The sequence below is a fragment of the Pseudomonas uvaldensis genome (genome assembly GCF_021271205.1).
Lineage (GTDB): Bacteria > Pseudomonadota > Gammaproteobacteria > Pseudomonadales > Pseudomonadaceae > Aquipseudomonas > Aquipseudomonas uvaldensis.
In genome coordinates this window covers 739,112-783,071 of sequence record NZ_JAIWKS010000001.1, presented here as the reverse complement: position 1 = coordinate 783,071, position 43,960 = coordinate 739,112, and the positions used below count along the sequence as shown (strand labels likewise).

Below are 43,960 nucleotides of genomic sequence, written 5' to 3'. Positions count from 1 at the left end.
TGGCGGTTCGGGTAACGACACCCTATACGGTGGCGCGGGAGCGGATCAGTTCTTCGGCGGTGCTGGCACCGACGTAGCGGGCTATCTCGACAGCAAAGAAGCAATGGCCATTAACCTCAAGACGGGCGTGCATTCCGGGATCGCAGCAGGTGATACCTACACCGATATTGAGGTGATCAGAGGATCGAATTTTAACGATATCTTCTATGGCGGTAGTTCCTCCATGCGGGTGGACGGCGTGGGTGGCCTGGATTTAGTCACTTATGAACAGGCTGGCAGCGCGGTGACGATCGACCTGACCAGCGGGGCTAACACAGGGGAGGCTGCTGGTCACACCTACGCCAACATAGAGTTTTTTCAGGGCAGCAATTTTAACGACACGCTATCAGGCTCTGGTCTGAAGGACATCTTTATCGGTGGAGCAGGCGCAGACGTAATCGATGGTCGCGTAGGTCTGGACAGTGCTTTTTACATTACAAGCACAACAGGGGTCTCGATCAACTTGCAGACTCAAATCAATCAAGGTGGCGATGCCGAAGGAGATGTATTGCTCAACATCGAACACGTGTTGGGCAGTCACTTCAACGATGTCCTGGTTGGAGATGCGGGTGTCAATTACCTGGAGGGGGGATTGGGCAACGACGTCATCGACGGCGGGGATGGCAATGATTACCTCTATGGCGGGCTGACGTCGTCGATCGGACCTTTCAAAGTCGATAGCTCGGCCAACGGGCCGCAGGCAGACATTTTGTATGGCGGCAACGGTAACGACACCATCGTCACGGCTGCCAGCGATGAGGGTACTCAAGCTTACGGTGAGGCCGGAGGTGACGTTATCACTGTGACACATGGCATGGCTGACGGTGGGGAAGGCAACGACCTGTTGACCGGTACAGGCATGGGCTTTTCGCTGTCAGGAGGCCAGGGTGATGACAGACTGATATTGCAGGCCGGCGGTTTTGCTAACGGTGGTGAGGGTGCCGATATTTACACCATCGACACGCCAGGGTTAGTGACGATTCAGGACGACGGCATCAGCAGTGGCGATAAATTGGTTTTGTCATATATCAGCAGCTCTGAACTGTTGGCCGACCGCATCGGTGACGACCTCTATCTGCACCGATCAAGCTTCGCTCCAGGGCAGACACCACAGGAGGGTGTGCGTCTTGAGGGGTGGTATGCAGGTCACAACACTATCGAACAGATCCAGACAGCTGATATGCAGCTGATCAATCTGTCGGGCGTAGGGGGAGGCAACGTGGATTTGTTCACCTGAACCGCTGAGCCGGTGTCTCTTGCCGCTTGATATGAGTCACCGGAGGAAACGTTCCAAGGCGATCACGCTTTTATGATTGCTTCCTGAATGTGTCGCTTTTGCCCGGTATTGCTTGAGCCGGGCATAAGCGCTTTGGAGTGGGGCAGCGCCTTGCTTCGCTGTCTGGACAACTACCGCGGAACGCGCTGTGTATCCAGCACTCGATTCACCGCGAGCTCGCTCAACATGATCACCTGTTGCAGCACCAGCACTGCTCTGCGTTGTGAATCATCCACGGACGCTGCGATATCCCGCACCATGTCGCTGGCCGACGATAGCGAATCACAGGCCTCGACGAGCAGCGTTTCATTATCCACCCTGGGATCGACGACAAAAATGCTGCCAGGTTTGCGCGACGGTGTAGCCGTCCTGGATGCCGCAGGATTGAGGTAGAGGTCGATCGCGCGGTCTTGCGCTGTTTTATTCAGCACGTCAAGCGTTGCGTCATAGGGGATCGGATTGGTATCTGGAGGGTTGGGCGTAACTTTGAACATGGATGAACTCCTATTGCAGAACGAAGGGGCCATCACTTTCGCTACCAAACGAGGGTGGCGGCCATACGCGGGTTGGTAGACCGGCTGCAATAGGAACCCGGCGCTCGCAAAGGAGCCCCACGCATGACCACCATATATCGCTGAGCCCCAAAAAAAGAGACAGCATAGAGAGTGCTATACGGCTATTACAGACGGGCTACCAAACCCGATCACTGTTTTCCAGTGACAGGAAAAACGATATAGCCCGTCCCATAGCCGTACAAGCCAGCGGATTCTGGCTCAGCCGTAGGCATTGGCACAAGGTTTCGTAGGTGATTGGAAGTAATAACGAGTGTTTTTAAACATCCAGTTCCAAGATGTTTACTTAATGAATCGTCAATGGGGAAGTTGGTGATTCTTTCGCACATAACTCACTGAACGACCGCGACAATTTAGAGCTCGATAAACTCCTCGTCGAAACCCGAAAATTGTTGGCTGAGGCGCGTAAGCTCACGGCGGAAGAAACGAAGCTGAAGCATGAAGCCTTCTGGTACCCATACGCAGTAGGGGCAGGGGTGGTGACCGCGTTTGTCGCCATTGCGAGTGTTTGGATCAGAGTCTGAGAGCAGGTTCGCCACAATGCGCCGATGTCCACCCCTTCTTGGGGTTTGCTATCACACACTCACATTGCTGGAAAGGGCTCACCGACTCAGCGGGGCCCGCGACCTCGGAGGAGAAAAAGACGTGTCCACACATCGAAGTAACCAAGCAAACATCGAACAGCTACATCGCGAGGTAGAGGCTTTAGCAGAGGAAATGAGCCGCCCGGCCCCGAACAGTTTCCGCGTGACACTGTTGCCGTTCAGCATCGGGGCAGCGTTCGCTCTGGCTCTATTCGCCGTCGTCGTTTTTGTTGCAAAGCATGTTTGATTCCCTGTCGCTCCGATAGCGTTTTCATGCTACCGAAGGTTCCGAAACAACCTTGTCACTGTGCGTTCCCTGGCTGCTATCTCCAGCTGTAGCTCGGCAATTCCCGTCCATAACTGATCGAGCAGTGTTACGGCTTATGGGGCATCTGAAGGGGAGCTGCTTTATGACAGGCGGGCTGTATACGGAATCGTTTGGAGAGTCGGTATGCAGAAGAGCACCCTTCTCGATGGCGTCGCGGAAGATGAATCATCGTTCTGGTCGATATGGAGCGGGTGAAGGGAATCGAACCCTTATTGGATATTTCCGGCTTAAAGTGTGTATCCGTGTAGTGATCTCTCGTCCCCAAGCCCCCTCTTCATGAGGGGATAGCCGTTTTCTACACCGTGCACCACGGTGCACCGTCATACCACAGTATCCCCGGAGCCAATCGCAACGCAACACTCGCCTAGGGTCGTCCGATCCGGAGTTCATGTCGCGTTTTTGGTCGGCGGCTCCAACCTGTGAATTCGACGTAAATTGTCCTTCCAATCAGAGGTGCCAGAGGCACCAAAAGCAGCGCGACGAGGAGATGGCTAATGGCTATAAATGGCGTCTTAATCTGTGGTAGCGTGAGCCCCTCCAGGCGGCTTTGGTATGGCGGCTAGTCCGTGTCTTTGCCTTCAACGTAGTCGAATCGATGTCATGAACTAGGATTTGAGTCAATGGATTTCAACACTCTGGAAGAGCGCCTGGCGGACTATGGATCGGGCGGATATCTTTTCTTAGAAGCATTCATTATCAAACTCCTTCAGGTCGAAGGACAGCAGTTAGGGCAGAAGGTTGAGGGTCAAGACAGCCATGTTTCAGCTTTTGACGCCATTGCTCCAAGTGGTATCGGTGAAATTTCTTCACCGCTGGTTGTGGAAATCGTATTTTCTGTTTCCCGGTCAAAGCTCGATGCTACCGTTGAAAAATTTAGAGGGCATTCTAGTCGCGGTTACAGTTTGCTGATCATTGCTCCAAAAATATCAGATCTGAAGAAAAGTATTTATATCAATGAAGAAAACCCACAAGTGGACAATCTTGTCTACCTATGGGGTGGGAAGGAAGTCAACGAGCTGATGCAGAAGCATAAGGAGGCTGTAGAAACGCTCACCTCTAATTTGTTTTCTCTGCGTTTAAAAATGGCTGCGGAGCGTACTGTCAGGTCGTGGAAGGAAGATCGTGATCAGTTAGTAAAAGCAGTTGCTGAAAAATACCGAGCAGGCAGGTTTTCTTTAATTCTTGGCGCTGGAGTATCCAGTAGCGCTGGATTGCCTGATTGGAATACTCTACTGAATTCCTTATTAGTTTCTATGCTATCGCAGGAAAATTTCGGCGGCCCCCACGGCGATCCGGTTAAGGTATCTGAAATCGTCGCCAGGCTAATGGAAGTAGATGGGCCGTCCACATTGATGTTAGCAAGGTATATCCGAAAAGGGCTTGCTGTGGGATCACCAGTAGAACAGCAAGGGTTTGTTGATGCGATCACCCATCAGCTTTATTCTTTGCGTGACAAAAAATTCCCAGTCGAATCAGAGCTGATTTCTTCTATCGCGAAGCTATGTACCCCGACTCGAACCGGTGCCAACGTAAAATCTATTTTGACCTATAACTTTGATGATTTCATTGAGAGGGCGCTGCTCTCGCGCTCGTTGGTACATAAAAGCGTGTTCGAAGAGTTTGAGACACCAAGCGCTGAAGAACTGCCTGTATACCATGTGCATGGTTTTTTACCGGAGGATAGGCAGCGCTACTCCAATCTGGATCGATGCACCTTAGTTTTCTCTGAGGAAGGCTATCATCAGATTTACCGTGACGCCTATCACTGGTCAAACTTGGTTCAGTTGAACAGCTTCAAGGAAAGCTCGTGCCTTATGATCGGTCTTTCACTGACCGATCCGAATCTGCGCCGGCTATTGGAGATCGCGTCCAAATCGATCGAGGAGCCCAAACACTTCGCTTTCATGCGGCGTTTGACTTCCAAGAAATTCATGGCAGGGGCGAGTGGCAAGCCTCTCAAAATCTCAAATGCTGTTGTTGAGCGCTTCCTTGAAAGACACCATGCCACCAACGAAGAGCTTATGCGTGAGCTAGGGGTGAGCGTCATCTGGTACGAGGAGTATGGCGACATCCCGGAAATTTTGAACAAAATACGTGCTGGATGAATAGACTATGTTTATCCAAGGCGAGGCCACTGCCTCATTGTAGTGGTCAACTGATCCCGGACACTGAATTGAGTTTTTCCTCAGCGACCGCAGGCGGTAGCCCTTCGTTGAACTGATGTGGTCGCCGCCAGTTGTATCGCTCCATCAGGAACCGGCCGATATCCTGTTGCGCTAGCGCAGCGCTCATGTACCCCACTGTCGGTATCCACTCACTTTTTAGGCTGCGAAATAGTCGCTCCATTGGCGCATTATCATGACAGTTGCCGCGACGACTCATGCTCTGTGAAGCGGTATAGCCATAGTCTCTGGCGGAAATTCCGGCTGCCGTATTGGTTGCCCTTGTCGCTGTGAAACAGCACATTCTGAGGCCGACCACGCTGCTCATAGGCCATATCCAATGCCTTGATCACCAGGTCGGCATCAGGCTTGGCTGAGAGCGCCCAACCTACAACACGGCGGGCACAACGGTCGATGACAGCCGCCAGACAGTGCCATTGGCCTTCAGCCCAGACGTACGTAATGTCACCGCACCAGACCTCGTTCGGGGATGTAACGTTGAACTCTCGATCAAGCACGTTCGGGATATCAGGCCGCTCCACGGTCGCCTTTTTGTAGGCATGGGAGCCCGGCTGTTTGCTGATGAAGTTCATCTCGCGCATCAACTTACGTACATTGAATCGCCCGATCTGCATGCCATCCTCTTTCATCATCAGCATGATGCTCCGGCTGCCCGCAGCGCTTCGGCTTTGCGTAAAAAGCTCGTTCACGCGGCTTTGCAAAAACACCCGCTCGGCATCCGGATACCGACGTTTTCGGCAGTACGCGTAGTAGCAAGATCGAGTGACTTCAAAGACCGAGCACAACAGATCAACCGGATCTTCTGAGCGGAGTTGATCAACTAACGCGAGTGCTCGTGTTCCTCGGCTATAAAGAGCTCGGTAGCCTTTTTAAGATGGATTTTTCCCGTTCCAGCCGATTGATCCGAGCTTCCAGTTCTTGGATTTTTAGCTGCTCAGGTGTCAACACCTTGCTGATCGGGGTGAAGCCGCCACGCTCCTGCTGGAGCTGGCTGACCCACCGGCGCAATGCTGATTCAACTAACCCGAGCGACCGCGCTGCCTCAATGTGGCTGTAGCCTTAGTGGAGCACCAGGCTGGCGGCTTCACATTTGAATTCGGGGGTAAAGGTACGGCGTTGCTTGGTCATCGGACACCTCTCTATGGCGAGCATTCTCGCCTAAATGGGCATCCGGTTTCATTAGACCACTACAGATGGCGTTTGAGTGAGGATATGAAGCGGGCGATCTGGCTGGTCGCTGAGCATGTGTATAGGGATAAATTGAGCGACGGACTGATGGCCCTAGTTGCATGCTTTTGCGCACTATCTTTCAACTTCCGGTGCCGTCCCAGGCTTATGTGGCCACCTGAGTAATCAGTATTCATCCAACTCCTCCTGCATCCCTTTCTGCATGTGTATTTGGCGACGCTGCTGCATCGGCCCGAAATCATCCGGGGACATATGGAATTTTTTCATGACGTCAGGATCTCCCGCCATCCCATCAAGCTCGGAACATTCCTCGTACATGTTATCCCAGTGAGATAAAACGCTAGCCTTGATCCGTGATAGGGGACGGATTTTTGCATGATCGTCCAAGACTATATCTGGCAACATCAGCTTGCGAAAAGCCCTGCTAGTAGCGAGTTGGGATTTACGTACCCTTCGATTGTGAGCAGCCGCTTTCAAGGCCCCCGGCAATATGAACTTCCCTGGCTCTTTTTTAAGGGTGTTGTAATAAACTCGGAACTCAAAGTCGCTCATGTTACGGCTGAGTGGGTGCTCCAGTCCCACTGCCTCTAGCATGTCATCTATCAATTCATCTAGCGGGCCGTCGATATATTTGGCTACTTCATCAACTGTCAGTTTAGCGTGCTGAATGTAACCATGCAGCCAAAGTACGAGATAAAACGTGACTATTTGACGTGACATGCCTCTGCAAAGATCATTGCAAAGCGCATCTCCGAAATATTTATTCTTTATCGCGTCATTGATTAAATTCGCCAGCATGGATAGATCTAGGGCATACATATCCAAGGCGAGTTGACAGAGGACGGAGACGAGTCGCAAGCGATGACGAAGCGTATGGGCAGGAAAATGAATAGCAACAAGGATGTGAATAATGTTGTATTCAAGCCTTGAACTGTCTTGGAGTAGTTGAGTGTACTTTGCCTCGATTCTGCCATCTTGATGCGGCGTTACTTCGCCCAACGTGCAGCCAACCCAGTGGTACTCACCCTCAAACTCGTTGGCGACAGCATTCGCCTCTAGAATTGACAGCATGCTAACAGAGGTTTCTGCGATCAAAGCTCCATCGCGATAGAGGTATACGACTATAACAGCTCCGTATTTCTTGGAATAAGTAATCGCGTGCTTAGTTACGACTCGCTCAAGCTTGAGCTTCTGATGCACTTTTTCGAAGTCTTTATGCATTAAGATTTCAGCTGTGTTGAGCATTGTGACTGATAAGGCCTCTTTACCTTGCTCAAGGATCCTTGAAAGCGCTCTGCACCTGCGACTTACAAACTCCATTCCCCAAACTGTGCAGTGAAGGTCGAGATAGTGGGTGTATTCATGTATGCAAAGATTGTAGGCATCAATCTCTCTAGGAAGTAGTTTATTTTTTCTAATGCTTGGCCTAAGTGCAGACCGGAGAAGGCCCCTGTCGTAAGATGAATAGGCGTTTAGAAGAATTACACTTGTGGTGTAATCAAGACTTCCTAGGTCGTCCGGAGAACAAAGGGTGAATTTCGTGCCTGGCTTTATTTTCACTGTCTTCCCTGCGTTTTTTTGCATGCTCGAACATTATATCCGCGCGTCGCAAACTACTAAACAGTTGAAGTGCTTTTTGCACCATGATGCCGCCCAAGCGGTAAGGCGAGGCTCTCCAGAAGGGTAGGTACAGGCGCTCCTAGGCCCGTTGGGAGAGTGAAGCCCAGAATTGCCAGAGGAGTTCAAGGAGCGATGTTCATGATTGCCTAGCTGTTGCAGACGGGAGGGAATCAGCTCGCTGGCCTCGCAAGCTTCCGTCTCGACCTCAAGGCCTATGACGCCCAGATGAATGCCCGGCAGCTCCAGCAGCTCATGGAGCATCGAGTAGTCGAACTTCGCGGCGCCTACTGACGATCGGCCCAGCACGTCGATTGACGTAATGCCTTCACCCAGCAGCGAAGCCAAGCGCCCATCGTTAATATCGGAACCGCCAAAGTCCGCAGCCGACCTGCACAGCAGGCGGATGACATCGATAGGCACGTTGCCATTACCAATCCACGTTAAGCGTCCGCCTAACGGCTTGATACCCGTGCCATCGACCAATGTCGCGTGCAGGTCGTCATTTCGGACGGCGTCGACGGTGCACCAAAATCTGGTGATTCTAGACGGCTTTTTGGTGGGGCTTGGGTAGGGATTTGGATGCTGGAGGGAGAGGCTGTGATGGGGGTTCTGGAATTGGGGGATTCCCTAGAGGGCCCGGAAATGCTGGCTGGAAGGTGGAGCGGGTAGAGGGAATCGAACCCTCATTGGTCAGAAACGCCTGGAAGCGTGTATCTGTGTAGCCCTCAAGTCGTCCGAACGTTGGTAAACGCTGGATATTCTCCGATATCACCATGGTGCACCTTGGTGCATGAGGCATTCGTAACGTTCTACCGTTGTCCGATTGAGTCTACGCACGAACCTTAGGCCGCTGAACCATTGGCCAACGGGGGCGCACTCAACAGTCGATTGAGCAAAATAGAGTACGCTAGCGGCCTGAGGGGGCTGATGTTGCCGCTGCGCCCAGGTCAGATCGAACGCCGCACGCATGACTGTTACCGCTCAGTACACTAGGGCTTCGCTGAGTGATGTGATCGGCATAATGCCCAGCGCAGCAATGTCAAAATGACTGCGCCGCAGGTTTTCTAAAGATAGATTACTCGGAGCATCATATGGACGAGGACGATACACTATGGAAACTGAGCAGTTGATATCGCACGACAGCTACTTTGATCATGAAGAGAACCCGTTGCACTTGTGCTTTGACAGGCACACCTTCCGGCACGACGGCGTGAAGGTAATTCTAGACAAACTACCTTACCTGAAATCTACAGCTACGGGACAAATCTTCTTTACTGCCCCAGCTGTTCACATCATCGAAACTGAAGTGTCTCGCGCTAAAGCACAAGACAAAGAAACCGTTACGATTAATCAATTCGGAAGATTCAATCGCGGTAAATTCTCCATTGCAGATGGTGCGCAATTCAAGTATTCAACTGTGGAGCACTTCTTCATACCAGGCTTGATTCGAGATATTCCGAGTGATGGCTATTTAACGCCTGTGTATTTTAATCGAGACGTCCTGATAAAATTCGAGCATAGTGAAAGTTGTGAGCTGCACAAATCGACACCTTCTTCCGGACTGATAACCACCAAGGATGACATTAAAGTTCCTTATGGCATCAACTCATCTCAAAGCGTTGTAATGTGGCTCGGAGATATTATGAGGCTCTCAGAAAAAGAGCGCCTTTATCTGTACTCGGAAAACATCGACCCTCAATACGACCTGCACTCGGATTTTTACCGCAACCAGATCTTGGGGGAGTGGCTTGGCTTGAACTCAAACTGAAGCTTTGAAAAATGCAGAAGGAATGCGAGAACTCCTAAGAAAGAAGTATCGTCGGCTATTCCACATCAGCATAGGCGCATAAGCCTCCTATTAAATAGGCATTGCGCCGACGCTACTAGGGCAGTCTCTCACATTCTTCACCGACATCAAAGAGCCCGGAGCATCAAGTTCTAGTCCTCCCGTGCCACAATGTGAACATTGATGCCAAGCTTCTCAGATAGCACCTTGGCAACCGCTCCATTGACGACTACAGCACGGTCTAAATCTCTTGAGCCTGTGGTGCCTGGAACTTTAATGTATAAGACTCCATCAAATGGGCTTGAGGCTATCCCAACACTTAATAGATACTGCACGATAGGGGTCGTAGTATCAGCCGTTGCTAGGTGAGCGAACCCGTAGCCGCTGAAGTAATCACCAAATCTGTCAGTATAATCTGCATCTGCAAGTGCTGCCGCTTCCAGGGCGGCGTCGAAGGCGTCTTCGACTATCTTGTCGGCATTCTCCGGGGCTGCAGTGATGGTGACAGATTGCAGTAATTGAGCCTTCTCAAGCCCTTCAATTGTCTGTGCATCAATCTTTTGTCCTGCTTCCACAGAGCTTATTACATCCTCCAAGACAATGATTCGTGATCGCATGATCAATTCTTCGTCGAAAGGGGTGTCGTAATTGTTTCCGCCTGCCAGATATATTCCGGTAATCAACTTTCTGACTTCCTCGGCTTCTTGGTTAGACCACACAATTATGCAGGTGCGAGTAAAGTGTCGTCCCTCCAGCCTTCCTTTGAAAATCGGGAGCGCTGGGGCGGGGCCGAGCATACCGTCATAGTTTCTCATCCAAATTTCATCGAGTTGGGGATTTTGGCAAATCCAACGCCATTCCCGCTCGTGACTCCAATCGATAGGCCTAACTGGCTGCCCTGGATTATGAGCGACATAGCGATACTGCTCTCTTTGAGGCAGAACTTTTTCATCAATAATCCGGCGAGTTGACATTTCGTTATGGCAGGTTACGTTTTCGGTGGATAATCCGTATATCGCGGGCCGTCCTCCGGCTGCGTAAAATTCTGATTTGAGAAATGCAATGCCATAGGCTGATACATTTCCAGCTTTCGCTCTCTCGCGGGCGTAGGTGGCAAACGCATACAGAGGCATTTCTGTTGCGCAGACCGCAGGCTGACCCCCGTAGATTGTGGTACGCCCCTTCCTAAACGAATATCCGGGTTTCAACCCTCCCAATCGAATAATCGTCTTCAAAACCTCAAACGCTTTTGCATTAAGTTCCAGTTCACCTCCCGCGTAGTGGCCAGGGCCACGCGCATCTTCGCTAGGGAAGTCCTGTTTAGGATCTCGGTCGCGTACGAAATGTATCAGCCAGGCAGTTTGGTCGTGACGTCTTAAGCGCATAAAGATGCTCTATCCAACTATTCAGAATTAGGATTATAGGTGAGCGATCCCCTTCGGATGGCCGGGCGCTGACCGCAGTTCTTTCATCAGTTGTGCGACCAAGTCTATAAACCATCGGGTGAAGGGGGCATCATTCAGCTCACTTCGCCGTGCAGCGTCAATGATGATCGTCAGTCCTCTTTTTCCGCGCTCCAGATGAAGCACGGGTTGCTCGAAAAGCGGTGGAACCGATCAGGCTTTTCGTCAATGATTTTGAAGTGTAGTCGTCTGGGCATCTGGTCAAATGTTCCACAGTTTCGCCAGACTCGGAAGCGGTGATAGACCGTTGCCCAAGATTCGGAACGCTCATGCATATCTCGCTAGGCTGCTCCTAAGCAGAGCACCCAAAACACGCCATCAACCACCACGTTATCACCGCTACGAGGCCTGCTTCGTATGGGCTCTAGTAAGACGGTCAGCGACCACTGCCCACACTTCATCCAAGAGTTGATAACGCTTCGCCATCACAGGATTCTTTCCGTAGACGTTGGGCGACTGTACAAAACCCAGGCCGATCCGGGATCAGATTTCAGTTTCCTGGGATTTCAGACAGCGCCTAGCCAAACGACACAACCGGCGCGCACCATTTCCGTACCAAAAAACGCCAGCACACAGAGCCACGACATCCAATTACCTAACGTTCCCTACTGAACAGATCATCGATATCCAGAGCTTCCAGTCTGCTCTGATCCGGTCGGTGAGACACGTAAGTCTCTTCTGCTTCCCTGAAGTAATTTTGCATGCGGAATGGAACGTCATAAGCGTCAATAATTTCATCAATCATTGCCCTGGTAGCAGAGACCTGCCAGCTCGTGAACTTATCATCAATCATAACGATAAGATTTTTGTTGGCCGCGTCCAAGTCTTCACCATCTCCGAATACAACGCTTTCCTCAAACATCTCATCAAGGGAGTCAGTCATAAACTGAAGAGCCAGACTTGTGAATGGCTTCGTTGTTTCATGGTAGTCATTCATTTCAAGAAGACCTATCAAGTCGCCTAAGGCCGGCAGGTCTTTCTCGTCGATGCCGAAATTGATTACATCCAACACAAAGTTTCCAGCAGATGAGGGTGTGATGATTTCCTCATTCACCGCATCTGCCAGCACCACCAGGCAATACTCGCAAGTCGTCGTGATTGGGTTACCCAGTATGACTGCAGTAACATACTTTGCGCGTCGTTTTAATTCGGCTTCGCTAAGGCCTCTTTGGGTGCTTACGTAAAGTTTGGCGAGGTATTCCGGCGGACTACCCTCAAAACCCAGACTCTCCTCATGCACGAAAAGTGACCTGAACAAACCCATCGTCACATCGCTAGGCGTGAGATGGTTTCTTGTCATGTGCTGCAGCATTTTGATGGTGCTGAGACTACGTAAGCACTTAAACAAGGTTTCAAGCAGCGACGAATCTTTCGCGTATCGATGCAGCAGGAAATCCCCAACTGAGGGGTTGAATAGTTTGTAGTAACGTTTGTCACCCACCATCACGCGAGTTAGCAGTGAGTTTGAGAGATGTCGGGTCGCGACAGCGAACTCCCGCTTGCCATTGAAGTTAGCATGCTCCGGCATGCGTAAACCCGCAGCGTAGGCTTTAGCTAAATCCTCTTCAAGAATGTTCTCTCCGTTGAACGCGACCAGAAGAACCAAGAATCGACCAAAATCATCGAGTTGAGCGTCGAAAGGATGTTCCCAGATCTTTGTGGGGTTATCCAGAAGGCCGGTAATATGCTTCCAATATTCTGTAGCGGGTACATCCGCCAGTCGATGCGGGTCGGTGATGAATTGTATAATGCGTGGGTTGAAGTTGTGATGGCGAATGATCTGATGGTAACGTTTGGCTACGTAGAAGGACTCTACATATTCAGCATTCAAGCCTGAATGCCATATATGATTGTACAGGATGTGGGCTTTGTCTAGACTTGAAAGCGATTGAAGCTTTATCTCCATTTCGTTTCGATCGACGTTACCATTCTCAAAAGCATCGTTCAGGATTCGCCCCTGATTTAGAATCGTTGATCGAGACGTGAGTACGAATTTCTTTGTCGCTCGGTCACGAAAGATCCTTTTCATGAAGTGAACGATCTGACTGCCTTCGTTTCCTTTCAGCGCTTCCAGGTAATTTTGGCCTAAGAAATCGTCAAAATAGAAAAGCTGAGCCCTGTCAGGCACGTAAGCTTGCTCAGCCTCATGTAAATTCTGGCTGATAGAAAGAAACTCGAAGCCATCTTTGGCATAGAACAAGATGAGTTGCTCTGCAAGTGTGCTTTTGCCGATGCCTGCTTGGCCAGTGATAATTACTGTTCCTTGATTATCCAGCTTATTTACAGCCTCGTTGAAAGAGCTTGTCTGGACAAAGATTTTTGACTTTTCAACGATTTCGCTCATCATCGCCTCGCTGCGACCCCTAATAGCATTGTTGAGCAAGTGAACGAGCACCGTGGCGCTGCTAATCCAGAGTTTGAAGTGTCTTTGCTCAACCGTTGGATGCTTGGCAAGAAAATCGTTTAAATCCTCTTTTCCGTAAACATTTACAGGGTAGGAAGCTCCAAGCGCTTCAATCAGCTGCTTTTTGTTCATACTCGAAAGCGGATATGAAACCACGAGGACGTAGCGCTCGGGGCTAAGCGCAGCAACCTTGGATGCCTCGGAAGACCGTATGCGGGTGACGAGCTGAGGAAAGGGGGTAGCGGCCCAGTGCTTAGCCTGCAGAATCCACTCGCCACCGTCTGGGCTGAAGTAGCGCCCATCTATGCCGCCATCCCGACCAGGCTTGAAACGTTCAAAACGGACGCCCTCTTCGGCGCCGATGAGATCGCAGCAAAGCACTTCAAATTCTTTGTCGTTCAGACGCGAAAAATCGTAATCGTTCACTCGGGCATCCACTCCATGACAGGAGCTTAAGATAGCATTGATCAGCTCAAGGGCCGGCAGAGCAAGGCTGCTGGCTTCGATAGCTCGTATGCAGGGCGTAAGGCAGACCGAGGTTATATGAAGCTCAACACCACCCTGAACGAGAACAAAGATCAGGTACCTAGACAGAGATCTTGATTTCTAGCGCGAGAAGGTTACTTCCGCCCCCCCGGTTCAAGAGCGAGCATTTTCTGAGTCAGATAGGTGCTCAGTGGGAAGGCTGACACCACCGGATGTTGCACCGTGGGGCGAGCACTCGAAGTCTTGGCAGTGACCCTGCCAATAATGGTGGAAGCTAGATTGTCTGGGATAATGGCGCATTGGTCACCAAGGGCACAGGTATGCAGAGCCAGAGCCTTGGACTATTGCTTAAAACGCTGGGTCGCGCTGACGCGCTACCTGGATGATGGTGCTGTGCCCATCGATAACAATCAGGTGGAAAATCAGATTCGACCATGGGCCCTCGGTCGCTCGAATTGGCTCTTCGCCGGGTCGCTGCGCAGCGGTAAAAGGGCAGCGGCGATCATGAGCCTGATCCAGTCGGCACGGCTGAATGGGCATGATCCCTACGCCTACCTAAAGGACGTACTCACTCGGCTGCCAACCCAAAGGGCAAGCGAACTTCAAGATCTGCTTCCGCATACCTGGTCGTCTAAAGCAAGGTAAGCACCTTCCAATAACAGCAATATATCTGTAAATTCGTATATACGTAAAAACGAATATACAGGTTGGCCATGCCTATTCAGCCCCATACGTTCTTCAAATGCCTCGGTGACGAGACCCGCGCCCGAATCATGCTCATGCTCTCTGCTGAGGGCGAGTTGTGCGTATGCGAACTGATTTGGGCGCTCGACGACAGCCAGCCTAAGGTCTCCCGCCACTTAGCTCAGCTTCGCACTTGCGGGCTGCTGGAGGATCGTCGACAGGGCCAATGGATCTACTACCGCCTTCATCCGGAACTGCCTCAGTGGGCAGTGAATGTGCTTCAAGCGACGCTTGAGGCTAACCGCTCCTGGCTCGGCGATGACCAAGGTCGCCTTGCTTCCATGGAAGGTCGCCCGGTACGCCAGGTTTCCTGTTGCTAAGTGTTATTGGAGACCTGACATGTTGCTGGCAGTTTCTATTTTTCTGGTCACGCTGGTACTGGTGATCTGGCAGCCCCGAGGGCTTGGCGTGGGTTGGAGTGCGTCTGCCGGAGCGGTGCTCGCATTGATGACGGGCGTTGTTGCGTTCAGCGATATCCCAGTGGTTTGGGACATTGTGTGGAACGCAACAGCGACGTTCATTGCGGTGATCATCATCAGCCTTCTGCTGGATGAGGCAGGATTTTTTGAGTGGGCAGCACTTCATGTCGCTCGATGGGGACGAGGCAGCGGCGCACTTCTGTTCGCCCTGATGGTGCTCTTGGGGGCAGCGGTTTCGGCGCTATTTGCCAATGACGGTGCAGCATTGATCCTGACGCCCATCGTGATCGCTATGTTGACTGCATTACGCTTCAGTCCAGCTGCGACTCTGGCTTTCGTGATGGCTGCCGGGTTCATTGCAGACACGGCCAGCCTGCCGCTGGTTGTCTCGAACCTGGTGAACATCGTCTCTGCGGACTTTTTCGATATCGGGTTCGCGCGGTACGCTTCGATCATGTGGCCGGTGAATCTGGTCAGCGTCGTTGCGACCTTGGGCATGCTCTGGGTGTTCTATCGAAAGGAGGTGCCTGTGGCGTATTTGCCCGAGCAACTCCGGCGACCAGAAGAGGCCATCAAGGATCGCCCCACGTTCATCGCTGGTTGGTGGGTGCTGCTGCTTCTACTGGTCGGGTTGTTCGCTCTGGAGCCGCTTGGCATTCCTATCAGTGCCGTCGCCGCCACGTGTGCTCTGGTGCTACTGGTCATTGCAGCAAAAGGGCACGTGATCTCGACACGCAAAGTCATGTTCAACGCACCTTGGCAGGTCGTGCTGTTTTCACTTGGCATGTATCTAGTCATCTACGGGCTCAAGAATGCCGGGCTGACTGAAGGGCTCAGCTCACTCCTGGGCACCTTCGCTGATGAGGGGCTGTGGGCTGCGACACTCGGCGCCGGCTTCACCGCTGCGCTGCTGTCATCTGCCATGAACAACATGCCCAGCGTGTTGATCGGTGCGTTGTCGATCCAGGACAGTAGCGCGACTGGGCTAGTACATGAAGCGATGGTGTACGCCAACATCATCGGCTGCGACCTGGGCCCGAAGATCACCCCCATTGGCAGCCTGGCCACGTTGTTGTGGCTCCACGTCTTGGCTCAGAAAAACATCCGCATCACCTGGGGTTACTACTTCAAGGTTGGCTGCGTACTCACCTTTCCCATCCTGCTTACGACACTGGCAGCACTTGCCGTGCGCTTGAGCATCAGCGCGTAGGAGTTATCTTATGAAGATCCTGTTCATGTGTACGGCCAACAGCTGTCGCAGCGTCCTGTCCGAAGGACTGTTCAACCATGTCGCGCCGGACGGCTTCACGGCAATCAGTTCGGGCAGCTTCCCCAGCGCCAAACTCAACCCACGTGCGGTGAGCACTCTGCAAGGATTGGGTATCGACACGTCCGACCTTTATAGCAAGGGATCAGAAACGTTCGCGGACGCGCCACCCGATATCGTTATCACCGTGTGCGACAAGGCAAGTGGCGAAGCGTGCCCGGTGTATTTTGGCCCGGCTATCAAAACTCACTGGGGGCTTTCTGACCCATCGGAAGTGGATGGCAATGACGACGCCATCCAGGCTGCATTCGACGCAACGGTTGAACACATCAAAAGGCGGTACGCAGCGTTCTTCACGCTGGATCTGAATACGCTTCAGGGCACCGATCTGAAGCAGGCATTGGATCGGATTGGAGCACTATGATGAGCGAGTTCGATATCGACTCTGCCGAGGACTTTCCGGCCTTGGATCTGTCGCTGATGGATCTCCCCAGTGCCGATAAACTCGGCCTAGAAGGTGGGTCGAACGTCAAACCACGCATCCTTCTGCTCTATGGGTCGACCAGAGAGCGCTCGTTCAGCCGTCTCCTGACACAAGAGGGTGCTCGCCTGCTCCAGCATATGGGCGCCGAGACGGTGATCTTCGATCCGTCAGGCCTGCCCTTGCCGGATGATGCGCCAGTCGAACACCCGAAGGTACAAGAGCTGCGTGATCTGGTGCTGTGGTCAGACGGACAGGTGTGGTGCTCCCCAGAGCGTCATGGCGCTATGTCCGGAGTGTTCAAAGCGCAGATCGATTGGATTCCTTTGACCATGGGTGCCGTGCGGCCCACCCAAGGCAAAACACTCGCCGTGATGCAGGTGTCCGGCGGGTCTCAGTCATTCAACGCTGTGAACCAGATGCGTGTTCTAGGTCGGTGGATGCGCATGCTGACCATCCCGAATCAGTCGTCCGTGCCAAAGGCGTATTTGGAGTTCGACGACGCTGACCGAATGAAGCCTTCGCCATACTACGACCGGGTAGTCGATGTGATGGAGGAACTGGTGAAGTTCACACTGCTGATTCGTGGTCGTGAGGACTATCTGGTTGATCGGTATTCAGAGCGAAAAGAAAGCGCGGAAGCTCTATCGGCCAGGATGAATCAACGCTCTATTTAGGAAGCGCTCGGATGGGATGTCAGCCATTACACGGGCTCAATTACAACGTGTGATGGCTGGACGCTTACATTTGACGCACGTCATCTGGCTGAGGTTTGCGGCCTTGCCGGATGTCTTCCTTGAGGATTTGGCGATAAGCTTCTCACCATTCCCGATGTCGCGAGCGCCACCGGAAATGTCTTCGTCCAGAAACGGGTGGAATGTCTACACCCGTTCGTGGCTGTGCTCCATAGCTCAAAACACAGCCATGAGGCGCAATTTTGATCGCCCTACACCCGCCCAACAGCTCCACTTTTTAAGAATTCCTCCAAGGGTTCCTGGCTATAGCTTCTGAGGCCTGGCCGAGCGTAGGCAGCATAGCGAGCGTATTTGGCATATTTTGCGTACTTGGCATACTTTGCAGGAGCAGCGTACAGCGCGTATGGGCATTGGCTGCCGATTGATCCCGCCCGCTGCCCTCGTCGGTTATAAAGCACTCCATTAACGAACCAGCCGATGTGCTGGCCGTTCCAGCCATAAAGATTTTCTTCAACAACATATGCCACAGCATGGCCTGACCAAAGATAAATAGACATCTCGTTGTCGTCGGCAATGTACGCTACTGGTCGGCCCCGCCCGTCATAGAGTGTTTCTTCCATATTACTCCCCTAAATATCATGGGTAGCGCTCATGGGTGCACTAATGGTGTATCCGCTAAAGGTTCGGCAGAGGGAACTCCAGAATGGGAGTTTTGCTAGAGATCGTGAGGGTGTGCCTGGCTCTGGAAATGGCGACGTAGAAAGACTTGGCAGCGGCAGATTTTTGCCTTGTGTAGTGGATCGCGTCGGGAATCAACACGTGGTCGAACTCCAGCCCTTTGAGGAGCAGGGGGGTTGATATTGTCCTAGCCACCGGTGCTCTTCCTGTCCTGCTTAAGCGCTGCCTTACTGCTTCCGACGCAGCGACAAGGCTCTGATGCCTGCCATCCATGATTTCACTTAATGCCCGCCTGGTATCACCGATAAGCTCCCCTCGGAATGTTCTCGATAGGGGGTGGCTCCTTTCCAGCTTCAACACCTCCAGAGCACTTTCAGCTGAACCATTAATCGACAGTACCGCCCAGGCTGCGGATATTTCGATATCGAGAATGGCGTCGGATGGATGCCCTGGCGCTGCCGGAGCGCGAGTGATCGCATCATCAATCAGTGACCTCAACCCATCGGCGCGTGCTTGTGGCGCGGACACTGACATATCCCAGCTCTCTGCAAAATCCATCAAACGCTTCGCCGCTATTTCTTCAATGGATTGAAAAGCACCTCTGGTGCTCTTGGCTAAGTCATTGCAGGTGTTTCTCCAGCAGTTTATCGCTGCCGTCGAGCCGGTTCTGGAGTTGAACTCATCAAAGAACAACGACATATCAAATGCGTTATTGCTCTGGATGTATTTAATGGGCCCCTCTCGCAGATCGATTGGTTCCCCTGCCATCAGCTTTTGCCGAGTTTCCGCAATCCATTTACCCAGCGCGGTATTTGCTGTGGCCCAGCGGTGGGGTATTTGAAGTTCATAAGCGTGGGTGAAGTAACTGGCGACAGAGTCGCTCCAGCCGATTTTTGTTTCGACGAATTCAAAGATTCCCTGCATGGGATCCCCGAAAATAACGGTCGGAACGATGCAGGAGAGCCAGCCAGCAATCCAATGCTGGTACTGCTCGCAGTCTTGATATTCGTCTATCAGCACGCGGTCGTAGGAGGCCTTGATGACCTCCTGGACGACAGGGCTCTGCAGGATTGAAGCCGTACCAAGGTATACGTCATCCCAATTGGGCTTGTTGGGATGAAGTGCAGACCTTCCTGAGCGACCGGGGAACGCTTGGACGTACTGGCGAGCCCACGATGCAATGGTATCTACGACGACCTTGTCGTTGGGCACGTGCATTCGCTGGAGGCGAGCCCGGATTGCGTGAACCCCTGCATGTGTGTGGGTCAGTACCAAGGTTCGGCGCCCTAGTGCGGCCACCTTGGCGATCAGCTCCGTTTTCCCATGGCCTGCTGGAGCCACGACGGCCCGACGGCTGAGCGTGAGAATGGACTCAGGCGTTACCATAAAGCCAGCTCTCTAAGGTGCGGAGGCATATGCCTATGGGCGACACATGTGGGTTGTCGATAATTTGCATCACGAGAGCGGATATAGCGCGACCGCGCTCAGCATTTTTGAACCAGCTTTTTTCGGCGGCTAGATCGCTCAGGCGTAGCCGAGGGTTTGGGCAGACACCGACCAGATCCCAATCACAAAAACAGGCGTCGACATCAAGGCCTTCGAAGGTCTTTTCTAGGTGATCCAGTAATGTGGGCTCGCTGATGAACTCCGCTACCAGGTCGAGCAGGCCGTCAATTTGGGTATCAGTGGCTGATTGGAACACCGCTCGCTCCGTGTTCAGACCGCCCCCATACTCGATGACGCGCACGCCTTGAGCTTGTAGTTTGGTAGCAAAATGAGCGTCCAGTTTTCGATCTGAATCTCTGAACAGACCCACTTCGTATCCAAGTGCCCGGAGCGAGAGCGCCAAGGGTGGGCCTGCTGATCCCCCTCCATCAATAATGGCCGCGCCGAGTTGCTCGATCGGGACTCCATCGTGTCTGTCGGGGTAGCGCTCCCTCAATCCAAGCATCATTCCGAGTTCTGTTGCGCCTTCGCAGAGTAAAATTTTCCGGGCGAATAGGGCCCGTGGGGCCCCCTTCAAAACCCGGGAAATATCTCCGCTTGCCAAGGCATGTTTGATGTCTGCAACCGCCTCGGGCGAGCGGGAAACAATGAACAGAGAAGGTGGAGGCAACTCCGCCAAGACGACATCGGAGTGGGTGGTCATCAGAATTTGGCCTTTAGCCAGATGCGCCTTCTCTGCTTCCTTTTGCCATTTTTTGAGCTGAGCCATTGCGCCAAGGACGCGATGCGGCTCAAGACCTTGCTCCAGTTCATCAACAAGGACAATTGCGCCTTCGCTGATAGCTGAACGTTGAACAGCCAACGTCGCCAAACGCCTGGTTCCAAGGCCTGCCAACCGCAATGGTACGGAACCGTCATGCAACGCGATTGAGCTGGAGTTGAATCCACCTCGCCCGAGCTCAAGGTCGGGGCCGTACGCTTGGTTGATGTACGCGCCGAGTGAGCGGGCAGCTGTTTCGGCAGAGGCCGCAGCTTGGGCTAACTCTGGGATGGAGCCCAGGTTGGCACTTTGACGAGCAGAACGATAAGCATGAGCCAGCATCTGCGCGGTCTCATCGTTGGCCTCAGTCATCTTGGAGAGCACTGAGCCTTGGGCCCAGGTCAGATGGCGTGCCTCGTCACCGGCCAGCCGGACAAGGCAGAACATGGCCCTGTCCCTGTTCGAAAGGATTCTTGGAACTGGATAGCGATCGCAGACCAGAGACCAAACGGGTTCCATGGTCGCATCGACCGAAAGTCTTACTGTCAGGACTGGGGTGTCGGCGTCCTCGGGTTCATCGTTTAGCTCGCCGGTTGGGGAGAGACCACGAAGATACAGGCCGAAGCGACCATCAGAGAGCAGGGCGTGAGACAATTCGCCGATCGTGACTTCCACTTCGATGTCTTCAGCGGTGTTCGCGTGGTGGAAGTCGGCTTCGTTGAAGGTCATCCACCGTGGGGATAAGGCCGCCTCCACGGCGTCCAGCACGGTTGTTTTCGCGCTGTCGCCCACGCCGATCAGGCAACAAATGGACTGTCCCATCAGCTTCCATTCGAGATGCTTGATGCCCCTGAAATTCTTTACAGTCAACTGCTCAACGCGCATCCATCACCCGAGAAGTGGCCTAATGCAATCAAGGGTAGCTGAGCTCAAACATAACTCAATGTTTGGCCTATCGTTTTTCGGAATCGTACGCCGCCAGAGTCGGATGCCGTTCCGTGGCCAAAGCGATTGGGTGGATCGTGTCTTCGGGAGGGCTGCGACGACAGTCTTGGGACAAACTCAATCAAGCATCACTCAACCTGCGGCACAATCCGCTGCAAAGTCCCAGGACTCGCAAGCCTCGGAAAGCCCTCAATCTCATACACGCAGTGCTCAATCAAGCGAACCCCTTGCGCCTGGAGGTTCCTGACGAAGGCAGCCCCCGACCTTTCCCCACCAGCACCGCCTTGAGCGGAGGTGAACACCAGTACCGGAGGGAGCTCGACCCCCAGTGCTTCGTTCGGGCTCAGTGCAAATCCTGCATCCCATGAGTACCCCGCGAACTCGTCCGCTTTGATCATCCGATACGTCTGTGACTGGGACACGAAAAGCTCATTCGACCTGACGTTCACAATGCGAATCAGGGCGCCATCCTTACGTCGAAGACCACGTGGAGAGAGCCGAATCAGATCGCCCTTTTTAGGCACTTTCGTATCTGCTGGAACTGAGCTGTACCGCCGGTTCAGCAGGTGGGCAATCGCAGGGCAATCACAGATCACCGCGATGCGCTGAACGTCCTCTGCATCGATCCGTGCCTCGATCTCGGAGAGTTTCCGAAGGCATTGCTGGATTGGCAAAGCACCTTGCTGGCGAATGCGGACATCCACGGTGGGGAAGTAGCGAGACATCTGGTCAACAGCTGCATTGGCCGGCAGGGTGGCATCGACCAGCGCAACCAAATTCACCACATTCTCCAGCTCTGCCAGCAGCTGAAAAATCTCGAACAAGGGCAACTGATTGAACTGATGTACGACGATTGCTTGGGCATGCGCGCCATCTGTAATTTCGTAGAACGGGACAGGGGCATGACCTAACTCATTTTCATAGGCCGCGCACCTGGCCTTCGCGATCGTCACCGAGGTCGGAACGGTATTCGTCAAAAGCTCCGAGACCGCACAGTACTGCTGGGTGAATTCGACGGCTGCTTTGACATCGTCATATCGAACGAGCAGTACGCGTGAATTCAGTGCCAAGGTCACTTCGTCGAGCATGTCGAAAGCGAACATGTCCGGGGTGAACGCGCTCAAGCGGCTGAAGGCGTGTTCAATCTCACGCTCGCTATAGACCGGGTGAAAGGGCGTGCAGATCCTGGTCAGATGATGGCGTACCGCGCTCTGCAGGATATGGTTCGACTGGAGCTGAACGTGGTCTTCCGTCGCCACAACCCAGCCGTGGCCCTCACACTCGCGAATCGCCTCAAGCACATCGTCCGAGCCAGCGATGACGCTGTCGGCTAAACCGCCACCGCCATCTGCCTCAGCCACATCTGCCACACACCCATAAACAGAAGCGACCTCAACAAGGGTGTTCCCCGCCGTCGACTGGGCTTCCAGATGCCTTAGCAGTGCCCAAGCCTTCCTCAATCCAGGCGTCTGATCGAAGCCTGGATGATCCAGAACTGAGTCGTCATTGGTCTCAAGAAACGGCAGTGCCAGTGGGGGATGAATAAGGAGGAAGCAGGCGTTTACTGGCAGACAAATCACCATCTGCTCCGCACTGGCTTGATCGAATCCCTGAATCATAAGTCCAGACACCGATTCCTGGAAGTCCATGTACTCCTGCCATGCGAACTGCAACTGGGCCGTCTGAGCATCGCCAAGATGCTTCCCAAGAATGAACCGACTCTCATGGTCAAGCAGCTGCCGCACACTGCGCTGCTCCAGCAAAGCAGCTTGTTCCAAAACGCTCGCGAGTCCGGTGGGAGGGGAGTATTGAGGGAGCGCTTTCTGTGTACTAACGAAGCCCGCCAGTGCCCTGCATTCGTCATATTCCACGCAAAGAGCGGGGTACAGGTGGGTAATGACCAGCCCCCTCCCGCGCTTGGTGATGGACGCGCGATAGGTCATGCCTGGGAATATGTGTTTCGACCCTAGCTCCGGATCCAGCCGCGCCTTGAAGGATGTCCCGGTGGTCAGCGATAGGAGATGGAATCGCCGCTCGCCACCCAGCGTGAGAGTGAATTTCCGGACGAAGTAGTACTTTGCCATTAGCCTGATGCACCGTTGGGTAGAAAGACAGGGAAATGAAGCTGGATGGAATCTGCTGTAGAGCCGCGAAGCGAGGCCTGCCAAGGGCCCAGTCAGAACGTGAGGATCTTTCCTGACCGAATGATCTCTTCCCGGAAAGCCGCACGCTGCAAACCACGCTCGGCATCTCGCAGCTGGGTTCTGAGCAGCTGGATCTCGGTTCGTAAGCTGGCCAGCGATTTGTCGTACTGCGAATGGGCCTTGGTGGAGGGTTGAGATCGCACATGCTCCAGCAGCAGCTCAGCAATCTGGGGCAGCTCGTGCCCGCCGCGCCCTTCATAGAAGACTTGCCTGGTAAGTCCCACCGTCCCAGCCAGCCATGCAAGGTTTATCTTGCCGGCCCGCATCGGCACGCTCTTACCTGACTCGATGATCTCCAGGGCTACCTGGCGCAGCCTCTTCGCCGACTCCAGTTCCGGTTTCATGGCGCGTAGCACCTCATGCGGCGAACCGCCTCCAGAAGCACCTGCAGAAGCACTCCGGGCTGACCTAGCCCCAACTCCCAACCCAACTTCAGCCTCAGTCTCAGCCTCAGCGCTGGAGATACGATCATTGAGTTCACGCACGGGCATTCTTCCATTCGACATAGGGGGCAATGAGTGTTGAGTCGGCTATCGATTTCGGGATGCCGCTGACATCTGAGAGGTCGGTCAGGGTGTCGTTTATGATCCGAATGGCCCGCTTGTGATCGAGGATCCTGTCGACCAACTGGCAGGTCACTTCATACTCGCGCTGGTACTCAGGTACTCTGCTGGCCTTGGTAGTAGCGTCCTGAGACCGGGCAGCCTGCACGGGGCGTTTCGACAAATCGTCCACGATGTTGCGAAGCTTGACGTTCTCCTCTTCCAGCTGTGAATTCCGGATCATGACCGGATGCAGTGGATCTATGTCCGTGTTGTATGGGGTGGGTGGGGTACTTCCATCGCCAAGGAGCCCTGGGTAAGCGTCGAGGCACTTCCTGTATGACTTTCCGCGCTTTAAGAGCAGGCTGCGGTCGACGCCGCAGATACGTGCGACTTCATCAGCCAGCTGACTGATGTTTTTGAAGGGCTCAGCCTGTTGATTAAGCACCTGCAAAGCGGCATGGATTCGAGCGATCGTTGCCTTGAGTTGTGCTGCACCTCTTCGCTTTTGAGGCATTGGGGTAGACAGAGCATTGGTGGGTTTTCTTTTCATGTTCAGTTCTGCGCAGTCCCACGAGCTCGTCTGGCCAATTCACCTACCTTGGACACACGAGCTCGCCTGGTCATCTCAACTCGCCCCTGCCATCGAGGCTTGATGATTGAGGAGGAGGGCAGAGGGCTTGCTCAGCGCATACGCGGAGATTTCCTCGAATGAAAGGCCTGTACCGGCCATGATCGACAAGATCTGCCCAATGTAGATTTCCCTTTCCTCGAACGGTTGGTTGGCAACCTGGAGGAATTCCGGATTACGTGCCAACTCATCAAGAATCAGGGGGTAATGTTCTGATGCGAAAGCTGGGAACTGGGAGGCGTCTATTAGCATCGAAATTACGCGCTGTTTGGGATCTGCCATATCAACACTATGACGAACAGCGTTCGCAAGGTCGCGATGACGAGCGATGTACCCGTTCGGAAATTTTTCTTCTTGCCAATTTTTCTCCAAGATCTGGATGACTTGGCGATAACCAGCCAGCTCCAGGGTGCAAAGCGAAAGTTCGTCGTAAATTATCTCTGTGCTGGAAGATTTTGGTTGGTGTTTAAGGGTTTGCTGAAGTTTTGGTCTGAGTTGCTCCACACGACAGGCAAGATCACGGACTTTTGCATTCAGGGCAGGTAAATGATCGATCCCGAATACTGCGTAAGGGCAAATACCACAGGTGCGAGCCTTTCGCGTGAAAGTCATCAGCTTTTTCGGGCAGTCACCATCAAGAGCACAAATGCAACAGTCTAAGAACTTTACGCGCTGAGTTTTAGTGCTGGCAATCAAGTCCAGGCCTGTCTCGTCGGCGTCCAAGATATCAGGGATTACGGAGACGAGATGCTGGTCGCGCACGGTCTCTTTGCGGTTCTGTTCCCAGCCTTTAACCAGCGCCGAATTAGGCGATGATGGGCTGGGAGGACGTCCGGTCAGAGCTGCAAACGCATGCTCGGAGACCGCTCTGTTGGCGGAATCAATCAAGGCCAGAGCTTCTTGATGAGTCGGCACTACATAATGCGCGCTTGTATACTTCTGAGCATGACCTACTTGCCCTCCGATAATGGCGTAATCAAGGCTCGCATAGATACGGCGATGGGTAATCCATGTGGCCCGCAGAGCATGTGGGGTATGTACTGCCGACCAATCTCCAGCGGCAGTGCGTTCCACGAACTCATGACGACGCTCTGGAGGTACGAATTCGTTGTATATCTCCTGAAATCCGCGAAGAACCAATGTCCATTTTAGGGTGTAAGAAGTGTCAGAAAACGGAGCGCCGTTATTGAGCCAAGGGCTACGGAAAAGAGGGTGGATCTTGCTGTATTTTTTAGTGCTCTTAGGGTCATTTTGATAATGCACGCCTGTGTATTTTTTTCCGTACTCCCTGGTTTGGAAATGGCGTTCCTGGAGCAGTACATCCATGACTTTATAAGGGAGTGTGATGGGGCGGCTTTTTCCACTTTTGTCCGTATTGACATAGAGGATGCAGCTGCTCAGGCTTCCCCTCATAGAGTGGTCGTAATATTTATCAAAGCTGCGGATATCCAACCATTGGCAATTTTGCAGGCGCAGCCCTGAGAAGAGAGCCGTTGTGAGCATCCTGACCTGTGACAGCCATGGAACGTAAATTTCGCTGCTAGATGATTTGTATTTTTCACTTTTCCACGAGTAAGCATTGATGATTTTTTTGAGCGGTACCTCCAATTCCTGCGAGGTGTCATTCGGGTTCCACAACTTGATGGAATAAGAGATTCCGTATTTTTCGAGGTCGATCCAGCTGCTGTTTTTTAGATCCAAAGTGTCTTGGAAACTATAGATACCTCTGAGGCATTTGTTTTGAAGCTCGACCCCGATAGCGTCGAGTGCGAGCATATAGGCTTCCACCATCAACATTGAGTCGATGGGGAGGGGGATTTTGTCACTTTTACCTGCCGAGCCACTTCCTGTGGAGTCCAAATCTGGATGGATCGGATTTTTATAGAGGCCACTGATTAGAGGTTCACCATTAGGCATTACTACGTTGCCGTTCGCTATCGCGACTTCGAAATATCGCCATATCGAAAAAATGAACCTGGCTTTGGTTTTGATGCTGCGCTTCAGGTCGTAAAACTGCATCAGTGTGAGCGGTAAATCGATTTTTGAATTGTCCTTCGGATTGCTTAGATTGCAGTTTTTGGACGTACGATGCCAAAAAATGGAGCGGTGAAAATTCTCAATGTTGGTCGGGATCTCGATGCCGCTGTTGGGGTGTTTGCTAAGCCAAGCAGGCAGATACCTACCTAGGTAATCCATCAGGATATGTATGTATCCAACTTCTTGCTTTCTGCTGTTAATGCTTATGAGTTCTTCAATGTGTTCAAGGTGCAGCTCGCCAGCCTTAATCCAACAGGACAAGTTCTTTTCAATGTCTAGGTTGTCTTGGGTGTTGTAGTAGCCATTCACCCAGTCATAGTTATAAATAGTTGGTCGGCGACGACCAGGCAAAAGAGCATACTCCTCGGGGGGGAGTAAGTCTTGTGCCTCCTTTTTGGTTTCCTCGGCTCGCGTATTTTTTTCTTCGGCTCGTTGTTTGTCCTTGTGTTTTCGGCCATCTATTCCCGAGGCGTAGCGGGCTCTTCTGGATTGGAGATTCTCATTTTTTGAGTAATTGTTACCCATCGAGCCCCAGTGTTTGACGAACTGCGCATAAGATTTCCTGTTCTCGGTGCTCGAAATTTCGAACGTGCTGGTACTTAGGTGAGCATGATAGCCTTCAAGAAGCCGGGCTTGATCCGGGCTTACAATTTTTGGATGCTCTCTGGCAAATAGATGAAGCCATGTTAGGTAGGAAAAGTCAGTGCATTTGCTACCCTTCTTAGACTTGCTTTTTATTTCACGTTGCTTGTCGACTACTACAGGCGCTGCTTCCCACAACTCTTCAAATACAATGTCTTCGGGCCGCTGCCAGTTGACTCGGTATTGAAAATTTCGAGTGCAGCGATGCAGATTCGATGTCTTGACTCCCGCGAGCTTGTGGATAAAGCCCTGCGATCTATCAATCAGCTCCGGATACTTAGCCCATACGCCACTGATGTTGAAGTCATGAGGGAGCGTGGCATTCCCCTTAGTCCACAAGAGAACAAACATTGTCCGAATGGGGATGCGAATGCCGCTAACATCTTTAGGATGCGGGGCAGCCTCGCCAGTGAGTGCCGTATACAAAGGTAGGGCAAGATCGAGCTGTTTGTCGGGAACCAGGCAGAGATTGTAGAGTGTCGTGAGCTCCGGATAGGTCAACGCGCGACCCTTGCGAATCCTCAGGAAGATGGATAACGCCAGCCGGTGCCTGGCTTGCCTATCTGTCAGGAGCTCGGGATTGGCTTTCCCAGACACGCTCTCGGCATCCATGGCTTTCTGAGCCAGTTCTTGCAAGATAGCCGCAGCATTTTTTAGGACATCATTGCCGTGCAGGGTAAGGCTGTCGGTGGTGTTGATCACGCTTCTGGGCCCCGCTCAAGCAGTTCTTCGCTCAAACGCCCGTAGGCCAGGCCACGGTAGTGGTCAATGCTTTCGCCCTTGCCTTGGTGGTACACGAGCTCGTTGGCAGCATCGACGTCCACAAGGGTGTTGATGCCCAGATCTGCGGCATAGATCTCGGTACTCCGGAGATCTGCGTGCCCCATCAGCAACTGAATTTCCGGTAGGTCGAGGCCCGGCCTGGGTCGGCCCGGCACCATTACGTAGTTGCGCGCCCAAACCCCGAAGAGGTGTCGGAAGTCGTGGGACGAGTAGTTTCCCTGGGGAGCGACGAACTTCAGTTTTTTCTGAGTGGCTTGAATGCGGCGGTTGATCGTCTTGTTGACGCTGTTTGAATTGAGTTCGCAGAGAGGTACACCGTAGGTGTCTTCATCAAGCGACAGCAGCAGCCAGCGGCTGTCGGAGCAGGGGCGCACAGCCATGTAATCAGCCAGCTTCTGCCAGAAAATGGATTTGAATGGCTCGAACATCGTCACGACCGCAGTCTTGCGACCCTTGAACCCAAAGCGCTCCTTGTTCGTCGTGTCACGCAGGCCATCAGGATCTTTTACGCGAATGATCCTCTTGTGAACGTCAACGTCCTCCAGGCGAACCCCAACCGCTTCCGAGAGCCTCAGGCTGCCAAGTCCCAAGCTCCAGATCAAACCGTCCAATGGCGTTGGGGCGTTCTCAAGCATGGGTAGGATATGTGGGAGGCCAATGTGCTTGGCCTTCCGGTCTTTCTTGACCTTAGGGGCGCGCAGGCCGCCTCGGGCTTTCTTTGCGCCGGCACCAAGGGTGGGTTTGACCTGCAGCGTATTGGCATGGATCCGAGCTAACTCCTGAGGGCTGCGCACCCTGGGATTGAGTTCCGGCAACGCATTGGTTTGAGTCTGGGGAGGCAGACCGGTCAGGACAGAGGTCAGCTCTGCCTGCTCAAACGAGATCGTGCTGCAGGCGCTCAGCATGCGATTGGCACCTGCGATGTACTGCCCGGCAGACTTGGGGGAGATCGTTTTGCGGCCCGTTCGGATGAATGCCTGGCGGACGATCGGGTCTTTGGCCTGCGCTCCGTCGATGAGATATGACGGGAAAAGGTGCATGGTTTTCGATGCAGTCGCAGGGTCGAGTCGGCCAGAGAGGGCGCCGGTTTCATAGAGGAATTCGGTGAACACCCGCCCACCTCTCTCCATCGCGATGGCCGAGTTGCGCGAGTAACTGATGCCGATCTCGCCCCAAAGGTGCTCGGTGAACTCATTGTAGAAATCCAATGGTGCGCCTGTGGCTGTCTCGTAGAGCCTGGGTGGTTCGCACTTGACTCGCGTGAGGCTATTCATCGCCTCAATGCTATTACCGGCGTTGGACTGTTTTTGCGAGGCCGCGGGGGGTGGATTCGAGCCCTGACCAACCAAGGCAATCTTCGATTTACGCATATATTGACAAGCATCCCGTATCGTGGTGTAATCTGATGAGCGGAATGGTATTGACTGTAAAGTACAATTTGAAATGACAAAAAGTTCTTATTGATAGAGTTTTTATGCCTTTCTTTGTCTTTTCATCCCCGTATGGTGCTACTCAGCACGACATTGACTCCCTCTCGTATCCTCGCAAGGTCTCGTAATTCAAGGGGCGCCGTTTTCCTGCGCCCCGATAGCACACCAAGCGTAGGCTGTTTAGCAACCAGTGTGCTCCCACCATTAATTTCATGATTTTTTTGTCTGCTTTCGCGATGCGCCAAGGATGTATCGGCTGCCGCCATCCGACGAACAGCCTTATCGGGGGGTAAAGTCACGATGGTCGGCTTCAGCGTTTTGCGGTAATTTGTGCTGGCATGAAGCCATACTCACAGCAGGACGCACCTTCCCGGCAAGGGCTTTTGATCCTTGGTCGCTACCGTTCCTGCGCACTTATTTCGTGACAGGAACGACCATGTCAGGCGGCGAAACCGAAAAAATTGCGAGGCTCGCGGAGCTCGTTTCCAACGAGATCTTCAGCTTCTTCCGCTGGAAGAAAGAGGGGCCGGCGAACCTCAACTTCGCGTGTGTGAAAAAGGAAACGCACGCGCCCTTGAAGAAGTCTGAGCACACGCATCCGACTGACGTGGTGTTCAAGTACGCTGACCCATATCTCAACAAAGCCGTGTACCTTCATACCGATTTGAAGAGCTATGCGGTGGGCTCTATCACGCTGGACTCGATCAAGAAAGCCTTGAAATCTCTGGGCAAGACCATCGACTGTGCCCGTGCCTCGACGGAGTGGCAGACCCGCTACCACTTGGCTAAGCGTGAGAGGTATGAGGTTCGTGGGATGCTGTTCGTGTACAACCACGACGACGAGTACGACAAGAATTTCTACGATCACTTCAAGGACTACAAGGGCGAGAACCTGCACATCAAGGATTCTCAGCAGATTCATATCGTAGAACCTTCACTGATCAATTACCTGAAGACGCTTCAGGTCGATGTGAATGCCCTCAGGGCGGCAGGGACATTTCCGAAGGACAACTACACCTTCTATTACCCTGACCTCGTTTTGCACAAGGCCAGTGGCGAGTACTGGGAGCGTGCGGCCACCGCTGAGCTCATCGCTTCGCCGTACATGATCATCCACCACAAGGAGGTGATCTCGTACTGCGAAAAGGCCATGAAGCCGACAGAAACGTATAGTGAAGGCTACCTGATCTACTATCGCCGCGATGGCAGCAGTGAGATCGAATTCCGGTACCTCTTTGACGCCCTGTCCAGGTTCCAGATTCTCAACGCCAACAAAGACTTGAAGATCCGGATCAGGGTTGCCAATCGCTACCATCACAGCAGCATCCTCAGCAACTTCAACGCTGCCATCAACAGCTACGTCACTGAGTGGGGCGAAGACGAGAATCGCAAGCGGAAACTGCAGGCGATCGAACTGGACATCGTGAATCACGCGATTCCGAACTATAAGCCCGAAGCGATCGGCTGGGAGCGGGACTGACATGAGAATGGGTAGCCTGTACTTCGCGTCCGACAAAGCGATCTATGACGCGCTCACGCAGCGAAGCCTGACGAGCGCTGAGCTCCGGAAGGTCTTTCTCTCCAGGGGAATCGTGATCTCCAACGAGTCGGACAAAAAATTCCTGGCCAATCGGTTCAGTGCCTTGTTCCATGACTACTACGACTATCGGAACCTGTCGCTCCTGGTAGGTGGCCGTGACAGTCGTGAGAAAACCACGAATGTGGTCGTTACCACGGCGGTTACAAAAGATCAGCTGACCGACGCGCTTACCTCCGTCAAGGAGTGGCTTGTGGATAACCAGCACGAACAAGCTGAAATAGCCATCCATGGCGATCAGCTCAAGCTCACCGTCAAATATCAGAAACTTGATCTGAGCCAGGCTGAATTCCGCCAGGTCGTCGAGAAGACGGCTGAGGTCATCCTTGAGAAGCAGGGCAACGGCTGGAAAATCACTGGCCCCATGAACGATAAGTTCAAGGACATCACCGATCAGTTGTATTCCCAGATCGAGATTGTCACTGACAAAGATGTGGCGACCCGCGCCATCTCCCTAGAAGCAATCTCGGACGCCGGCATCAGGACAAATTTCCTTCGCAGCTTGATCCGCAACCTCAAGGACATGGAGGTGGTCGATGTTGTCGACGTCTCCACATTCAACCCTAAAGATCGAGATGATGATGACCTGGATCTCAGTGATGAGGCATTGGTGATCGAGGATGCAGTTGAGTTTGACTCAAACGATGAGGACGAGGAGGGGGATGGTGGCGATCCGGAAGCCGAGCTGGCGAGGCCGCAGCCAGAAGCTAGGGTTCACAAGATTATCCGCATCGACAAGGCATCACTGAAGGGCAAGGGGGTATTGGAGTCCAAGCAGCTCATGGAGCTGGAGGGCCACGGTTTCTACATGTGGAAGATTCGATGGACAGCCCGCGAAAAGCTCTTAGGTTCAGAGATCGTTCAGTTCGAGGCTCAATTTGGCAATCAGGCCAAGTGCTGCGATTTTTCCTATATCGTCAAAGGTGTCTACAACTACAACAACGGAAAATACGCCAAGAACCCCGTACGTGCCGAGCCGGTGCTTGAGCAGAAGCTCAAGATCCGCTTGGAGGAAGCGGCGCAGAAAACACTGGACGACATCGAAAGGAGCTTGATGGCATGAAGTCAAAGCGGCTGAAACTCTGGGTTCTGACCGCTCGTATTGACTTTCAGACCCTTGTTCATGGCCTTCGGCAGCAGCCGTTCAACGACGAGAATCGGCTCGGTGTCGAGATTCTTGAGATCCTGGATGGCAAGGCCACCCTTCGGTACCACGAGCAGCGGGATATCACTCAGTCGTTCACGAACCCTCTTGGTGAGACGGTCGAGTCGAGTTATTCGACGTTCATCAGCTTTGACATGGTGTTCGAATCGCTGGGGCGGGATCGTTATTCGATCTGCATGAGCTCGCCGCCCAAGGATCTGAAACCGTTCGTAGAGCTCATCCGGGCTGCAGCCGGGACAACATTCGCCCTGGAGATCGTGAAGCCAGATATCTCGTCGGTCTACCAGCAGTTGAAGGCCGACAAGCGCTTAACGAGGGTCATGGCCAAGCGCATCGTGACCGGCGCGGTCACCTTTGATATCGAAAGTAGCTACCGGGTGGATATCGCCTCGACCGGTAATGCGATGATGAAATTGCTGGAGATCACTGGTGGGCGCCCGGCGCCGATCGACAAGATCAAAATCGTCTACACGTACAACTCAACGCCTGTGCAGATCGAGTTATCGCGATCGGGGTCGGTTGCGATTTCTCTGGATGATGATGAACACCTGCACCTGCTTACGAGCCTGTTGATTCGCTAGCCAGGCGGGGAGCGATTGAAGGTGAGTAGGGTGGGGCTGGCTCGACCTGGATGCCTTCCTTGATTGCTCATAAACAACACCTGCCTGAGATGGTGGCGGCTTCGCGACTATGCAGCGCTTTGTCCTTGCGCGGAGCCATGTTCGAGATCCAGTTGATTCCGAGTGCGTCCGCTCAACGCCGTAGGTGGTGTAAACCATTTTTTTGACCTGTAAGCCTTGTCAGTTAACGCATCAGAAAAATGGTTAACAAGGTTTGAGGTGTCGGCTCTCTGATCGTTTGCTACATGCATACAGCGCGAGGTGCATGACCTCCGATCAACCTTTTTGGTCTGATGGCCGGAGGCCACTAGTAGGATTGCCATCACTCATCAAAAACACGGAGTCAGAGCGGTGGCCGAGAGCGAAGGTAAGTGGCGGATCTGGGGGGCATGGTTGACGATTAGGCTGTGATCAAGCAGCGGATGCGCTGAAGGTAGTGCAGAGCGGTGATCATGGTGATGTGGTACTCAAAAAATCTATGATGATTTTTTTATCTTGAGGGAATTGATTAATTGATTGGCTGGTAGGGTCTTAACTTTACCGTGGTTGTTGAGGATGCATCGTTTTTTGGTGGCAGGCGCTTTAGGCAAAGCTCGAAATCTGATTCACCACCGACGAACATTTCGCTCCTGCATCATGCCGGTCGGTTTTGGACGTAAAGCGTTTCTCAACCGAGCCTGTTATAGGTGCGGTGATATCTTGGCGGGTTACGCGGCAAACGCTTAGCACTGTTCACTCGGGCTGCATGTCATCCGCCGCGCAGCCAGACGTACTCGGCAGGGGAGAAGGCGCTTCGATGAACCGCTCCATATGTCTGCAGGAGTTTTGTCTGCAACACGATAGTATGAGCAGCCCCAACCATTGACCTTTTCCCGATAGACCATGGTACCCCCGCTGCTCGGGCACACTGCCGCCCATCCACTGCATGCGGGTGCGGTACAGAGACGGTACCGCCCGGAGCGAACCATCGGGGCATCACACTGCCTGCATCCACTTTCTGTGTGGGTGCAGCGAGGCCAGTTCGAACAAGCGATGAAAGAGGAGCCAGTCGTCTTGTTTCGTCGGTTGACCAGATTGCCTTGGGTACACACGGGACAGTTGGTCGCGATCGCATTCTTCTGCTCGGGGCTGGCTGCGAACTCCTGAAGCTCCAGGGGGGACTGGCCGTCGATCAACTCACGCACGAACGGGGAGCATCGGAGCATGTCGCAGATCAGATAAACCCTGTGTTTGGCGCGGGTCAGCGCAACGTAGAACAACCGGTGTTCCTCTGCATGAGGATACGCCTCCGCCTTCGGCTGCAAGGCCTCAATGAGAGGGTGAGTCACGATTTCGGAAGGAAGGCCGTACTTGCCTTTGCTAAGACCCAGCAGAATGACGTAGTCGGCTTCCTTGCCCTTGGAGCTATGGATCGAATCGTTCTTGAAGGAAAGGTTAGGGTAACGAGCCGCATAGCCATCCAGATCAGGCAGTTCGTGCTTGAACCGAGCGAGGAAGTAAACCGAGGAGCCTGCGCTTGCAATCTGGTTAATGCGGGCAACGGTACGCTCGATGACTTCTGTCTTGGATTGATCATCGCTCAGAGCTGCTCTGACCAGAGAAACTGTGAGCTCGTTCACCACAGTGTGTGATTGGATGGGTACAACTCATTCTCGCAGCCACCCCTACGAAGGGCTGGCCCGCGTGGGTGAGCTAAGACCTCAAGGCAGCACTCAACATTAGTTGTCAGTGGTGGATGAGCGATTCCATAGAAAGCCAACTGTCGAGCGACTCAACCCGAGCTGTCTGGCGGTTTCAGCTTTAGTCAGCCCGGCATTTTTGCGTTCAATCACCTGCTGCAGCTTTAAAGGATCGGATGGGCGCGCGGCAGGCCGCTTCTGGATAGTCATCCCCGCAAGGTGTGCCCTGATGTCATCAGTGCTGATCTTAGCCTCAAGGGATTTCAAGTCTTCGGCAGCCTTAGCTAGGACATCGGCGGCGGAGGTGTTGTCGCGAGTCGAGAGAACCAGCGCCATGAGTGACACAGGGTTCAATCCGAGCGCCTCGGCCAGCTCTGCGAATTTCTCGATGGTCGGATTGGTCTCTGCGTTCTCGATCCTGCTCAGGTATGTCCGCGATGCCGCGTGAGCCAAGCTCTCCTGCGTTAAGCCCAGATTCCCTCGGATCGTCCGAACGACTGCCGCAAGCGCTTGCTTCAACAAGGCGATGTCCCCAAAAAGCGAGGATATAGCCACGTTAGCGTGTACAGTTACACATCATATAATGTATAAAACTGTACTTTGCGGGTTGGCGGTATCGCTTGCGGTTCCTGGAGCGCTAGCCAATGACGTCTTAAGGCATGACGGACTCAAGCCGCGCAGCCCTGGCTTTGAAGATCGTTATACGGGGGGCTTCGGGTGGGGCTGCACGAGAAGCCCCTCAATTATTCGCTAAATCGCATTGCGTCCCGTCGGCCTGTCGATCGAAGAGGGCGGTGTGTCTAGGTTTCACCCGGTGTGGTTTTAAATTGTCGAGAGGGAAGCAGATGTCTAACCGTAAGTGGCCGGTAAGCCTCAAGAGGGGTGAGAACCTGCAGACCGCCTGGCAGGGTCTGCCCTGCGAGGTCGTTCGGGCCCAGGGCGTCGACTGGTCAGTATACGTCGACGCTTACCTTTTCAGCGCGGCAAGAGTAGGTGAGCGATACGTCGCGCTCGTTTACAACGATCAATCGAGGAAGTTGGAAGACGGCATGACAGTTGCCACGCCTCCCGTCTGGTGCGTTGAGGAGAGGGAAGGCTTCAAACTGGTGCGTACCGCCGGTGGAGATAATTACGTGATCTCCAGCGAGCAGAACTCGTGACAGTCTTTTGCCCGAGTCTCTCGTAACACGGGAGGTGGTTCCAGTGGCCAGTTGCCGCAGTCCAATTTCATTCAGTGCCCTGTGAGCACACCGCAAGGCAGTTCATGATGGTTTGTATAAAAAGCAGCCCCTGCCAAAAACTAATGCTTTAAGGACGAACAATGGCTGACCTCGAAAAATTAACAGTGACGATCAAGAATTATCACGTCCATGCGCAAGGCGATCTTGATGCTCTTTACAGTCGAGTGCGACTTGAAGATGCAAATGGAGAAACATTCTATTTCAAACAGGTGGTCGTTCCGAAATACCTGAAAATTCATGGTGCAATGGCGACCGAGACTCCACGAACCTGGTATTTCAAGAGAATCTCGAAAAAGACCATTGTGGTGCTGGCTTTTGAAAACAAAGCTGGGAAAGTTGAATACGATCTGGATGACATCCGATTGATCGCTAGATCGACAATATTTAAAGGTGTTGTGTTCTCGCTCGGCTCAATTCCTGCGGCCATTATTGCTGCCACGGCCACATTTGGACTCGGGTTGGTCATCATGCCAATGGGGCTCTGGTATGGATACAGGAACATTTTCAAGCTTCCAGCGATGCTTAGTCGCAAAACACTGCTTAGCGATTTTGCGAAGCACGGAATCATAGTTCGTTAATCATCGCGGACGTTAGTTCGATATGCGTTGCGGTTGCGTAGTCGAGAGGCCGCTAACTTATGAAACTGACCTCCCTACCTCCCGTCTGACCTTCGTTTGGGAGGCGTAGCCTGGATTTGCATCTATGGATAAGGCTAACGGACAACTGCGCAGCACCTACTCAACTAACTATGAGTACTTACGTGCTCCCAGGGCGTCGTGATGAGTGATATCTGGCTACGAGAACGAGAACGAAGGAAGGCGCTATGGCAGCTCGCTGAACTGGTACCAGGCGATCAAAGCGCACGAGCGATCCTGGAACGATTGGATGAGCTTGAACGACTTGATCATGATGTTCCATTGAGCGCCTGCCATCTCGACCACGCTGAACTGGTTCGGCTGCCTAGGGAGGCTCATCCTGTAGGGTGCTGGATTATTCGCGATGCAGATATCCCAGAACCTTGGAGATCCCGCTTTGCGGTAGCTCTGGGGCCCGCAGCTCGCGTGGAGGCAGGATTTTACTGGCATGATTGGACTGATTTTCTAGAGGCTTGGGAGCGCGAAGTGGCGCACGTGGAACAACATCGATTGGCACTCGATGACGAATAACAGCAATTTCCCGAATGCCCACGATGCTATTCCAGTGGGTCAGAGTGGTCTCTTGAGCGTTAAACCAGGGAATTAGTCAGCGGGAGAGGAATGATGGAGCAGCACGTAAGAACGCTGGGCCGTGACAACCTATCAGAACTCGAATCTGTCGAACGACTAGTGACGTCAATTGGCCCAGAAGCATTTGAGGCGGACGTCCGACGTCTGTCGCATCTGCACAAGGTCGATACCGAGTCAGCTATCCAATCGATCAGCCGCCTCACCCATCCCTCCCTAATAGGGATGAGCGAGACACCCTTCCAAATTTTCCAACGGCTGTGTGACGACCTAGTGTTACGAGCGCCGTCGTTGCTTCAGCGCCCAAGTTATCGATACAGAAATAGTGATAACACAGCAGTCCCTTTTGAACTCTGGTTGAGCATCGTTCGGCATGCCCGAGAGCATTTTGACCCAGCAGGGTTGGATGCGGATTTTTTGGTCGCGAGGATGCGGGAGGGACGTTCGAACAAGGAGGCCTTCGATGCCCTTATTACTTCGAAGCGCCCCAAATGATGGCAGACATCGACTCCAGGCGATAAGCACTCGATATTCGTCACGCCTTCATGCCATGACTACGCCTTTGAGGTTGATCAGGAAAGGTTACCTCCCGCGTTGCAATGGCGTGATGACGATGCTCCACAGCGCTTCCGCAGCACCTTCTTGAGATAGCTTTTGATCATGCCCAGCGTAGTGGGACATGCCCAGCGTTTTCAAATACAGGGCTTGATCATCAGCGTTTACCGACAGCGACTCGTTGTAGCTGTTACCCGCGAATGAATCGCCTTGGCTGTAATAAATCCCGGCACCCAGCTGACCTCCCGTAAACACCGTCCCCCTAGTAACGTCCCGTCCGTCCTTGTAGATGACCGCAGAAAAGCGATTGGCGTCGATTCGACGATACACACCTTCATAACCAGGATTACGAGCTTGAAGCTCTTGCAGGGAGTTCTCGAAGTAGCGAGCGATGTATTCGAAGGTGTCCAACAAGAACTGATCTTTGTCCCGTTGGGTGAAGCTCTTGGCAACTCTAAGGTTACTCGACCGGGGGCCGGTGGCCGGTAGCGAGGAGGGCGGCTGTGGAATAGCTGGCGCCGAGCGCGCGATTTGCGATGCAGGAATGGTCACATCCTTGCGGCATCGCTCTGCAGCTTTGCGTACTGCCTGCGCTACTTGAAGGAAAGCTACATCGCGGTCAGGCCAAAGGGTGACGGGTTTACCATCCTCAGGCGTGGCCAGCAGCTTACCGAACGGAGCATGATGCCAATCACACGCGCGCAAAATCACAGGGATGACGATCGCTTCCTTCGAGGCGTGGCGCTCCATGGCGCGAGTCATCTCGATGTTGTAGCAATAATCAGAGGCGATGAAGTCAGGACTGACCAAGAGAAGGATGATTTCGTCGCTGTTGATATGGTTGTCGATGGCTGCATCGATTTCTTGACCAGCGCCGATCCTGCGGTCATGCCAAGTGTCGATAACGCCCTGGCGCTTGAGCATCGATAGCTGCTTTTCCAGCTGATCACGAAGCGCCTCATCGGCATGGCAGTATGAAAAAAATACGCTTGGCAAGATCAGCGCTCCATGGATTGGTGACGGCTTAGATCTTAGGGGCTGTCCGATGCCGAAGTACAGGCCTTAGCTTCACGGGCGCGCAGGATACGGAGGATGCAATGAGGCAGTCGCTTTCCTTCCCACCTTGGCCCGCGTTGACAGTGCCGTCACCCAAGCGTACGCAGTCTGGAACCTATAATGAGCGGGCATGATAGTTGAAATCACTAAATCCCGGTCATCGAAATCTAGGCGAAAGAGAGTAATTCGCACAGGATTTTCTGCTGCAACTCCTTAGCTACTCTGTATCTGGGAGCCTAATAATCCCGATTCCTGCGATGGCAGATGCAGTGTAAATCTCCGCGCCGAACACAGAGATCGCCGTCGGGATCGTGACCTCTTGCACCGCCCCATTTATCTGGAATTCGAATGGAAAAGGCCTTCCGCTCGTTCGCGAGATGTAGTTGATTGCCTGGTGCTTGCCAAGGTCGGCAACACTAAGCGGCGTGCCATATATATTGACATAGGCGGGGCCGCGCAAATCACCTGCGGCAAATCAACCAAGTGCCTCCCTATCAGTCGCGTCGCCAGCGAACCAAACGCGTGGCGATCATTATGTCAGTCCTTGATTTTGCGATATGAATTTTTTTCTGGTAGCGCTCCTTTTTCTGCGTGTCGCTCGTAATCTCTCGCCAAAAAACAAGAAGCTGATTATTCGATTGCATTGATATTAAAAATCATTATGGAGTCGTTGAAACCCTACCAACTGGATGGTAGCGTTGTTGTGGAGTTTAAATTCCTGCAACCAACGACAACCCTGTGAGAATCCCATGCAAGACTGGAAGCAAACCCGAAAAGACATCAACACCCGTTTGATAGAGCTGAACGGCTTGTCACCTGAAACCATGAAGGGTATGGCTGCTCTCGGTGCCGCCGGAAGCAAAACCAATCATCTGGACGCCAAGACTCGCGAGCTCATCTCCCTCGCAGTGGCCGTGACGACTCGCTGCGATGGCTGCATTGCATTTCACGCCGCTGAAGCAAAGAAGCTCGGTGTAACCAGTGAAGAGGTCGCCGAAGCACTGGGTGTGGCTATCAACATGAATGCCGGTGCCGCGCTGGTCTACAGCACCCACGTACTCGACGCGTTCGACAAGTCCTAACTCAAACGCCGAATTCAACCCTTAACGACGTCGAGATTAATCATGAATAAGCTGTTCACTCCTTACGATCTAGCCGGTACTCCTTTGAAAAACCGCGTTGTCATGGCCCCTATGACTCGCACCCGAACCTTGAACAACATTCCGAATGAATCCAACGCGCTTTACTACGCACAGCGAGCTTCTGCCGGCTTGCTGATCACCGAAGGCCTGCCTATTTCCGATGAGGCTCGCGGCTATCTGTACACCCCTGGCATTTACGAAGATGTGCACTTACCAGGCTGGCGCAAAGTGACTGACGCGGTGCACGCCAAGGGCGGGAAGATTTTTGCGCAGCTCTGGCACGTAGGCCGTATGTCCCACACCTCGGTACACGGCATGATGCCAGTCTCCTCGGGCACGGTGCCTGCGGTAGATACCACGGTGTATGCCTGGATCGAACCTGGTAAATCTGGCCCGGTACAGCCAAGCACACCACGTGCGCTAGAAACTGAAGAAGTGAAACGCGTCATCGCCGACTTCGTGAAGTCCGCAAGGATAGCCATTGACGCCGGCTTTGACGGTATCGAAATCATGGCAGCCAACGGCTTCCTGTTCGACCAATTCCTGAGCAGCGCCCTGAACACTCGTACTGATCAGTACGGCGGCTCTATCGCGAACCGTCAGCGTTTCCTGCTGGAAACGATTGATGCGATTGCTGCTGAAATCGGCGGATCGAAGATCGGTGTGCGCTTCTCTCCGTTTGGTCGACTGTATGACTTTGGTGTGTACGAAGGCGAAGAAGAAACCTGGATGAGTATGGCGGCTGCCCTCAACGAAAGAGAGCTGGCATTTGTTCACCTGAACTACCAACCGACCATCCTCGCCGCGCAAACGCCACCAGGTTTCGGCGCTGCATTCCGTGAAGCGTACAAGGGCACCTTGATGGCTGCGGGCGGCTTCACCAAAGAGATCGCAGAGTCTGAGCTCGCCAAAGGCGAGCTAGATCTCATTGCCTTCGGCACCGCCTACATTGCCAACCCTGATCTGGTAGAGCGTATGCAGAACGATTGGCCATTGGCCGAGGGTGATCGCGCGACCTACTACGGCGTAAGTGGTTCGATTGATAAGGGCTACACCGACTATCCGGAATACGCAGCGACCAAAGCCTGATATTCCTTCACAAACTTTTAGGAGAACACCATGCCACTCGTAACTATCAAAGGGATTGAAGGCGTTTTTTCCGACGAGCAAAAGGCTGAAGTGATTCGCAAAGTGACTGACGCTATGGTGTCGGTTGAAGGCGAAAACATGCGCGCCCTCACGTGGGTCATCTTCGAAGAGGTAAAAAGTGGAGACTGGGGTATTGGTGGCAAACCTGTGACCGCCCAAGAAGTATTGAAGCTGCAAGCCGGCGAGTAAGACTTCACCTTCATGTCATTAGCTCCCTGTTCTTTGAGTGCGGCCATGCTCAACGAACAGGGAGCTTTTCCGTTCTTAACGAACGCCAGGTTTGTGGGGACTACTCCGTGATTCTGATCATTTACGCCCATCCTTACCCTGATAAATCCAACGTCAACATGTTGATGCTCAAGCTGGCAGCTAACAATCCCGATGTCGCAATCCGTTCGCTGTACGACCTGTACCCCGATTTCAATATCGACGTTGAAGCTGAACAGAGGGCGGTGGAACAGGCAGATCTCCTCGTTCTGCAACACCCTTTGTACTGGTATAGCTACCCACCTCTCTTGAAGCTGTGGATCGATAAGGTTTTCACACAGGGCTGGGCTTACGGCGCGGGCGCTACTGCCTTGAAAAACAAAAAAATGCTGTGGGCCGTGACCACTGGCGGAGAGCATGATCATTTTGAAGGCGGCGACCACCCAGGTTTTGCGGTGCTGTCCCAGCCCATTCAGGCGACGGCGAATTACTGCGAAATGCATTGGTTGAGTCCAGTCGCAGTCCATGGTGCTTACAGAGCAGATCAAAGCGCATTGCTTAAACAGATCCGGAATTATGGCGAGCGCCTGACGTCATGGAGGGAAGATTGAATGGGCACTCATAGCCTGATTGAAATGCTCATTTACCTGAGCTCAGCTGCCTTGATAGTCCCAATTGCCGTCCGGTTAGGGCTTGGCCCGGTTCTAGGCTACCTGATAGCCGGCTGCCTGATCGGCCCATGGGGTTTGAAGCTTGTGACCGATGTCGAGTCCATCCTGCACTTTGCTGAGATTGGCGTGGTGTTGATGCTGTTCATCATTGGTCTCGAACTCGACCCCAAGCGTCTCTGGGCTATGCGCCGCATGGTCTTCGGCGGCGGCGCGTTGCAAATGCTGGCATGCGGTGCGGCCATCGCAGTTTTCTGCGCTGCACTTGGCTTGAATTGGACGGCTGCGTTGTTGGTAGGGCTGACGTTGAGCCTGTCGTCGACTGCTATCGCCATGCAGGCCATGAGCGAGAGAAACATGAACTCCACCGCCGTGGGTCGCAGCAGCTTCGCCGTGTTGCTTTTCCAGGACATCGCGGCGATTCCCTTAGTAGCAATGATCCCACTGCTAGCCGCAAACGGTGGTACGCCTTCAGGTGCAGAGCTGGGCCTATCCATTGCCAAAATCGTGGGTGCAATTGCCGCAGTGGTTCTCCTGGGTAAGTACGTCTCTCGGCCTGTCCTTCGCTTTGTAGCGCGCTCAGGCCTGAGAGAAATCTTTAGTGCCGTCGCACTGTTCCTGGTGTTTGGCTTCGGCCTCTTGTTGGAGGAGGCCGGCTTATCCATGGCCATGGGCGCGTTCTTAGCCGGCGTCCTCTTGGCCAGCTCGGAGTATCGCCATGCTCTGGAAAGCGATATCGAACCCTTCAAAGGCCTGTTGCTGGGTCTGTTCTTTATCGGTGTAGGGATGTCGATTGACTTCGGCACGCTGATCGATTCGCCGCTGAAAGTCATCACCCTGACCCTGGGCTTCATTCTGATCAAGCTGCTCGTGATCAAGCTCCTGGGTCGCTTCCTGAATGTCCCAAGTGACCAGCGTTCATGGCAGGCGGTGTTCCTTGGCCAAGGCAGTGAGTTTGCCTTTGTAGTATTTGGCGCAGCGACCGTCATCGGCATCTTGGTCGACCCTTGGGGTAAGAGCCTAACGCTAGCGGTGGCGTTGTCGATGTGTGTGACGCCTTTGTTGATCCTTTTGCTCAATCACCTGGAGTCGTCGAGCAAACAGGGCAGCAATGAAGCTGACACCATTGATCAGAGCAATCCTCGGGTCATCATTGCTGGCTTCGGTCGATTCGGTCAGATCGCTGGCCGTCTGTTGATGTCCTGTGGTTTTGAGGTAGTGGTCTTGGATCATGATCCAGACCACATCGAGACGCTGCGTAAGTTCGGGGTCAAGGTATTCTATGGAGATGCCACCCGCCTCGATTTACTGCACGCTGCGGGTGCTGCCCAAGCCGTGGTGCTGATCAACGCCATCGATAATCAAGACGATAACCTGGCACTGACCAAGTTGGCCCAGGAGCATTTTCCATCCCTAAAACTGGTGGTGCGCGCTCGAGATATGGGGCACATCATTACCCTACGTCAGATGGGTATTGAAGACGTCGAGCGGGAAACCTTTGAAAGCGCGCTGTCCCTCGGGCGCAGGGCTTTGGAGCAACTTGGGATAGGACGCTACGAAGCTCGTGAGCGTGCGGATCGATTCCGCCGCCTGAATTTGGAGATGCTAGAGGAGATGGCCGCTCAGCCCGAGGACGATACCGAATTCAAGTACGACGCCTACAAACGAGCCAACGCTTTACTAACGGAAATATTCAATGAAGACCGCGCTCATCCAATTGATGTTGGCCCAGGAAAAATGAGCCTTGCGCACAGGGAGACAGGTAGCTGACTTGCCTTACAGGTCGAGGAGGATGCTTGGTTAACTAGCGTCCTCCAGCTCAGTGATGATTGCTTTTTTCAAGGCTGAAACTGATTTAGAACCAGCGAAGACCTTCAATAATCGGCCTTCGTGGAACACTGCCAAGGAGGGCACAGAGCGAATGCCATACATCTGCGCAATCGTCGGCGATACCGCAATATCAATCTTTCCAAACACTGCGAGAGCATGGAGTTTTTCCTCCAAGTCGACGAAGACTGGCTTCAT

The 43,960-nt window shown here is 53.1% G+C and carries 35 protein-coding genes and 2 pseudogenes (1 of these 37 only partly in view); 20 read left to right on the top strand and 17 right to left on the bottom strand.

The genetic code is table 11. From position 1 onward, the window contains the following. Nucleotides 1-1,276, top strand: a 1,276-nt coding sequence (locus tag LCU97_RS03650; protein ID WP_269802794.1) for a calcium-binding protein, incomplete at its 5' end; no start/stop codon positions are given. A 170-nt stretch (nucleotides 1,277-1,446) separates the two neighbouring features. Here the strand turns inward: LCU97_RS03650 and LCU97_RS03645 are convergent. Beyond that, complete coding sequence (locus LCU97_RS03645) at nucleotides 1,447-1,809, bottom strand: DUF6124 family protein (RefSeq protein WP_232775556.1); 363 nt, start codon at nucleotides 1,807-1,809, stop codon at nucleotides 1,447-1,449. A 413-nt stretch (nucleotides 1,810-2,222) separates the two neighbouring features. On the opposite strand from LCU97_RS03645, the gene LCU97_RS03640 reads away from it, so the two are divergent. Continuing rightward, nucleotides 2,223-2,411 (top strand): hypothetical protein, encoded by a 189-nt coding sequence (locus LCU97_RS03640; protein ID WP_232775579.1) that lies wholly within the window; start codon nucleotides 2,223-2,225, stop codon nucleotides 2,409-2,411. Nucleotides 2,412-3,419: 1,008 nt separating this feature from the next. After that, entirely contained in the window at nucleotides 3,420-4,904 is a 1,485-nt protein-coding gene (locus LCU97_RS03635; RefSeq protein WP_232775555.1) for an SIR2 family protein, read from the top strand. A gap of 46 nt (nucleotides 4,905-4,950) precedes the next feature. Here the strand turns inward: LCU97_RS03635 and LCU97_RS03630 are convergent. Together LCU97_RS03630 and LCU97_RS03625 are read right to left on the bottom strand one after the other, a co-directional pair. Further along, nucleotides 4,951-6,110 (bottom strand): annotated as a pseudogene (locus tag LCU97_RS03630) (IS3 family transposase). 225 nt (nucleotides 6,111-6,335) lie between these two features. Then, complete coding sequence (locus LCU97_RS03625; protein ID WP_232775554.1) at nucleotides 6,336-7,391, bottom strand: hypothetical protein; 1,056 nt, start codon at nucleotides 7,389-7,391, stop codon at nucleotides 6,336-6,338. A gap of 1,510 nt (nucleotides 7,392-8,901) precedes the next feature. Here LCU97_RS03625 and LCU97_RS03620 point away from each other — a divergent pair. Then, nucleotides 8,902-9,558, top strand: a complete 657-nt coding sequence (locus tag LCU97_RS03620; RefSeq protein ID WP_232775553.1) for a hypothetical protein — start codon at nucleotides 8,902-8,904, stop codon at nucleotides 9,556-9,558. Nucleotides 9,559-9,728: 170 nt separating this feature from the next. On the opposite strand, the gene LCU97_RS03615 is transcribed toward LCU97_RS03620, so the two are convergent. Further along, the gene (locus LCU97_RS03615) at nucleotides 9,729-10,961 is read right to left on the bottom strand and encodes a hypothetical protein (protein WP_232775552.1); all 1,233 of its coding nucleotides are present in this window, start codon (nucleotides 10,959-10,961) and stop codon (nucleotides 9,729-9,731) included. Nucleotides 10,962-11,634: 673 nt separating this feature from the next. Further along, nucleotides 11,635-13,869, bottom strand: coding sequence for an nSTAND3 domain-containing NTPase (locus LCU97_RS03610; RefSeq protein WP_232775551.1), 2,235 nt, complete (start codon nucleotides 13,867-13,869; stop codon nucleotides 11,635-11,637). A gap of 387 nt (nucleotides 13,870-14,256) precedes the next feature. Here LCU97_RS03610 and LCU97_RS03605 point away from each other — a divergent pair. The 5 genes and pseudogenes from LCU97_RS03605 to arsH form a co-directional block, all read left to right on the top strand. After that, a pseudogene (locus LCU97_RS03605) lies at nucleotides 14,257-14,574 on the top strand (IS66 family transposase); the annotation flags it as partial. Nucleotides 14,575-14,642: 68 nt separating this feature from the next. Continuing rightward, complete coding sequence (locus LCU97_RS03600) at nucleotides 14,643-14,993, top strand: metalloregulator ArsR/SmtB family transcription factor (protein WP_232775550.1); 351 nt, start codon at nucleotides 14,643-14,645, stop codon at nucleotides 14,991-14,993. A gap of 19 nt (nucleotides 14,994-15,012) precedes the next feature. Next, complete coding sequence (locus LCU97_RS03595; protein ID WP_232775549.1) at nucleotides 15,013-16,302, top strand: arsenic transporter; 1,290 nt, start codon at nucleotides 15,013-15,015, stop codon at nucleotides 16,300-16,302. Between the two features lie 10 nt (nucleotides 16,303-16,312). After that, nucleotides 16,313-16,783 (top strand): arsenate reductase ArsC, encoded by a 471-nt coding sequence (locus LCU97_RS03590; protein WP_232775548.1) that lies wholly within the window; start codon nucleotides 16,313-16,315, stop codon nucleotides 16,781-16,783. Continuing rightward, nucleotides 16,783-17,517, top strand: coding sequence for an arsenical resistance protein ArsH (gene arsH, locus LCU97_RS03585; RefSeq protein ID WP_269802793.1), 735 nt, complete (start codon nucleotides 16,783-16,785; stop codon nucleotides 17,515-17,517). The genes LCU97_RS03590 and arsH overlap by 1 nt, the downstream gene beginning before the upstream one ends. A 269-nt stretch (nucleotides 17,518-17,786) precedes the next feature. Here the strand turns inward: arsH and LCU97_RS03580 are convergent, their stop codons facing one another. From LCU97_RS03580 to LCU97_RS03545, 8 genes are all read right to left on the bottom strand, one after another. Then, complete coding sequence (locus tag LCU97_RS03580; RefSeq protein ID WP_232775547.1) at nucleotides 17,787-18,155, bottom strand: 4-fold beta flower protein; 369 nt, start codon at nucleotides 18,153-18,155, stop codon at nucleotides 17,787-17,789. Between the two features lie 55 nt (nucleotides 18,156-18,210). Then, a complete protein-coding gene (locus tag LCU97_RS03575) occupies nucleotides 18,211-19,431 on the bottom strand; it encodes a UvrD-helicase domain-containing protein (protein ID WP_332875336.1) in 1,221 nt (406 codons plus the stop codon). A 154-nt stretch (nucleotides 19,432-19,585) separates the two neighbouring features. Beyond that, nucleotides 19,586-21,304: an ATP-dependent nuclease gene (locus tag LCU97_RS03570; protein ID WP_232775545.1), complete on the bottom strand. Its 1,719-nt coding sequence runs from the start codon at nucleotides 21,302-21,304 to the stop codon at nucleotides 19,586-19,588. Nucleotides 21,305-21,492: 188 nt separating this feature from the next. Continuing rightward, nucleotides 21,493-23,448, bottom strand: a complete 1,956-nt coding sequence (locus tag LCU97_RS03565; RefSeq protein WP_232775544.1) for a hypothetical protein — start codon at nucleotides 23,446-23,448, stop codon at nucleotides 21,493-21,495. A 92-nt stretch (nucleotides 23,449-23,540) separates the two neighbouring features. Further along, nucleotides 23,541-23,912, bottom strand: a complete 372-nt coding sequence (locus LCU97_RS03560; RefSeq protein WP_032893056.1) for a hypothetical protein — start codon at nucleotides 23,910-23,912, stop codon at nucleotides 23,541-23,543. A 133-nt stretch (nucleotides 23,913-24,045) separates the two neighbouring features. Continuing rightward, nucleotides 24,046-24,663 (bottom strand): hypothetical protein, encoded by a 618-nt coding sequence (locus LCU97_RS03555; protein WP_232775543.1) that lies wholly within the window; start codon nucleotides 24,661-24,663, stop codon nucleotides 24,046-24,048. Between the two features lie 75 nt (nucleotides 24,664-24,738). Then, entirely contained in the window at nucleotides 24,739-28,122 is a 3,384-nt protein-coding gene (locus LCU97_RS03550; protein ID WP_232775542.1) for a site-specific integrase, read from the bottom strand. After that, nucleotides 28,119-29,573, bottom strand: a complete 1,455-nt coding sequence (locus tag LCU97_RS03545) for a tyrosine-type recombinase/integrase (protein WP_232775541.1) — start codon at nucleotides 29,571-29,573, stop codon at nucleotides 28,119-28,121. The genes LCU97_RS03550 and LCU97_RS03545 overlap by 4 nt, the downstream gene beginning before the upstream one ends. A 307-nt stretch (nucleotides 29,574-29,880) precedes the next feature. Here LCU97_RS03545 and LCU97_RS03540 point away from each other — a divergent pair, with 307 nt between their 5' ends. From LCU97_RS03540 to LCU97_RS03530, 3 genes are read left to right on the top strand one after another with little or no spacing between them, the layout of a single operon-like run. Next, nucleotides 29,881-31,113: a hypothetical protein gene (locus LCU97_RS03540; RefSeq protein WP_232775540.1), complete on the top strand. Its 1,233-nt coding sequence runs from the start codon at nucleotides 29,881-29,883 to the stop codon at nucleotides 31,111-31,113. A 7-nt stretch (nucleotides 31,114-31,120) separates the two neighbouring features. Next, nucleotides 31,121-32,293, top strand: coding sequence for a hypothetical protein (locus tag LCU97_RS03535; protein ID WP_005779127.1), 1,173 nt, complete (start codon nucleotides 31,121-31,123; stop codon nucleotides 32,291-32,293). Further along, nucleotides 32,290-32,976 carry a hypothetical protein gene (locus LCU97_RS03530; RefSeq protein WP_039847542.1) on the top strand — a complete coding sequence of 229 codons (687 nt, stop codon included), beginning with the start codon at nucleotides 32,290-32,292 and terminating at the stop codon, nucleotides 32,974-32,976. The genes LCU97_RS03535 and LCU97_RS03530 overlap by 4 nt, the downstream gene beginning before the upstream one ends. A gap of 761 nt (nucleotides 32,977-33,737) precedes the next feature. On the opposite strand, the gene LCU97_RS03525 is transcribed toward LCU97_RS03530, so the two are convergent. Together LCU97_RS03525 and LCU97_RS03520 are read right to left on the bottom strand one after the other, a co-directional pair. Further along, nucleotides 33,738-34,634, bottom strand: a complete 897-nt coding sequence (locus LCU97_RS03525) for a 3'-5' exonuclease (RefSeq protein ID WP_232775539.1) — start codon at nucleotides 34,632-34,634, stop codon at nucleotides 33,738-33,740. A gap of 99 nt (nucleotides 34,635-34,733) precedes the next feature. Beyond that, nucleotides 34,734-35,213 (bottom strand): helix-turn-helix domain-containing protein, encoded by a 480-nt coding sequence (locus tag LCU97_RS03520; protein WP_321163024.1) that lies wholly within the window; start codon nucleotides 35,211-35,213, stop codon nucleotides 34,734-34,736. A gap of 326 nt (nucleotides 35,214-35,539) precedes the next feature. On the opposite strand from LCU97_RS03520, the gene LCU97_RS03515 reads away from it, so the two are divergent. The 3 genes from LCU97_RS03515 (at nucleotide 35,540) to LCU97_RS03505 (ending at nucleotide 37,101) form a co-directional block, all read left to right on the top strand. Further along, nucleotides 35,540-35,854, top strand: a complete 315-nt coding sequence (locus LCU97_RS03515) for a hypothetical protein (protein WP_005779135.1) — start codon at nucleotides 35,540-35,542, stop codon at nucleotides 35,852-35,854. A gap of 161 nt (nucleotides 35,855-36,015) precedes the next feature. After that, nucleotides 36,016-36,513: a hypothetical protein gene (locus tag LCU97_RS03510; protein WP_005779137.1), complete on the top strand. Its 498-nt coding sequence runs from the start codon at nucleotides 36,016-36,018 to the stop codon at nucleotides 36,511-36,513. Nucleotides 36,514-36,714: 201 nt separating this feature from the next. Then, nucleotides 36,715-37,101 carry a hypothetical protein gene (locus LCU97_RS03505; protein ID WP_155276245.1) on the top strand — a complete coding sequence of 129 codons (387 nt, stop codon included), beginning with the start codon at nucleotides 36,715-36,717 and terminating at the stop codon, nucleotides 37,099-37,101. 639 nt (nucleotides 37,102-37,740) lie between these two features. On the opposite strand, the gene LCU97_RS03500 is transcribed toward LCU97_RS03505, so the two are convergent. Then, a complete protein-coding gene (locus tag LCU97_RS03500; RefSeq protein ID WP_232775537.1) occupies nucleotides 37,741-38,709 on the bottom strand; it encodes a toll/interleukin-1 receptor domain-containing protein in 969 nt (322 codons plus the stop codon). 809 nt (nucleotides 38,710-39,518) lie between these two features. Between LCU97_RS03500 and LCU97_RS03495 the strand changes: the two genes are divergently transcribed. The 5 genes from LCU97_RS03495 to kefC all read left to right on the top strand — a co-directional run bounded on the left by LCU97_RS03495 (nucleotide 39,519) and on the right by kefC (nucleotide 43,705). Further along, complete coding sequence (locus LCU97_RS03495) at nucleotides 39,519-39,851, top strand: carboxymuconolactone decarboxylase family protein (RefSeq protein ID WP_005779149.1); 333 nt, start codon at nucleotides 39,519-39,521, stop codon at nucleotides 39,849-39,851. Between the two features lie 42 nt (nucleotides 39,852-39,893). Beyond that, a complete protein-coding gene (locus LCU97_RS03490; RefSeq protein WP_005779151.1) occupies nucleotides 39,894-41,000 on the top strand; it encodes an alkene reductase in 1,107 nt (368 codons plus the stop codon). A gap of 30 nt (nucleotides 41,001-41,030) precedes the next feature. After that, entirely contained in the window at nucleotides 41,031-41,249 is a 219-nt protein-coding gene (locus tag LCU97_RS03485; protein WP_073527010.1) for a tautomerase family protein, read from the top strand. Nucleotides 41,250-41,356: 107 nt separating this feature from the next. Further along, entirely contained in the window at nucleotides 41,357-41,878 is a 522-nt protein-coding gene (kefF, locus tag LCU97_RS03480) for a glutathione-regulated potassium-efflux system oxidoreductase KefF (RefSeq protein ID WP_005779156.1), read from the top strand. Beyond that, entirely contained in the window at nucleotides 41,879-43,705 is a 1,827-nt protein-coding gene (kefC, locus tag LCU97_RS03475) for a glutathione-regulated potassium-efflux system protein KefC (protein ID WP_232775536.1), read from the top strand. A 30-nt stretch (nucleotides 43,706-43,735) separates the two neighbouring features. Here the strand turns inward: kefC and LCU97_RS03470 are convergent, their stop codons facing one another. Continuing rightward, a protein-coding gene (locus LCU97_RS03470; RefSeq protein ID WP_005779159.1) for a thioredoxin family protein crosses the window boundary here: on the bottom strand, nucleotides 43,736-43,960 show its 3' portion. The gene runs 105 nt beyond the window's last position; only the last 225 of its 330 coding nucleotides appear in the window; its start codon lies off the right edge, out of view; the stop codon is at nucleotides 43,736-43,738.

What these genes read in the sequence shown, in the direction of transcription:
- LCU97_RS03645 (WP_232775556.1), bottom strand. Translation starts at nt 1,809, where the DNA reads ATGTTCAAAGTTACGCCCAACCCTCCAGATACCAATCCGATCCCCTAT.
- LCU97_RS03635 (WP_232775555.1), top strand. Translation starts at nt 3,420, where the DNA reads ATGGATTTCAACACTCTGGAAGAGCGCCTGGCGGACTATGGATCGGGC.
- LCU97_RS03625 (WP_232775554.1), bottom strand. Translation starts at nt 7,391, where the DNA reads ATGCATAAAGACTTCGAAAAAGTGCATCAGAAGCTCAAGCTTGAGCGA.
- LCU97_RS03620 (WP_232775553.1), top strand. Translation starts at nt 8,902, where the DNA reads ATGGAAACTGAGCAGTTGATATCGCACGACAGCTACTTTGATCATGAA.
- LCU97_RS03615 (WP_232775552.1), bottom strand. Translation starts at nt 10,961, where the DNA reads ATGCGCTTAAGACGTCACGACCAAACTGCCTGGCTGATACATTTCGTA.
- LCU97_RS03600 (WP_232775550.1), top strand. Translation starts at nt 14,643, where the DNA reads ATGCCTATTCAGCCCCATACGTTCTTCAAATGCCTCGGTGACGAGACC.
- LCU97_RS03595 (WP_232775549.1), top strand. Translation starts at nt 15,013, where the DNA reads ATGTTGCTGGCAGTTTCTATTTTTCTGGTCACGCTGGTACTGGTGATC.
- LCU97_RS03590 (WP_232775548.1), top strand. Translation starts at nt 16,313, where the DNA reads ATGAAGATCCTGTTCATGTGTACGGCCAACAGCTGTCGCAGCGTCCTG.
- arsH (WP_269802793.1), top strand. Translation starts at nt 16,783, where the DNA reads ATGAGCGAGTTCGATATCGACTCTGCCGAGGACTTTCCGGCCTTGGAT.
- LCU97_RS03580 (WP_232775547.1), bottom strand. Translation starts at nt 18,155, where the DNA reads ATGGAAGAAACACTCTATGACGGGCGGGGCCGACCAGTAGCGTACATT.
- LCU97_RS03575 (WP_332875336.1), bottom strand. Translation starts at nt 19,431, where the DNA reads ATGCACGTGCCCAACGACAAGGTCGTCGTAGATACCATTGCATCGTGG.
- LCU97_RS03570 (WP_232775545.1), bottom strand. Translation starts at nt 21,304, where the DNA reads ATGCGCGTTGAGCAGTTGACTGTAAAGAATTTCAGGGGCATCAAGCAT.
- LCU97_RS03565 (WP_232775544.1), bottom strand. Translation starts at nt 23,448, where the DNA reads ATGGCAAAGTACTACTTCGTCCGGAAATTCACTCTCACGCTGGGTGGC.
- LCU97_RS03560 (WP_032893056.1), bottom strand. Translation starts at nt 23,912, where the DNA reads ATGAAACCGGAACTGGAGTCGGCGAAGAGGCTGCGCCAGGTAGCCCTG.
- LCU97_RS03555 (WP_232775543.1), bottom strand. Translation starts at nt 24,663, where the DNA reads ATGAAAAGAAAACCCACCAATGCTCTGTCTACCCCAATGCCTCAAAAG.
- LCU97_RS03545 (WP_232775541.1), bottom strand. Translation starts at nt 29,573, where the DNA reads ATGCGTAAATCGAAGATTGCCTTGGTTGGTCAGGGCTCGAATCCACCC.
- LCU97_RS03540 (WP_232775540.1), top strand. Translation starts at nt 29,881, where the DNA reads ATGTATCGGCTGCCGCCATCCGACGAACAGCCTTATCGGGGGGTAAAG.
- LCU97_RS03535 (WP_005779127.1), top strand. Translation starts at nt 31,121, where the DNA reads ATGGGTAGCCTGTACTTCGCGTCCGACAAAGCGATCTATGACGCGCTC.
- LCU97_RS03530 (WP_039847542.1), top strand. Translation starts at nt 32,290, where the DNA reads ATGAAGTCAAAGCGGCTGAAACTCTGGGTTCTGACCGCTCGTATTGAC.
- LCU97_RS03515 (WP_005779135.1), top strand. Translation starts at nt 35,540, where the DNA reads ATGTCTAACCGTAAGTGGCCGGTAAGCCTCAAGAGGGGTGAGAACCTG.
- LCU97_RS03510 (WP_005779137.1), top strand. Translation starts at nt 36,016, where the DNA reads ATGGCTGACCTCGAAAAATTAACAGTGACGATCAAGAATTATCACGTC.
- LCU97_RS03505 (WP_155276245.1), top strand. Translation starts at nt 36,715, where the DNA reads ATGAGTGATATCTGGCTACGAGAACGAGAACGAAGGAAGGCGCTATGG.
- LCU97_RS03495 (WP_005779149.1), top strand. Translation starts at nt 39,519, where the DNA reads ATGCAAGACTGGAAGCAAACCCGAAAAGACATCAACACCCGTTTGATA.
- LCU97_RS03490 (WP_005779151.1), top strand. Translation starts at nt 39,894, where the DNA reads ATGAATAAGCTGTTCACTCCTTACGATCTAGCCGGTACTCCTTTGAAA.
- LCU97_RS03485 (WP_073527010.1), top strand. Translation starts at nt 41,031, where the DNA reads ATGCCACTCGTAACTATCAAAGGGATTGAAGGCGTTTTTTCCGACGAG.
- kefC (WP_232775536.1), top strand. Translation starts at nt 41,879, where the DNA reads ATGGGCACTCATAGCCTGATTGAAATGCTCATTTACCTGAGCTCAGCT.